Origin of the sequence: Streptomyces sp. NPDC086777 (assembly GCF_040702065.1) — a bacterium.
Classification (GTDB): domain Bacteria; phylum Actinomycetota; class Actinomycetes; order Streptomycetales; family Streptomycetaceae; genus Streptomyces.
This window is the reverse complement of sequence record NZ_JBFBJI010000059.1, coordinates 1-42,558: the sequence shown is the minus strand read 5'-3', so window position 1 is coordinate 42,558 and position 42,558 is coordinate 1. Positions and strand designations below refer to the sequence as shown.

41 protein-coding genes and 3 pseudogenes are annotated in these 42,558 nt (G+C 72.2%); 23 read left to right on the top strand and 21 right to left on the bottom strand.

Translation table 11 applies throughout. The annotated features are described in order from the left end of the window. Positions 1–91: 91 nt before the first annotated feature. Positions 92–1,243 (bottom strand): ROK family protein, encoded by a 1,152-nt coding sequence (locus AB0472_RS43160; RefSeq protein WP_366364882.1) that lies wholly within the window; start codon positions 1,241–1,243, stop codon positions 92–94. Between the two features lie 185 nt (positions 1,244–1,428). On the opposite strand from AB0472_RS43160, the gene AB0472_RS43155 reads away from it, so the two are divergent. Together AB0472_RS43155 and AB0472_RS43150 are read left to right on the top strand one after the other, a co-directional pair. Then, positions 1,429–3,876, top strand: a complete 2,448-nt coding sequence (locus tag AB0472_RS43155) for a glycoside hydrolase family 3 C-terminal domain-containing protein (protein WP_366364881.1) — start codon at positions 1,429–1,431, stop codon at positions 3,874–3,876. A gap of 86 nt (positions 3,877–3,962) precedes the next feature. Next, positions 3,963–5,606, top strand: coding sequence for a carboxylesterase family protein (locus AB0472_RS43150; protein WP_366364879.1), 1,644 nt, complete (start codon positions 3,963–3,965; stop codon positions 5,604–5,606). Positions 5,607–5,684: 78 nt separating this feature from the next. Here the strand turns inward: AB0472_RS43150 and AB0472_RS43145 are convergent, their stop codons facing one another. The 5 genes from AB0472_RS43145 to AB0472_RS43125 form a co-directional block, all read right to left on the bottom strand. Continuing rightward, positions 5,685–6,119: a VOC family protein gene (locus tag AB0472_RS43145; RefSeq protein ID WP_366364878.1), complete on the bottom strand. Its 435-nt coding sequence runs from the start codon at positions 6,117–6,119 to the stop codon at positions 5,685–5,687. Positions 6,120–6,202: 83 nt separating this feature from the next. Continuing rightward, positions 6,203–7,360, bottom strand: a complete 1,158-nt coding sequence (locus tag AB0472_RS43140) for a DUF3103 family protein (RefSeq protein ID WP_366364876.1) — start codon at positions 7,358–7,360, stop codon at positions 6,203–6,205. Positions 7,361–7,580: 220 nt separating this feature from the next. Continuing rightward, positions 7,581–8,309 carry a GntR family transcriptional regulator gene (locus AB0472_RS43135; RefSeq protein WP_366364875.1) on the bottom strand — a complete coding sequence of 243 codons (729 nt, stop codon included), beginning with the start codon at positions 8,307–8,309 and terminating at the stop codon, positions 7,581–7,583. A 199-nt stretch (positions 8,310–8,508) separates the two neighbouring features. Continuing rightward, complete coding sequence (locus AB0472_RS43130; protein ID WP_366364873.1) at positions 8,509–9,627, bottom strand: Gfo/Idh/MocA family oxidoreductase; 1,119 nt, start codon at positions 9,625–9,627, stop codon at positions 8,509–8,511. Next, the gene (locus tag AB0472_RS43125; RefSeq protein WP_366364871.1) at positions 9,627–10,424 is read right to left on the bottom strand and encodes a sugar phosphate isomerase/epimerase; all 798 of its coding nucleotides are present in this window, start codon (positions 10,422–10,424) and stop codon (positions 9,627–9,629) included. The genes AB0472_RS43130 and AB0472_RS43125 overlap by 1 nt, the downstream gene beginning before the upstream one ends. A gap of 85 nt (positions 10,425–10,509) precedes the next feature. Between AB0472_RS43125 and AB0472_RS43120 the strand changes: the two genes are divergently transcribed. Next, positions 10,510–11,139, top strand: coding sequence for a TetR/AcrR family transcriptional regulator (locus tag AB0472_RS43120; protein ID WP_366364869.1), 630 nt, complete (start codon positions 10,510–10,512; stop codon positions 11,137–11,139). 54 nt (positions 11,140–11,193) lie between these two features. Further along, positions 11,194–11,859 carry a nitroreductase gene (locus AB0472_RS43115; RefSeq protein ID WP_366364868.1) on the top strand — a complete coding sequence of 222 codons (666 nt, stop codon included), beginning with the start codon at positions 11,194–11,196 and terminating at the stop codon, positions 11,857–11,859. 116 nt (positions 11,860–11,975) lie between these two features. On the opposite strand, the gene AB0472_RS43110 is transcribed toward AB0472_RS43115, so the two are convergent. From AB0472_RS43110 to AB0472_RS43100, 3 genes are all read right to left on the bottom strand, one after another. Further along, positions 11,976–12,377 (bottom strand): hypothetical protein, encoded by a 402-nt coding sequence (locus tag AB0472_RS43110; RefSeq protein ID WP_366364866.1) that lies wholly within the window; start codon positions 12,375–12,377, stop codon positions 11,976–11,978. A gap of 142 nt (positions 12,378–12,519) precedes the next feature. After that, complete coding sequence (locus tag AB0472_RS43105) at positions 12,520–13,470, bottom strand: amidohydrolase family protein (protein ID WP_366364864.1); 951 nt, start codon at positions 13,468–13,470, stop codon at positions 12,520–12,522. A gap of 219 nt (positions 13,471–13,689) precedes the next feature. Continuing rightward, positions 13,690–13,953, bottom strand: coding sequence for a DUF2630 family protein (locus AB0472_RS43100; RefSeq protein ID WP_366364863.1), 264 nt, complete (start codon positions 13,951–13,953; stop codon positions 13,690–13,692). A gap of 331 nt (positions 13,954–14,284) precedes the next feature. Here AB0472_RS43100 and AB0472_RS43095 point away from each other — a divergent pair, with 331 nt between their 5' ends. Beyond that, positions 14,285–15,595, top strand: a complete 1,311-nt coding sequence (locus AB0472_RS43095) for an RICIN domain-containing protein (protein ID WP_366364887.1) — start codon at positions 14,285–14,287, stop codon at positions 15,593–15,595. Positions 15,596–15,780: 185 nt separating this feature from the next. Here the strand turns inward: AB0472_RS43095 and AB0472_RS43090 are convergent, their stop codons facing one another. Together AB0472_RS43090 and AB0472_RS43085 are read right to left on the bottom strand one after the other, a co-directional pair. Continuing rightward, positions 15,781–16,878 carry a membrane dipeptidase gene (locus AB0472_RS43090; RefSeq protein WP_366364862.1) on the bottom strand — a complete coding sequence of 366 codons (1,098 nt, stop codon included), beginning with the start codon at positions 16,876–16,878 and terminating at the stop codon, positions 15,781–15,783. Then, positions 16,875–18,188 (bottom strand): amidohydrolase family protein, encoded by a 1,314-nt coding sequence (locus AB0472_RS43085; protein WP_366364861.1) that lies wholly within the window; start codon positions 18,186–18,188, stop codon positions 16,875–16,877. The genes AB0472_RS43090 and AB0472_RS43085 overlap by 4 nt, the downstream gene beginning before the upstream one ends. Positions 18,189–18,370: 182 nt before the next feature. Between AB0472_RS43085 and AB0472_RS43080 the strand changes: the two genes are divergently transcribed. The 5 genes from AB0472_RS43080 (at position 18,371) to AB0472_RS43060 (ending at position 23,664) form a co-directional block, all read left to right on the top strand. Further along, positions 18,371–19,132 (top strand): helix-turn-helix domain-containing protein, encoded by a 762-nt coding sequence (locus AB0472_RS43080; RefSeq protein ID WP_366364860.1) that lies wholly within the window; start codon positions 18,371–18,373, stop codon positions 19,130–19,132. Then, entirely contained in the window at positions 19,129–20,085 is a 957-nt protein-coding gene (locus AB0472_RS43075; RefSeq protein ID WP_366364859.1) for an NAD(P)-binding domain-containing protein, read from the top strand. The genes AB0472_RS43080 and AB0472_RS43075 overlap by 4 nt, the downstream gene beginning before the upstream one ends. A 159-nt stretch (positions 20,086–20,244) precedes the next feature. Continuing rightward, the gene (locus tag AB0472_RS43070; protein WP_366364886.1) at positions 20,245–20,649 is read left to right on the top strand and encodes a MarR family transcriptional regulator; all 405 of its coding nucleotides are present in this window, start codon (positions 20,245–20,247) and stop codon (positions 20,647–20,649) included. A 167-nt stretch (positions 20,650–20,816) separates the two neighbouring features. Beyond that, positions 20,817–22,538, top strand: coding sequence for an MFS transporter (locus tag AB0472_RS43065; RefSeq protein WP_366364858.1), 1,722 nt, complete (start codon positions 20,817–20,819; stop codon positions 22,536–22,538). Positions 22,539–22,686: 148 nt separating this feature from the next. Beyond that, positions 22,687–23,664 (top strand): hypothetical protein, encoded by a 978-nt coding sequence (locus AB0472_RS43060; protein ID WP_366364856.1) that lies wholly within the window; start codon positions 22,687–22,689, stop codon positions 23,662–23,664. A gap of 17 nt (positions 23,665–23,681) precedes the next feature. Here AB0472_RS43060 and AB0472_RS43055 read toward each other — a convergent pair whose 3' ends face one another. Then, a complete protein-coding gene (locus AB0472_RS43055; RefSeq protein ID WP_366364854.1) occupies positions 23,682–24,164 on the bottom strand; it encodes a hemerythrin domain-containing protein in 483 nt (160 codons plus the stop codon). A gap of 140 nt (positions 24,165–24,304) precedes the next feature. Next, positions 24,305–24,973: a Type 1 glutamine amidotransferase-like domain-containing protein gene (locus AB0472_RS43050; protein ID WP_366364852.1), complete on the bottom strand. Its 669-nt coding sequence runs from the start codon at positions 24,971–24,973 to the stop codon at positions 24,305–24,307. Positions 24,974–25,148: 175 nt separating this feature from the next. On the opposite strand from AB0472_RS43050, the gene AB0472_RS43045 reads away from it, so the two are divergent. Next, positions 25,149–25,910, top strand: a complete 762-nt coding sequence (locus tag AB0472_RS43045) for a hypothetical protein (RefSeq protein WP_366364851.1) — start codon at positions 25,149–25,151, stop codon at positions 25,908–25,910. A gap of 79 nt (positions 25,911–25,989) precedes the next feature. Further along, positions 25,990–26,334, top strand: coding sequence for a hypothetical protein (locus tag AB0472_RS43040; RefSeq protein ID WP_366364849.1), 345 nt, complete (start codon positions 25,990–25,992; stop codon positions 26,332–26,334). Between the two features lie 176 nt (positions 26,335–26,510). Here the strand turns inward: AB0472_RS43040 and AB0472_RS43035 are convergent, their stop codons facing one another. Continuing rightward, the gene (locus AB0472_RS43035) at positions 26,511–26,969 is read right to left on the bottom strand and encodes an SMI1/KNR4 family protein (protein WP_366364848.1); all 459 of its coding nucleotides are present in this window, start codon (positions 26,967–26,969) and stop codon (positions 26,511–26,513) included. A 129-nt stretch (positions 26,970–27,098) separates the two neighbouring features. Further along, positions 27,099–27,221 (bottom strand): annotated as a pseudogene (locus tag AB0472_RS43030) (IS5/IS1182 family transposase); the annotation flags it as partial. 1 nt (position 27,222) lies between these two features. On the opposite strand from AB0472_RS43030, the pseudogene AB0472_RS43025 reads away from it, so the two are divergent. The 3 genes and pseudogenes from AB0472_RS43025 to AB0472_RS43015 all read left to right on the top strand — a co-directional run. After that, positions 27,223–27,423: pseudogene (locus AB0472_RS43025) on the top strand (IS5/IS1182 family transposase); the annotation flags it as partial. Further along, a complete protein-coding gene (locus tag AB0472_RS43020; protein ID WP_366364846.1) occupies positions 27,366–27,773 on the top strand; it encodes a hypothetical protein in 408 nt (135 codons plus the stop codon). The pseudogene AB0472_RS43025 and the gene AB0472_RS43020, both read left to right, overlap by 58 nt. An 86-nt stretch (positions 27,774–27,859) precedes the next feature. Beyond that, positions 27,860–28,459 (top strand): suppressor of fused domain protein, encoded by a 600-nt coding sequence (locus AB0472_RS43015; RefSeq protein WP_366364844.1) that lies wholly within the window; start codon positions 27,860–27,862, stop codon positions 28,457–28,459. 29 nt (positions 28,460–28,488) lie between these two features. Here AB0472_RS43015 and AB0472_RS43010 read toward each other — a convergent pair whose 3' ends face one another. From AB0472_RS43010 to AB0472_RS43000, 3 genes and pseudogenes are all read right to left on the bottom strand, one after another. Then, positions 28,489–29,703, bottom strand: coding sequence for an MFS transporter (locus AB0472_RS43010; RefSeq protein WP_366364842.1), 1,215 nt, complete (start codon positions 29,701–29,703; stop codon positions 28,489–28,491). Positions 29,704–29,913: 210 nt separating this feature from the next. Continuing rightward, entirely contained in the window at positions 29,914–30,291 is a 378-nt protein-coding gene (locus AB0472_RS43005) for a transcriptional repressor (RefSeq protein ID WP_366364884.1), read from the bottom strand. A 103-nt stretch (positions 30,292–30,394) separates the two neighbouring features. Continuing rightward, positions 30,395–30,577 (bottom strand): annotated as a pseudogene (locus tag AB0472_RS43000) (DUF2180 family protein); the annotation flags it as partial. Positions 30,578–30,761: 184 nt separating this feature from the next. Here AB0472_RS43000 and AB0472_RS42995 point away from each other — a divergent pair. From AB0472_RS42995 to AB0472_RS42970, 6 genes are all read left to right on the top strand, one after another. After that, complete coding sequence (locus tag AB0472_RS42995; protein ID WP_366364840.1) at positions 30,762–31,481, top strand: GntR family transcriptional regulator; 720 nt, start codon at positions 30,762–30,764, stop codon at positions 31,479–31,481. After that, a complete protein-coding gene (locus tag AB0472_RS42990; RefSeq protein WP_366364839.1) occupies positions 31,478–32,470 on the top strand; it encodes an ADP-ribosylglycohydrolase family protein in 993 nt (330 codons plus the stop codon). Before AB0472_RS42995 ends, AB0472_RS42990 begins: the two co-directional genes overlap by 4 nt. Positions 32,471–32,549: 79 nt before the next feature. Next, the gene (locus tag AB0472_RS42985; protein WP_366364837.1) at positions 32,550–34,028 is read left to right on the top strand and encodes a cytosine permease; all 1,479 of its coding nucleotides are present in this window, start codon (positions 32,550–32,552) and stop codon (positions 34,026–34,028) included. Continuing rightward, complete coding sequence (locus AB0472_RS42980; RefSeq protein WP_366364835.1) at positions 34,025–34,978, top strand: PfkB family carbohydrate kinase; 954 nt, start codon at positions 34,025–34,027, stop codon at positions 34,976–34,978. The genes AB0472_RS42985 and AB0472_RS42980 overlap by 4 nt, the downstream gene beginning before the upstream one ends. Positions 34,979–35,093: 115 nt before the next feature. After that, complete coding sequence (locus AB0472_RS42975) at positions 35,094–35,951, top strand: DMT family transporter (protein WP_366364834.1); 858 nt, start codon at positions 35,094–35,096, stop codon at positions 35,949–35,951. A gap of 237 nt (positions 35,952–36,188) precedes the next feature. After that, positions 36,189–36,620 (top strand): universal stress protein, encoded by a 432-nt coding sequence (locus AB0472_RS42970; protein ID WP_366364833.1) that lies wholly within the window; start codon positions 36,189–36,191, stop codon positions 36,618–36,620. Positions 36,621–36,801: 181 nt separating this feature from the next. On the opposite strand, the gene AB0472_RS42965 is transcribed toward AB0472_RS42970, so the two are convergent. The 3 genes from AB0472_RS42965 to AB0472_RS42955 form a co-directional block, all read right to left on the bottom strand. Next, positions 36,802–37,308: a MarR family transcriptional regulator gene (locus AB0472_RS42965; protein ID WP_366364831.1), complete on the bottom strand. Its 507-nt coding sequence runs from the start codon at positions 37,306–37,308 to the stop codon at positions 36,802–36,804. Between the two features lie 56 nt (positions 37,309–37,364). Then, a complete protein-coding gene (locus AB0472_RS42960) occupies positions 37,365–39,749 on the bottom strand; it encodes an excinuclease ABC subunit UvrA (RefSeq protein WP_366364829.1) in 2,385 nt (794 codons plus the stop codon). Positions 39,750–39,858: 109 nt separating this feature from the next. Continuing rightward, complete coding sequence (locus AB0472_RS42955) at positions 39,859–41,034, bottom strand: FAD-dependent monooxygenase (protein WP_366364828.1); 1,176 nt, start codon at positions 41,032–41,034, stop codon at positions 39,859–39,861. Here AB0472_RS42955 and AB0472_RS42950 point away from each other — a divergent pair. Beyond that, positions 41,020–41,178, top strand: coding sequence for a hypothetical protein (locus AB0472_RS42950; RefSeq protein WP_366364827.1), 159 nt, complete (start codon positions 41,020–41,022; stop codon positions 41,176–41,178). The genes AB0472_RS42955 and AB0472_RS42950 overlap by 15 nt on opposite strands. 254 nt (positions 41,179–41,432) lie before the next feature. Continuing rightward, entirely contained in the window at positions 41,433–42,425 is a 993-nt protein-coding gene (locus AB0472_RS42945) for a phospholipase D-like domain-containing protein (RefSeq protein ID WP_366364826.1), read from the top strand. Positions 42,426–42,558 lie beyond the last annotated feature (133 nt).

Below are 42,558 nucleotides of genomic sequence, written 5' to 3'. Positions count from 1 at the left end.
CCCGTCGCCGCGCCGGGCGGCGACGGCGAGTCCGTTCGGCAGCCGCTCGAAGCGCCGGTGCCCGCGAGCAGGCCGGGAGCCCGGTCACCGGTCAGCCCCCGGGCGGCCGGGTTCCGTCCCGCAGGGCGATGTCCCGGGCGAGCGTGAGGCTGCCGATCAGCTCGGCGCGGGTGCCGAGGGCGGAGGCGGTGACGAGGACACGGCTGTCGAATCCCGGCTGGGCGAGGCGCTCGATCGAGTCGCGGACGCCGTCGACGAACGCTTCGCCGGCCTGGCTCATCTCGCCGCCGATGACGACGGCCGCGGGGTCGAGCAGTGCGCACAGGTTGGCCAGGACGCGGCCGAGGGTACGGCCCGATTCGGCGAAGATCTTCCTGGCCACCGGGTGGTGGGCGATCTCCGGCAGCCGGGACCGCAGGTCGGTGTCGCCCGGGTAGAAGTGCCGGACCTGCTGGAGCACCTGGCGGACCGAGACGATCGTCTCCAGGCAGCCGCGGTTGCCGCACCGGCACCAGTCCCCGTCCGGGATCACCTGGGTGTGCCCGATCTCGCCCGCGGCCCCGAAGCTGCCGCTGACCGGGATCCCGTGGACGACGAGACCCGCGCCGATGCCGTCGGACGCCAAGACGTAGATGAGGTTGTCGCGGCTGTCGGCGGCACCGTGCCGGTGTTCGGCGAGGGCTCCGAGGTTCGCGTCGTTGTCGAGGGAGACCGCCAGCCCCGTCCGGGAGCCCAGCTCGGCCGCCAGATCGAGTCCGGACCAGCTGGACAGGATGGTGGGCGAGGCGATCGCCCGTTTACTGGTGTCCAGCGGCCCCGGTATGCCGACGACGCACGCGGTCACGGGCCCGTCGACGGTGAGCCGGACCTCCTCGACCGTCTGCCGGATCATGTCGGCCGTGATGTCCAGGGCCGCGCTCGGCCGGGCGTCCACGTCGATCGGCACCTGCCGCTCCGCCCGGACGGCCAGGTCGAGGGTGGCCGCGGCGACGGTGAGACGCCGGTGGCCGACGTCCACTCCGACCACCGCGCCCGCCGGATAACGCGGCCGAAGGCGACGGCCGGGGCGCCCACGGCCGCCCGTGTTCTCCCCGCGGTGCTCGGTCAGCAGCTCCGCGGCGAGGAGGTCGCGGACGAGGGCCGCGACGACCGGACGGCTCATGGCGAGCGCCGTCTGCAGTTCGGGCCGCGACGCGCTCCCGTGCCGCCTGACATGGGCCAGGACCTCGTCACGTGCCGACACGTGTCACCTCCCTCGTGAGGGCGTCAATTTATGTCCGGCAGGAACGGAATTCCAGAGGGTTGACGCATCGAATGTGCGAATTTAACCTCCTTGAACGTTCGATCTTTATAGAGCCACCTGATTCGACTCGAATTCTGCCCAGCGGAGACATGAATCGTCGAACACTTCAGTGGTGAGGAGTCCCTGTGGAACTCGATCGGAGACCGGCACGACGCCGCGGCAGCCGTTTACGCCGTACGGCGCTGATCGCGGCCGTGAGCGCGGCCCTCCTGGCCGGGAGCACGGCTGTGGCTCCGGGCGCCGCGGGCGCGGGCGGCGGGGGCGTGACTGTCAGGGTGTCCCCCCGCGTCGCCGCCCTCGTCGCGCGGATGACGCTCGACGAGAAACTGTCCTTCGTCCACGGCGGCACCGATCCCCGGGCGCTCGGACAGGCCGGTTACATCCCGGGGGTGCCACGCCTCGGCATCCCCGAACTGCGGCTCACCGACGGCCCGGCGGGCGTGCGGGTCAACGAGCACGCCACCGCGATGCCGGCGCCGGTCGCCCTGGCCTCGTCCTTCGACGACGGCCTGGCCCGGGAGTTCGGCCGGACCGTCGGACGCGACGGGCGTGCCCTCGGCCAGGACGTCCTGCTCGCGCCCATGACGAACATCATCCGGGTGCCGTACGCGGGGCGGAACTTCGAGACCTTCAGCGAGGACCCGCTGCTCAGTTCCCGCATGGTGGCCGACGAGGTCGAGGGCGTCCAGAGCCAGGGCCTGATCGCCACCGTCAAGCACTACGCGGAGAACAACCAGGAAGACAACCGCATGGGGGTGAACGTCCACGTCGACGAGCAGACCCTGCGTCAGATCGAGCTGCCCGCCTTCGAGGCCGCCGTCGAGGCCGGGGCCGGGGCGGTGATGTGCTCGTACAACTCGGTGAACGACAGCCCCGGCTGCGGCAACGAGGAACTGCTGGACTCGATCCTCAAGGAGCAGTGGGGCTTCCAGGGCTGGGTCATGTCGGACTGGGGCGCGGCGCACGCGACGACCGACATCGTGAACGGCCTCGACCAGGAGATGCCGAACGGCGTGTACCTCGGCGAGGAACTGAAGACCGCGATAACCGACGGCACCATTCCGGTCTCGGAACTCAATGATTCGGTCGCGCGCATTCTGCAGCAGATGGCGAAATTCGGTCTCCTCGACGGCGCGGCCGCCCGGCGGCCCGCACGCGATGCGAAAGGCGGCGCGAAAGTCGCCCAGAAGGTGGCCGAATCCGGCGCGGTCCTGCTGAAGAACACCGGCGCGGCCCTTCCGCTGACCGGCAAGGACACCAGCATCGGGCTCATCGGCCCGACCGCGAGGACCCCGAAGGTCACCGGCGGCGGCAGCTCACACGTCGTACCGGACTCCGCGGCCTCGCCGCTGGACACCGTCACCGCGCGGGCCGGCCGGCACACCACGGTGCGCTACGCGGCCGGCGGCGACACCGGGGACCCCATCCCCGCCTCGGCCCTCAGCCCCGCCCTGCCGGTCGACGCCGACGGTACGATCCCGGTCACGCCGGACGCCTCCTTCGACTACAGCGGCACGCTCACCGTGCCGACCGACGGCGACTACTCCTTCGTCTTCGACCTCCCCGCCGCCTACGGCCTGCTGAAGATCGACGGGAACAGCGTCGTCACCGGTTTCCTGGGCACCAGCACCGCCACGGTGCACCTCACGGCGGGCACGCACACCTTCGCGGCCGGTGCCCTCGCGATCCAGGGCGGGCCCACGAAGGTCCGGCTCGACTGGGTCACCCCGCAGGCGGCGCAGGCCGCACGGGACCAGGCAGTGGCCCTGGCCCGCCAGGTGAAGACGCCCGTCGTGTTCGCCTACGACGACGGCACCGAGGGCTTCGACCGCGAGAACCTCTCCCTGCCGGCCGACCAGGACGGGCTCATCTCCGCCGTCGCCCGCGCCAACCCGAACACGATCGTGGTGCTCAACACCGGGTCGTCGATCACCATGCCGTGGCTGTCCAAGGTCAAGGCGGTCCTCGACATGTACTACCCCGGGGAGAACGGGGCCGAGGCCACCGCCAGGCTGCTCTTCGGCGACGTGAACCCGTCGGGCAGGCTCACCCAGACGTTCCCCGCGAGCGAGTCCGCCACCCCGGTGGCCGGGGACCCGCTCAGGTACCCGGGAGTCAACGACCAGGAGAACTACTCCGAGGGCGTCTACCTGGGCTACCGCTGGTACGACAAGGAGCGGGCCACCCCGCTCTTCCCCTTCGGTTACGGGCTGTCGTACACCTCCTTCGCCTACCGCGACCTCACGGTGCGGCAGAGTCACGGCGCGCTGACCGTCTCGTTCACCCTGAGGAACACCGGCACCCGTACCGGTGCCGAGGTCGCCCAGGTCTACCTCGGCGCGAGCCCGGGGACCAGCGCGCCGCAGGCGGTGCGCTCGCTCGGCGGCTACCGCAAGGTGCTGCTGCGGCCGGGTCGGTCGAAGACCGTACGCATCCGGGTCGACGCCCAGCAGCTGAAGTACTGGAACACCGCCTCGCACTCCTGGGCGCTCGGCACCGGGAAGCGGGACGTGTGGGTCGGCTCCTCGTCGCGGACGCTCCCCCTGCACGGCAGCGTCGGCGTCACCCGCTGACCGCTCGGCCACTCCCCCCTCCCCCGCACCACCATGCGTGCCGGCCGCATCGCGGCGGCCGGCATCCCGCCAGAGAGGTCCCCCACATGACTGTGAGCAGAATCCGCGCTGCCCTGGCCGGCGCGCTGATCCTGTCCCTGACCGCCGTCGGGCTGCTGCCGGCGACGACGGCCGCGGCGGCATCCGGGACGCCGCCGACCGGTGCGCCGACCGTGGTGCCCACCGACGAGGGCGCCGTGCGCGGTGCCGTCTCCCACGGCGTCGAGCGGTTCGTCGGCATCCCCTACGCGGCCGCCCCCACCGGCTCCCTGCGCTGGAAGCCGCCGCGGCCCGCGGGCCACTGGACCGGCGTCCGGGAGGCCACCGCCTTCGGCAACCCCTGCCCGGTGCTGCCCAGCGGCAACGGCCCGCGCAGCGAGACCGAGGACTGTCTCGACATCAACGTGTGGCGGCCGGCGGGAGTGCGGGCCGGGGCTCGTCTTCCGGTGCACGTGTTCATCCACGGCGGTGGCCTGACCAACGGCAGCGGCGCGCAGAACGACGAGTCGAAGCTCGTGCGGGAGACGGGGGTCGTCGGCGTCTCGCTCAACTACCGGCTCGGCGTCTTCGGTTTCCTCGGTCTGCCCGCTCTCACCGAGGAGGGTGGCGAGTCGGGCAACTACGGCTTCATGGACCAGCAGGCCGCGCTGCGCTGGGTGCAGCGCAACATCGCGGCCTTCGGCGGTAACCCGGCGGCGGTCACCCTCGACGGCGAGTCCGCGGGCGGCTGGTCCGTCTGCGGGCATCTGGTGTCGCCCGGCTCGCGGGGTCTGTTCACGCGCGCCGTAATCCAGAGCGGTTCCTGTCCCAGCGAGCCGCAGGCCCGGGCCGAGACCGCCGGAACGGCGTTCGCCCGGGCGGCAGGCTGCGACGGCGCCGCACAGGCGGCCGTCCTCGGCTGTCTGCGGTCGGCCTCGGCGGCCTCGCTCCTGGACGCGAGCCGGAGCTTCTCGTCCAGCTTCGTCGACGGAACGCCGACGTTCCCGGCCAACGTCCGCGAGGCGGTGGACCGTGGGCGGTTCGCCCGCGTGCCCGTGGTCGTCGGCGCCAACCGCGACGAGGGCCGCACCTTCGCCCAGGGCTACATAGGGGCGGGCGAGGATGCCTACCTCGCCTTCGTCCAGGGCCTTGCCGGGGACCGCGCCGACGAGGTCCTCGCCCGCTACCCCTGGCCCGGGACGTCCGACGCGTACACCGCGGCGTACCTTGTCGGCGCGATCATGACCGACTCGGGGATGATCGGCGGCATCGGCGGGTGTGCGCAGCGCTCGCTCGTCAGGACCCTGGCGCGGTACACCCCCACGTACTCCTACGAGTTCGACCACCGGACCGGGCCGGGCCTGACGCGGATACCCGGTTACGTCTGGGGAGCCGGCCATGCCGCGGAACTCGCCTACATCTGGCCCAGCTTCGACAACGGCACGCCGATCGCCCCGCTGTTCGACGCCGCCGAGCGCCGGCTGGCCCGCGAGATGACGCAGTACTGGGGCGCCTTCACGAAGAACGGCCGGCCGCACGCGGTCCGGCAGGCCGCCTGGCCCGCCTACCGCAGCGGCAAGGGGTGGACGCTGTCGCTGCGGGCGGGAGGCAGGAGTGCCCTGATCGACGACGCCCGGATCTCCGCCGAGCACCAGTGCTCGTTCTGGGACGGCATGACGGCCGCCCGGGGTTCCTGGGGGCACGACGCGTAGGGCCGTCTCCCGCCCCGCACGGGACCGGAGAGACCCGGGGGAGGTGGCTTCCCACCTCCCCCGGGACCCGGCGACCGTTCAGTCGATGCAGAACTCGTTGCCCTCGATGTCCAGCATCGGGATGCACGACTCGTTCTCCTCGTCGGCGTACAGCGTGCGGACGTGGGTCGCCCCGAGCCCGACCAGTCGTGCGCACTCGGCTTCGAGCACGGCGAGGCGCTCGTCCCCCACGAGCCCGGTGCCGACCCGGACGTCGAGATGCACCCGGTTCTTGACGGCCTTGCCTTCCGGGACGCGCTGGAAGTACAGGCGCGGGCCCACGCCCGAGGGATCACTGCAGGCGAACCATGATCCCTGCTTCTCGGGAGGCAGGGTGCGGTTGAAGTCGTCCCAGTCGGCGAACCCCTCCGGTGGCGGGGGCGGGACGTACCCGAGCGCTGCACACCAGAAGCGGGCGAGGCGCTCGGGTTCCGCGCAGTCGAAGGTGACCTGGAACTTCCTGATCGCTGGCATCGGCGCACCGTACCGCGTCCCCGGGGAGCGTGCCGCTCATTTCCCCGGGCGGGCGGCGGCCGGTCCGCACGTGGGTATGAGGTCTAGAACTGCTCGACGAAGTAGGGCTCGACGGTCATCCAGCCGTTGCCCGAGGCGCCGTTCAGCCGGCCGGTGGAGTTCTGGGCGAGGGTGTACCAGGACTCCACGTAGTCAGGGTCGTCGGTGAACCAGCTGTCGGGGATCGCGCTCAGGACCGCGTTCACCAGCGGGATGTAGGTGCCCTGGTCGGTCACGGTGAGCAGCGCCGTGGTGATCGCCTGTGCCAGTGCACGGTAGTTGGTGCCGTCGTCGTCCTCCATCATGACGACGTCGGCCAGGTTGTACTTGTAGTTGGACCAGTTGACCAGGATCTGGTTCGGGTAGTAGACGGTGCCGTCGTAGTCCAGGTAGGGCATGTCCACCGAGTCGACGCGCGCCGCACCGTCCTGGCCGAAGCCGGTCACCAGCGAGAACATCTCGGCGGCGCCCTTGAACCAGGGCTCCTGGTCGTCGTTCACCTCGACGGCGGTGACCTTGGTCGCCCACCAGCCCGCCGTGGCCGCGGTACGGGCGCCGTCCGCCGCCTTCGACGGGAGCGAGGTCAGGCCATTGTCGGCGAAGGCCTTCTGCAGCACCTTCAGGCCGGCCCGGTGGGCCTTGGTGACGTCGATGTCCAGGATGTACAGCGGGCGGTCGGGCACCTGCGCGGTGCCGACGGCGTGGGCGTGGCCCTGGCCGTCGTACGCCGTGATGGTCCTGGCGTCGTCGGCGGCCGCGGCGACGGCGATCCAGGGGGTGGCGTCGGCCTTCAGGTGCGACCGCATGGACGGCGCCCCCAGCCGGACGCGCAGCAGCGAACCGGTCGACGCGGGCAGGCCCTTCAGGGCGGCGATGTGCCGGTCCGCGGCGGCGACGGAGGCGAGGAGGTTCCTGCCCTCGGGCGCGGCGGTGCTGCGCGCCAGCGCCTGCAGGTCCACGTCCTCGCCGCCGAGCGCGGCCGCGCGGATCCGCTCGCGCCACTGCGGGTCGCGCAGCGAGGCGGACAGGTCCCGTGCGATGTCCTGTTCCGTCGACAGCACCGGGGACGTGCGGGCCGTCGTGGCCCGGTCCCCGGCGTCCCGCACCGGCGCCGCGAGCGCCGGCTGGAGGGAACCGCCGACGACCGCGGACAGCATCACGCCGATGAGGACGCTGCGTCTCTTGCCTGATCTGTTCACCATGCTCCTCGTGTTGTCGGTCGCCGCCGCGCCCACGGTGGACGGGCAGCCGTCATGGGGGTCCCGCCGGATCCGGGATTGTCCGGGACATGACATATAAGGGACCGTGGGGCGAACGGGCCTACCAGCCCGAACGGGACCACACGGAGGGAAGGCCGGTTCACCGCGGACGTGCTGCATCGACGGCAGCCGGCGCACCCGGGGTTCCGGCCGGGAAGCGCGGCTACCGGGGACCGTCGGCGGGCGGCCGGCCGCGAGGACTGCTCAGCGAACCGAGCATGATCTTCTCGGTGTCGGCCAGATACGTCTGCGCCGCGCGCCGCGCCTCCGCGGCGTCTCGGGCGGTCACGGCCCGTACCACCGGCGCGAGGCGGTCCGCGGCCCGCGCCGCGTCCTCGAACGGCGCCCGCAGCGCGGCCCGTACCGGAAGATAGGCGTTGAACAGCGTGTTCGTGAGGAGCAGGTAGACCCGGTTGCCCGTGGCCCGGGCCAGCTCGCGGTGCACTTCCACGTCGGCGAGCTGGACGGCGTCGGCGTCCGCGCCGTCCGCGACCCGGCCCAGCAGGTCTTTGAGCCGCCGGGCCTGCCGTTCCGTGCGCCGGTCGGCCGCGCGGCCGGCGATCAGGGAGCCGATGTGCCTGCGTACCTCGAAGACCTCCCGCAGCCAGGCGGGGTCCTGCGCCGCCAGCATCGGAAGCAGGTCGGCGCCACCGCTGCGCAGGTAGTCCAGGACGCGGGTGCCGATGCCGTGCCGGGTGCTCAGCAGTCCCGCCTGCTCCAGCCGCGTCAGCGCGTGCTTCAACGTCGTACGGGTGACCCCGTACCCGGCGGCCAGCTCCCGCTCGGGGGGCAGCAGGGTCCCGGGGCCGTGGGTGCCGCCGAGGATGTCCTCACGCAGCCTTGCTTCCAGCAGGTCGACCACGGTTCGGCGCGGAATGCTCTCGACGGCCACTGAGGATCTCCCCGGCTTCGGTCAGTGGTGCAGCGGCCGGCGGCCCGCTGATCGAGCGGTCCACCGGTGCTGCGACCTGTCGGTCGAGTGGCTCAGCCACTGGACCAGTGAAGCAGCCGCCCCACCGCCGCGTCAATTGCCTGTGAGACGCGCGTAGTTGAGCTCCTTCCGGGTGTCCCCCGGCGCGCCGGGGTCCGGTTCAGATGGTGGCTTCGTAGGGGTCGCGGTCCTCGGGGACGAGCGGTATCGCCGGCGTCGTGCTGCCGACGCGGACGGTCTCGCCGGAGGTGACCGCCTCGTCGATGGACACCAGGGTGTCCAGGACGTGGTAGCCGAGGTCTCCGCTGGCGATGTGCGGGGTCCCGCGCCGGATGGCCCGCGCCATGTCCAGGACCCCGAGGCCGCGGCCGCCCTCGACGCCGACGAGCGGGACCGTCTCCCACTCCGCCTCCCGGCCCTGCTGCGGCACACGCGTGATCCTCACCTCGCCGGCGAAGGTGTTGGGGTCGGGCAGGACCAGGGTGCCCTCGGTGCCGGTGATCTCCACGAACCCGGTGCGGGTGAGCGGGGAGTCGAAGCTGAAGACGCTCTGGCCGACACCTCCGCTCTCGAACTGCGTGAGCGCGGAGACATGGGTCGGTACGGCGACCGTGAACTCGGTGCCGGCCCGCTCCCCGCTGCGGACCGTGCGGACCGTGCGCGCGGTCGAGCCGAGCGCGGCGACCCGGGAGACCGAACCGAACAGGCAGACGAGCGCGGTGAGGTAGTAGGGCCCCATGTCGAACAGCGGGCCGGCGCCCCTGGCGAAGAGGAACTCCGGGTTCGGGTGCCACAGGTCGGGTCCCGCGTACTGCATGACGGTCTGCGCGGACAGCGGGGAGCCGATGGCGCCGCGGGCGATCGCACGCAGCGCCGTCTGCAGGCCGGGGCCGAGGATCGTGTCGGGGGCGACCCCGACCCGCAGACCGGCCGCGGCGGCCTGGTCGAGCAGGGCCCGTGCGTCGGCGCGGTCCAGGGCGATGGGCTTCTCGGACCAGACGTGCTTGCCGGCGGCCAGGATCGCGGAGCTGACCTCGGCGTGCACGGCGGGAACGGTCAGGTTGACGATGATCTCGGCGTCCGGGTGGGCGAGGACGTCCGCGGCCGTCCCCCACTCCTTGACCCCGTACGCGCGGGCCTGGGCCTCGGCCCGCGCGGTGTCGAGGTCGCCCACGGCCGCCACGTGCAGGTCGGGGTAGCGGGTGAGGCTGGTCAGGTACTGGTCGCTGATGTTGCCGGCGCCGATGACGCCGACGCCGACCGGGTGGTGTGCCCTCATCAGGCGATGCCCTTGCCCTTCAGGTAGGAGATGCCCGTCGCGATGCCCTCGAAGACGTCGCCGTCGTAGTGGTCGAACTCGATGACGGCGTACTCGGCGTGCGGCGCCGCGGCGAGCGAGGCGGCCAGCGGGATCTGCCCGCGGCCCGCCGGGACCTGGCCGGTGTCGGCGGGGTCGAAGGGAGCGCCGGAGGTGAACGGGTCGTCGATGACGGGGCCGTCCTTGACGTGCAGGGCGCGCACCCGGGAGCCCAGCCGGCCGAGCAGGGCGACGACGTCGTTGCCACCGGCCGCGGCCCAGAACAGGTCGATCTCCAGGGCCACTTCCGGGTCGAGGAGGTCTGCGAAGCGGTCGAAGGCGTTGACGCCGCCGACGGTGTGCACGAACTCCTGGGAGTGGTTGTGGTAGCCGACCCTGAGTCCGTGCCCGGCGGCGCGTTCGGCGGCCTCGTTCAGGAGGGCGGCGGTGCGGGCTATCTCCTTCTCGTCGGCCCACCGGGAGGCGGGCACGAACGGGTCGAAGAGGATCTCCACGCCCAGTCGCCGGGCGGCGCGGAAGGTGTCGTCGAGATCGGTCCCCGACGCGCCGTCGGGCGACAGGAACCCGGCGTGGCCGGTCCGGGCGGACAGGCCGTGCCGGGCGAGCGCGTCGGCGAGTTCGTCCGCGCGCTGCGTGAAGCCGAAGACCTCGACGTTGGTCAGTCCCAGGGCGGCCAGACGGGCGAGGGCGGCGTCCTCGTCCGTCTCCAGAGCGTGACGTACGGAGTAGAGCTGAACCGACAACTGTGGTGTCGACAAGGGGGGGACTCCTCTCGTGGCGGACGGCCGGGAAACAGAATACCGACAGGGGTGATGGTTTCTAGGGGTCGTTAGCATCTTGTTCATGGCAAGGGAAACAACTCGGCCCGGGGCAGCCCCGCGGAACTACCCCAAGGGGGAGCGACGGCGTGCCCAGATCATCGAGGCCGCGTTCACCGCGTTCGGGCAGGTGGGCTACCGCAACGCGAGCATGGTGCAGCTCGCCGCCGCCTGCGGCGTCTCACGCGCGGGCCTGCTGCACCACTTCCCGACCAAGGAGTCGCTCCTGGAGGCGGTCCTGGAGACACGCGACCGTCAGGACGGCGAGCACTTCCTCGAATCGGGCGCGCTCAGCCAGGACGGCCTCGCCTACTTCGCCGCGATGATCAGACTCGTCGCGCACAACCAGGCCAACCCCCTCATCGTCAGCCTGTTCGCGGTGCTGTCCAGCGAGGCCACCGCCGCGGACCATCCGGCGCGCCCGTACTTCACCGCACGCTACGAACGCACCCGCCGCGAGATGCAGTCGGCCGTCGACGACCTGGCACGGCGCGGGCTGCTGCGTCCCCACGCGGACGCCTCGCACCTGGCGGCGGATCTGGTCGCCTACCTCGACGGCCTCCAGGTCCAGTGGCTGCTCAGCCCGGACACCATCGACATGCCGGACCACCTGCGCGGGATGCTGCGCAACGTCATCAGCGTCGAACTCCCCTGATCCGCGGGGCCCGTTGCGAGGGCCCGTCGCGACGTTCCCGAGAGGCGGAGCAGCGTGGATGTGTACGAAGCGGTGGACAGCCGCCGGGCCGTACGGGCCTTCAGCGCACGCCCGGTGCCCAGGGAAGCGCTGACACGCGTCCTGACCGCGGCCGCACGGGCGCCGTCGAGCGGCAACCTCCAGCCCTGGCAGGTGTACGCGGTGTCCGGCGACCCCCTGGCCGACCTGAAGCGGCAGGCCACGGCCAGGGCACTGGCGGGCGACCCGGGAGACGAGCGGGAGTACCCGATGTACCCCGCCGTGCTGACCGCACCGTATCGGGAGCGCTTCGCCGAGGCGGCCGCCCAGCGGTACGCGGCACTGGGCATCGCGCGCGAGGACCCGCAACGGCCCGTGCGGATCGCCGCGCTGAACACGCAGGCGTTCGGGGCGCCCCTGGTGCTGTTCTGCTACCTCGACCGGGAGATGGGCCCCGGACAGTGGGCGGACGCCGGGATGTACCTCCAGACGGTCATGCTGCTGCTGAGAGCCGAAGGCCTGCACAGCTGCCCCCAGGTGATGTGGACGATGTACCGCCGGACGGTCAGCCGGCTGGTCGGTGCCGGTGACCGTCTCGTGCTGCTGTGCGGTGTCGCGGTGGGCTTCGCGGAGGAGGGCGGATCACGGGTGCGTACCGGCCGGGCCGGGATCACCGAGACCGTGCGGTTCATCGGTGACTGAACGGGCCGCTCGGCCCGGGTACGGGGGGCCGCTCGACCCGGGTACGGGGGGCCGCTCGGCCCGGGTACGGGGGTGTGCTCGAATGCCGGGCATGGACGGCTCGGCCTGCATGTGGATCAAGTGCGATCCCCTCCCTCGATCCGGACGCACAGGAGGTGATCCTCGGCCTCGACCGGACGTGCGCCGATCCCGTCGAGCGGATGGCCTGCATCCTGCTGAACCGGGGGCACGAGGGCGAGGCCGGAGTGTTCTACCTGCTGCCGGAGGACCTCTCGGCCCGGTACGAGCGGACCGGGAACCGGCTCTCCGTGTCCCTGCTCGCCCGCCTCGACGTGCTCGCCCAGGGCCTGGCCCCGCACCCGTCCGCGCTGCGTGCGCACCTCGCCCTGCTCCCCCGCGATCCCCTGCACGGCGGGCGGGTCGTCCTCGTGCGCCGGGAGACCGTCACCGACTTCGCGCCGGCCGAAAGGGACGGTTTCCGGCAGCCCGTCGTGCTGGTCGACCACAACGCCGGGCACGGCGACGGGCCGGTCGCCCTGACCGAGCTGCCGAGCCTGTTCGAGGAACAGGAGGCGGGCATCGCCGTCGTCGCCGCGCCCAAGGCGCCGCCCGTCCGACCGGGCCGGGCCGGCGCTCCGGCACGCCGTGGACGGGTACCGGTCACAGCCCGAACAGGCGGGCCGCGTTGTCGTGGCACACCGCCCGCAGCCATTCGTCGCCGAGCTCCAGGCGTTCCAGGGCGTGGAGTTGGTGCACGTAGGGGTACGGGATGTTGGGGAAGTCGGAGCCGAGCAGGACGCGGTCGCCCAGCGCGGCGATCCGCGGCAGGGCCCCGGGCGGGAACGGCATGAACCGCTCGGTGAAGTCCGTGAACGCCATCGTGGTGTCCAGCCGCACCTCCGCATACCGCTCGGCGAGGGCGGCGAACTCCTCGTACTCCGGCATCCCCAGGTGCGCGACGATCAGCCGCAGCCGCGGGTGCCGGGCCAGTACCCGCCCGACCGGACCGGGGCCGGTGTGTTTGCCGGGGGCCGGACCCGAGCCGCAGTGGACCACGACGGGGATCCCGGCGTCGGCCAGCAGTCCCCAGGCCCCGTCGAGGAGTTCGTCGGCCGGGTCGTACGCCCCCACCTGCACGTGCGCCTTGAACACCCGGGCGCCCGCCTCGACGGCCGCCCTCACGTACGCCTCGACGCCGGGCTCGGGGAAGAGGGTCGCCGTGTGCAGGCAGTCGGGGGTGCGGCCGGCGAAGTCGGCGGCCCACGCATTCAGCCAGGCCGCCATGCCCGGCTTGTGCGGGTACAGCATCGAGGTGAAGGACCTGACTCCGAACGACCTGAGGAGAGCGGTGCGTTCCGCCTCCGCCTTCCGGTAGGTGATGGGCCACTCCAGGTCGCCGATCAGCGGTCCGTTCGTGTCGAAGTAGTTCCAGACCTTGTGCAGCACCCGCTCGGGCATGAAATGGGTGTGGACGTCGATCAGTCCGGCCAGGCCGAGCCGCTCCCGGAAGAGGCGGATCGCCTCGGCCTCCGCACCGTGATCGGGTCCGTGGGCGGGAGCGGATCCGACGGGGAGGGCAGCGGTGGCGGGGGCCGTACGGTGATCGTTCATACCGTCCACGATCGGTGCAGGAGAGCGGCGAGTCCAGCCCCCGCCGGACGGCGGTGCGTGCCGGCGCCGTGCCGCTGGACGCCGTACCACCCGGCGCCGTACCACCGGACGCCGTACCGCCGGGCGGCGGGCACGTCCGTACGACGGCGCGAAGGGCGGCCCGGTGCGGGGGCCGCCCTCCTGGTGCGTCAGGCCCGGGCCGGCGGGCCGGTACGGCGCTCAGGACAGGTAGCGTTCCACCTGATCCCCCGACCGGACGTTCGCCTCGCCGGGGTCCTGACCTGCCGCGATCCTGGCCCGGCGCTGGCGCAGCAGGTCCCAGCACTGATCGAGTTCGGTCTCCAGGCGGGCCAGCCGGGCGTGCTCGGTCGTTTCGTCGATCTCCTCCTGCGCCAGGCGGTCACGAAGGTCCTTCTCCTGGCTGATCATTTCCGTGATGCGGCCGAGGATCTCCTTCTCGGCCTCGGCCTCTGGTCCTGTCATGGCTGCCTCTTTCCGGACGACGGAGCAGGTCACGGCCGGGACGGGGGCGACGTTCGCCGGTATCCGCGCGTCCGCCGCCGTCCCACCACCTCCCACCCTCTCTCACTCGGCTCCCGGCCGCATCGGCGGGGCGCGGACCGAGGCCGGGACGACACTGACGGAGCGTCAAATTCCTTTGTTTGATGTGGAATTCAGGCGACAGCACTGGCGCTCCACACCTACCAGCGGGTAATTCATGGCACTGCCACCTCCGGCAACCCGTGTCACAGCGAAGGGATACCCCGTGCGTCTGCGCCCCCTGCGCGTCCTGTGCTGTTCCGCCGTCCTCGCCCTGTCGGCGCCCGCGTTCCTGCCGGGCACTGCGTCGGCCGCGGTCCCCGCCTCCTCGCTCTACCTGCAGAACTACGTCACCGGTCTGAACGCCGCCGACAGCGGCGGCACCGTCGCCGCGCACAATCCCAAGGGCAACGAGGACCACCAGCAGTGGACCGCGGTCGCGGTCAGCGGTGGCTACCAGCTCCAGAACGCCGACGAGTCCGGCACGTGCCTGGGCCGCAGCGGCACCGCCGCGGTCACCGCCGCCTGCGGTGCCGACGGCACGACCTGGACGATCACCGCCGGCGGCAGCACCTACTCCGTCACCGTCCCCGGCACCTCGCAGTACCTCACCGGATCCTCCTCCGACTCGGCCGCCGTGCAGGTCGGAGCCTCGGGCGACCTCGCCCGCTGGTATCTCACCCCGGTCTCCTACGCCACCACGGCGATGCCCTCCGCGGACACCCGCACCCTCGACCAGGTCACGTTCCTGACCGCCCACAACGCCTTCGCCAACGGCTCGGACGGCAACTTCGCGTCCTTCCCGGTCAGTCTGTTCCCCAACCAGAACTACGGCATCAGTCGGCAACTGTCCGACGGGGTACGGGGCTTCATGCTCGACGACTACACGGTCTCCGGGCAGGCCGTGCTCTGCCACAACAGCTGCTCCGGCGTGAGCAACCCCGTCCCGCTCGCCACCGACCTCCAGCGCATCGTGGACTTCCTCAAGGCCAACCCCGGCCAGTTCGCCACCGTGTTCCTGGAGGACTACGCCTCCTCCGACGTGCTGAAGTCCTCCCTCGCCTCCGTCAACGGCCTGTACGACGTGCTGTACCGGCCCGACCAGGACGGCGTCGCCACCAAGGGCTGGCCCACCATGGCCGACCTCGCGGCCCGCGGCAAGCAGCTGCTCGTCTTCAGCGACCGGACCCGGGCGAGCGACACCGCGAACGGGTACGCCACCCGCGACACGTTCGGTGTGATGTACCAGCGCGAGTGGACCGTGGAGAACTACTGGTCCATGGGCGCCGGCCTCGGTGACTCCGACTGGTCCTGCTACAGCCGCTGGGGCACCGACAGGCCGCTGACCGAGGACTCGTCCGCCTTCCACCCGCTGTTCGTGATGAACCACTTCCGGGACTATCCCATCGCCGGCACCGCCGCCACCGACAACGGCAAGGTCCTCAACCGGGCGCAGAACTTCTGCACTCCGGCCGCCCGGAAGAAGCCGAACTACGTGGCCGTGGACCGGTACGACACCGGCTCGCCCACCCCGCTGACCGCGGTGGGCACCCTCAACACGTACATCCTCGCGCCGGGCCAGTGAGCGACGGCCGGCCGGGGCGACGACCAGCTCGCCGCCCCGGCCGGCCGGGGCCGGAGACACGTCCGGTCGAGGGGCGGTGGGCGCCCGGGTGGGCCGGAAGGTGCCGATGAGGGCGCCGGCCCACGACCAGCCGGACGCGTGGGCCACCGCCGTCACCGGCGGGCGGCTGACGCTCGCGGCGCCGCTCAGGCCGTCCAGACGCGGTCGGCGTAGTCGAGGAAGTTGCGGCCGAGGATCTTCTCGATGCGCTCGGAGCGGTAGCCGCGCTTCTCCAGCAGGCGGATCAGGTCGCGGAACTGGTCGACGCCGCGCAGGTCGACGACGAACGGGTAGGTGTCGGCCCGTTCACCGGCCGCCCCGACTCCGGCCGCCCGGCGGGCGGCGACGTGTTCGGCGAGGGCGGCGCGGTAGGCGTCGAGGTCGTCGACGGGGGTGACGCCGCCGTCGGTGCCGATGCCGACGTGGTCCTCTCCGCAGACGTCGACCGCGTGCACGATGTGGTCCACGACGTCGGCGGCGGTGGCCTGCCCGGTGAGGTTGAGGAAGGGCATGAAGTAGATGCCGACGAACCCGTCCCGGTCCGCGACCAGGCGGAGTTCCTCGTCGGTCTTGTTGCGCGGCAGATCGGCCAGGGCGCGGCATCCGGTGTGGTTGACGGAGACAGGTTGCCGGGAGTGCCGGGCCGCGTCCAGGCAGGTGCGCTCGCCGCTGTGGGAGAGGTCGACCATCAGGTGGTGGTCGTTGAGGGCCTCGACGACCTGCCGGCCGAACGGGGTCAGCCCTCGGTTGGCCGGGGCCATGGAGCCGTCGCCGAGGTGGTTGGCCTGGTTGTAGGTGAGTTGTACGACGCGGACGCCGGCGTCCGCGAAAGTCGCGACCCGGCTGTCGACGAGGGCGGGGTCCGCACCGACGGCGACGGCGTTCTGGAAGCCGTAGACGACGCCGATCCGCCGCTCCCGGTGTGCGCGGTGGATGTCGGCGGTGGAGCGGACCTTGAGCAGGTCGGCGGGGTGGGCCTCGATGATCCGGTCCCAGACGGCGATCTCGGCGAGGGTGTGCTCGTACGGCGGCAGGTCACCCATGGTGTAGCCGAGGGTGATGTTCACGGCGGTCAGGCCGGAGGCGTGGGCGTCGGCGAGCGCGCGGGCGTCGACGGCGAGTTGCTCGCCGGCGGGGTTGAGCTGGGTAGCGGCTGCCCGGGCAGCGGGGGTGTTGGGGTTGTCGAGCTGGCCCAGGGCGTTGACGATCACGGGGCGGCCGGCGGTGGTGTCGGTGTCGGTCACTGGGCGTCCTTGTCGAACTCGGCGCGGTCGAAACGGTGTCCGCGTCTGACGGTGTACGTGATGGTGCGCAGGTTGCCGATGTCGTGGAGGGGGTTCTCGTCCAGGACTGCGAAGTTGGCGAGCTTGCCGGGTTCGACGGTGCCCATGTCGGCCTCGGTGCCTGCGGCGCGGGCGCCGACGAGGGTGGCCGAGCGCAGGACGTCGGCGGCGGGGATGCCGCACCGGTCGACGAGGAAGGCGAGTTCGCCGTACAGGGCGGGGAAGGGGTCGCCGGGGGCGGTCTCGTGGTCGGTGCCGGTGCACACGTCGACGCCGGCCCGGTACGCCTGGGCGGTGACGGCGGCGGCCAGGTCGGCGTTGCGGGCGGCCCGTTCGGCGGACTCGGCGGTGTCGCCCCGGAGTTCGTCGCTGGTCCACATGGAGGCGGTGGCGTCCAGGACCGTGCCGCGGCGGCGCATCTCGGCGAAGAGGGCGGTCAGTTTCGGGTCGTCGCCGGCGGCGAAGCGGTCGTGGTCGACCGGTGGCTTGGTCTTGTAGCTGCTCAGCGGCTCGGTGGGGTCCTCGAAGGCGAGCAGGGTGACGTGGGAGACGCTGTCGACGCCCGCGGCGACGACCTCACCGGGCCCGGCGGGGAAGACGGTGGCGTGCGCCCAGACGGCGATGCCCTGGCGGTGGGCCTCGGCGGTGACGGCTGCGACGGTCGCGGCGTCCAGGTCGGCGTAGACCTTGATGGCGGCGGCGTGGGTGCCGCGGGCGAGGGCGACGGCGATCGGCAGGTCGGTGCCGGGGGTGACGGCCTGCATCCAGGGGACGGCGCCGGGGACGGCGCCGCGGGAGACCTCGTGGGTGCGGGGGTCGTCGAAGAAGGAGGGCCCGGCCATGAGGGCGGCGTAGCGGATGTCGGGGCCGGGGATCTCGCCGACCAGGGTGGCCCGGGCGAGGTCGCCGATGTGGCGCAGGTCGTCGGCCATGTCACGGACGGCGGTGACCCCGCTGTGCACCAGGCGGCGGAGCACCGCCTCGGCGACGGGCCGGTCGGGCGGGGTGGCCAGGTGCTGGTGGGTGTCGACGAGGCCGGGGACGACGAACCGTCCGGCCAGGTCGACCTGGGGGGCGTCGGCGGCGTGCGGGGGCAGCGGGTCGGCGTCGCCGGTGACGGTGTGCAGGCGGGCGCCGTCGGTGACGATCGTGGTGCTCGGCCGGAGCGGGCCGCCGGTGCCGTCGAAGAGGGTGGCGCCGCGGTAGACGGTGACGGTTCCGGCGGGCGGGGCGGCCCAGGGGGTCGGGGCGCCCGGGGGCAGGTCGGTCATGGTCACCCTTCGGTCCGCTGAGGCTGGAATTTGTTACGCCCTGCGTAACAGTTGTATCGTATGGCGAAAATCCAGGTAACTGTACTCTGCAGTCGGCGGGCCGCCGCAAGGGCCCGCACCGGACAGCACGTGCCGGGCCGCGGTCGTCGCGGCGCCGGGGACGAGAGGGAAGAGCCGCCGTCATGCCCGACGCACCCGTCGCCCCGGGGCCGCCCCGGTCGGCCGTGGACAAGGCCCTCGACCTGGTCGAGGCCGTCTCGCGCGCGCCGCACCCCGTGCGGCTCACCGACCTCGCCGCCGAGGTCGGGCTGCACCGCGCCACCGCGTACCGGATCCTGCTGGACCTGGTCCGGCGGGGCTGGGTGCTGCGGGCCGGTGACCGCTATCTGCCGGGCGCCGCCGTGCTGCGGATGTCCGCGTCGGCCGCGGGCAACTCGCTGACCGCGCTGGCCCGTCCGGTGCTGGAGCGGTTGTCGGCGACGACCTCGATGATGGTCAACCTCCAGGTGCTGGAGGAGGGTGGCGGCCGGGTGATCGACGTGGTCAGGCCCGAACGGCTCGCCATGATCAGCCATCTGCGGGGCGAACTGCTGCCGGTACGGCGGTTCGCCGGGCCGCTGGCGCTGGTCGCCGCGCTCGAACCGGAGGCGCGCGGCCGGTGGTTGGATCGGCTTCCCGGCCACGGCACCGACCTGGCGCGGGAGTTGGCCGAGGTGGCGCGAACCGGTGTTGCCGTGGAGCACGGCCGTAACGACAAGCTGGTGGCCTCCGTCAGCCGGGCGGTGGTGCCGGACCCGGGGGCGCCGGTGTGTGCGCTGACGGTCGTGGGTCCGGAGGCGGAGTTCGACGGCGCGAAACTGGCAGCCGTCGAGCGGGAGTTGACCGCGGCCGCCGACGACCTGGTGGCGGCGCTGACCGCCGGCGGAGCGGAGGCGGGCCGGTGAGCGGGGTGCTGGTACTGGACCGCCGGCAGACGGCCGCCGCGCTGGAGCCGGCCGCGGTGCTCGACGCGGTGGGCCGGGCGCTCGTCGCCGTCGCCCGGGGCGAGGTCTCCGTCCCGCCGCGGATCGCGGCGCTGACCCCGGCCGGACTGCTCGGCGCGATGCCCGGGTACGTCACGGGGCTGGGTCTGGCCGCGAAGCTGGTGACCGTGACCGCCGATCCGGCGCATCCCGGGCGGAGTTCCCACCGGGGGCTCGTGGTCCTGTTCGACGAGCGCGACGGGCGGACTCTCGCGCTGGTGGACGCCGAGGCGCTGACCGCGGTCCGGACGGCGGCGTCCGCCACGCGGAGCGCGCTGGCCCTGGCAGCCCGGTCCGGTCTCGGGCGGGTGGCGGTGGTGGGGACGGGTGCGCAGGCGCGGGCCCAGTTGACGCTGCTCGCCGCCGTCCGGCCGCAGGCCGAGGTCGTCGTGGCCGGCCGCGACCCGGTGCGGGCGGCGGAGGCGGCCGCGCTGTTCCCCGGCGCGCGGGTCGCCGGGGGCATCGAGGACGCGGTGCGCACGGCCGACGTGGTGTTCTGCTGCACCGGCGCCACCGCCCCCGTCGTCCGCAGGCAGTGGCTCTCCCCCGGCGTCCACGTCTCCTCGGTCGGCGGCTCGCACGGGCCCGAACTGGATTCCGGCACGGTCCGGGACGCGGCCCTGTTCACGGAGTGGACCGGCGCGTCGGCATCGCCCCCGCCGGCGGGCGCCCACGAACTCCAGGACCTGCCCCCGGAACGGCCCGTCGCCCTCCTCGGGTCCGTCCTCGCCGGCGACCATCCGGGGCGAGACGGTGACACCGGGGCCCTCACGGTCTTCAAGTCCACCGGGCACGCGGCCCTGGACGTCGCGGCGGTCCGGGTGGCCTACGACGTGGCACGGGCACGGGGGTTGGGCGTACGCGTGGACCTGTGACGGTCACCGGACCGTCCGTCGGAAGAAGCCCCTCTCGAGCCCTTTGTTTCATGCTACATCTAGATGCATAATGTGGTTATGGATGACCGGGTCGAGGAGCGGACCGCCGACGGCCGAGCGGGCGGCGAGGCCGACCCCGCCGGGGCATCGGAGCAACTGATGGCCGCCGTGGAGCAGTTGGTACGGCACGTGCGGCACAGCGCCACCACCGGCGGCCTGAGCACCGCCGCCTCCGCCGCGCTCGCCCGGCTGGGCCGGGAGGGTCCGCTGCGGCTGACCGAACTGGCCCGCGCCGAAGGCGTTTCCCAGCCGGGGATGACGCAGCTCGTCGGCCGGCTGGAGCGCGCGGGGCTGGTGGCACGCAGCGCCGACGGCACCGACGGCCGGGGGGTCCTCGTGGAGATCACCGCGACCGGCCTCGACGTCTTCCGGCAGCGCCGCGCCGAGCGCACCCGCGCCCTCCAGGAACTGGTCGAGGAACTGACCGGACCCGAACAACGGGCCGTACGGCTCGCCCTGCCCGCCCTGGCCCGCGCGATCGAGGAGCGCCGGGCACACGGCTGAGGCACCCGCGGCCCCGCATACCTCCAGGAGCGACACCCTCCCTCGACCGTCCCGTCCAGGCCGTCCACGCCGCCCGCCCCACCCACCCCTTCAATCCCTTCCATCACGACCGTCTATATACGTCCCCATCCGTCCGTATCCGTCCGCATCCGGAGAGAGGACCGTCGATGAGTGCACCGCACCAGAGGGCCGCGAGCCCCTTCAGGCAGCCGAAGGCCGTGTGGGCCGTGGCGTTCGCCTGCGTGATCTCGTTCATGGGCATCGGCCTGGTGGACCCGATCCTGCCCGCGCTGGCCGACAGCCTGCACGCCTCCCCCAGTCAGGTCTCGCTCCTGTTCAGCAGCTACCTGATCGTGACCGCGGTCGCGATGCTGATCGTCGGCTGGGTGTCCAGCCGGATCGGCGCCAAGCGCACCCTCGTCGCCGGTCTCGCGATCATCGTCGTGTTCGCCGCCCTCGCCGGCGCCTCGGGCTCGATCAACGGCATCGTCGGTTTCCGGGCCGGATGGGGGCTCGGCAACGCCCTGTTCATCGCCACCTCGCTGGCGGTCATCGTCGCCTCGGCGAGCGGCGGCTTCGCCGGCGCGATCATCCTCTACGAGACCGCCCTCGGCCTCGGCATAGCCGTCGGCCCGCTGCTGGGCGGCGAGTTGGGGGCCATCAGCTGGCGGGGCCCGTTCTTCGGGGTCGCCGTCCTGATGGCGATCGCCCTCGTCGCGACGCTCGCCTTCGTCCCCGCGCTGCCCAAGCCCGAGCGCCGCACCTCACCGCTGGCGCCGATCACCGCGTTGCGCCACCGTGGGTTGCTGACCATGGGCATCATGGCCCTGCTGTACAACTGGGGCTTCTTCACGATGCTCGGCTACGCCCCCTATCCGATGGAGCTGAGCGCCCATCAGCTGGGGCTGGTCTTCACCGGGTGGGGGCTGCTGGTGGCGGCGTTCAGTGTCTTCTTCGCGCCGCGCCTGCAGGCCCGCTTCGGCACCGCACCCGTGCTGTACGCGAACCTCGTCGGCCTCGGCGCGGTGATGGCGGTCATCGCGGCCGGTGTCGACACGCCGACGGTCGTGATCGTCGCGGTGATCGCCAGCGGGATCTTCATCGGCATCAACAACACGCTCACCACCCAGGCGGTGATGGTGGTCTCGCCGGTCGAGCGTCCGGTCGCCTCCTCCGCCTACGGCTTCCTGCGGTTCATCGGCGGCGGCCTGGCCCCCTACGTCGCCGGGAAGCTGGCGGACGCGACCGACCTGAGCGTGCCGTTCTACCTGGGCGCCGGCACGTTCCTGCTGGCGATCCCGGTACTGGCGAGCGGGCACCGGCTGCTGCGGGACGCAGAGGCCCACCTCGCCGACGGGGAGCCGGCCGTCCCCGCTCTGACGCCCGTCGGGCGGCAGGCAGCGGCGGGCCCTGGTCCGGTCGTCGTGGCCGTCGGCGCCCACGAGAGGGCGGGGGCCATCGTGGACGCCGCCGCCCGGCTCGCGCGGGACACCGGCAGCCCGCTGGAGGTGGTGCACGTCCAGCGGACCGCCGTCGTGGAGGAAACGGCGGCGGACACCGAGACCCCCGACGAGGCGCGGGCAGCGGTCGTCGCCCATCTCGACCGGCTCGCCGCCCAGGGGTTCACCGCGACCGGCCAGATCCTGGACAGCGTCGGCGACCACGCCGCCGCCGGCCGGGTTCTCGCCCGGCACGCCGCCGACGTCCACGCCCGAGCCGTGGCCGTCGGCCGCTCACCACGCGGACCGCTCGCCCAGTTCGCCGACGGCAGCCTCACCACCGCCCTCGCCCACGCCGCGACCTGCACGGTCGTCCTCGTCGACCCGGCCGACGCACCGCTCCCCCTCACCGCGTCGACCCTCGTCGAACTCCGGGAGCGGCCGGCCTGATCCCGGCGGCGGCCCGACCGTGCTGTCGCGGGAAGGCGCGCGCCGGAGGTGGCGTCGCCCCGAGGCCCGTCCCCCGGGCGGCCGGGCCGAGCCGGTCACCGGAAATTCGTTCGGTGCCCGTCGTGCGGCGGCGCTAGCCTCGCTGATCATGGGAGCACGAGCGCAGTACGTGGTGGTGGACAACGGCGCCTGGCAGCGGTACTACTCGCACTGGGCCGCAGGCCGGGTCGTCGACGATCTGCTGCCCGGCCCGGCAGCGGCGACACGCTGCTTCCGGGCCAACCGGGAGATCGACGAATGGCTCGACGACGTGTGGTGCGAGGGTGCGGCTCTCGTCGACCACGATCGCCGGACCCTGCTCTGGTTCGCCTACGTGGGCGACTGGGTCGACCACGTCGCCGCCCGCGCCGTGCTGGCCCGGACCTGGCCCGGCTGGGACGTCCGCTTCGCCCACGACGGCATGGGCGATCTGACCCACCACCTCGGCCTCGGCAGGGGCCTGACCCGTACGCCGGGCTGGTTCGAGACGTTCGAGGCTTCCGGGTTCTCGTCCAGCGAGTACGCCGAGCCCTGTGCCGTCGTCTCCCTGCGGCTGCCCGACGGCAGGGTCCGCGCGTGGGGCAGCGACTGGGAGCCCGTCGAGCACCTCGCCGCCGGCTCCCGCCTGATCGACCTGATCGCCGCATCGTCAGCGACCCCTGCGCTGACCGACATGCCGTACGGCGGCGTCCATGTCGACCCGCAGGCCCGCACCGTCTCATTGTGGGCGGTGCGGACCGTGGCCGGCGTTCACGACTGGCCGTTGCCGGGCTGGGAGGGCTGGGACCTGGACTTCCGCGGCGACGACCACGCCCGGCAGGCCGGGCTGCTGCCCACGGATTTCCCCTTCCCGTCGCCTCCCCTCGCGCCCGCGCTACGGAAACTCGCCGACGGCCTCACCGCCCCCCTGCCCGACATGAGCGCGCCCCTGGCCCGCGCCGCGGAGGCCTCAGCCCCTGCGGGCACCACCCCCGTGGTGAACCCCGCCGCCCTGGTACCGCACGAGCCGGCCGATCCCACCCCCGCCGAACTGGCCGCGCTGCGCGGGGCGATCGACGCGCTGGTCGCGGAGGCGGAGGCCGGCTGACCACCTCGCACCCCGTGTCACCTCCCGAACCCGAACACCAGGTCGGGCCAGTCCGTGTCCGGTTTCCCGTCGTCGAGCGCCGCGCTGATCGTGCGCTCCTCGTAAGCGAAGTGGGATTCCATGATGGCCGCCAGTCCGTCGAGCTCGCGTCCGATCTCCTCCAGGGCCGAAGCACGCGGTTCGAGAGCCCTGTCGGCGAGTTCAGTCACCCGGGACAGGATCGAGGCGATCAGTCCATGGTCCTCGACGAGTTTCGTGATCGTCGGAGCAAGATCCGGGCGCTGCCGGAGCAGCTGAGAGAACATGCCGTCGTCCTCGCCCTGGTGGTGCGAGGTCAGCGCGGTGCAGAAGGCGAGGCAATGGGTGAGCAGGACATCGTCGCTCAGCCGGCGCTGTCCCAGACTCTTCCTGGTCTCACGGATTTGGCGGCGCAGTTCTTCATGCGCTCGGGCAAGCTGTCGGCTCAGGGCGACCGCACGGTCGCCGGCACGGGAAGCCACGGAGGGCGGCCCCTTCGTTTCCGCACCTCCATGCCTGACGCAGACCGTCACCGGCACGCGATGCTGCCGTCATCCGATCACGCGCCGCCGTGGAACGGCAAGCACGGCCGCCCCGGCCGCCACCGATCAGGAGCCCCTCCTCACGGATGGAACCGCCACCGGCCTTCGGAGACGACATCCGGCTTGCCGTCCCGGACGCGAACGGCCGTGTCGTCGTCGATGAAGTAGATCGGGAAGTCCGCCCGCGCGGCGATGCGGTCGGCCCAGGCGTCGTCCCGTTCGGGGAAGTCCGGCGAGTACAGGTGGGGCTTGAGGTACCAGTCGAAGAGCCCGAACGGCGGGTCCACGCTCGTCGCCCCGAGGACGTGCAGGTCCTTGGTGTCCCCGATGACGTCGGCGGAGTGCGCGGTGAGATGACGGCTGAAGATCATCGATCCGGCGCTGAGCCCCACATAGACCCGGTTCTCCAGCGCCTCCAGGAAACCCTCGGCCAGGCCGTTGCCGGTGATGCTCCGCGCGAGGTGGTAGTGGTTGCCGCCCCCGGCATAGACGACGTCGGCGTTGCGCAGCCGGTCGAGCACCATCTGCCGGGGCAGGCCGTTCAGCTCCAGGACGTCGAACTCCCGCCAGCCGAGACCGTGCAGCCGGTTCAGGTCGGCGAGCAGCCACCCGTGGTCCCCCGGCTCGGCGACGGATGCCGTGGGGACGTACACGATGTTCGCCGATGAGAACGGCTTTCCCAGCATGTCCCGCAGCGCATCCCGCAGCGTCTCGTTGCGCAGGCCACTCGCCGTCAGCAGAAGGTTCACCGGTCGAGCCAAGCACGAGTGACGCGCGCACGCAACGAACCCGGGATCCACGGTGGGCCTGGTGGCCGTCCGGACCCCGTGCGGGTGCGACAAATCGATGGCGGCCCGAGAACCCCGCGGATAGGTTGGCGATCTTCGGATGGCGAAAGCTCCCGGAGTCCTGAATGCGAACACCATGCCGAACCCCGACCAGTCCCCCGCACGACGTCGCCTCACCACCGCGCTCGACGCCCTGACCGCCGCCTTCGGCGGGATGACGGCCCACCCCGACGAGCACAACTGCGAGTGCCACTGGGGCAGCGCCGAAGAACTCGCGCAGCTCAAGGTTGCGGACACGGAGCTTGACCCCGACCTGCTGCGCCGCACCTGGCAGGCGCCCGACTGGAGCGACCACGCATCCGTACTGCGTCGGATCCTGCCCCAGTTCGCCACGGCCCTCGTCCAGGGCTCCGTCGAGCCGTTCTTCGGCCTGGAGGAAGCCGGCCGCTCGTTCGCTCGCGGTCATTGGCAGCAGTGGCCCACCGCGCAGGCCGAAGCAGTTCGGGACTTCCTGCACGCCTGGTGGACCGACACGCTCACCGATCCCGATCCCGCGGTGCCCGCGTACGCGGTCCTGGCATTGATCGCCGAGGCATCCGCCACGCTCACCCCGTGGCTCACCACATGGCAGACGCTGACCGGCCAGCCGGCCGACGACCACCTGGCCGCGGCGGCGGCACAGTGGGAGTACGACCTGCTCGGAGACCAACTCCCCTGGGACACCTGGGAGAACGAGGAGGAGACACGCACCGAGCTGACCGCCTGGCTGGTCCGCCATGCCCCCGCCCGGCTCCGGGCCCACGGCGTACCGGAGGAACTGCTCCACCGGATACGGCTGCTCGCCCTGACCGGCGACGATCGTTGGGAGGACCCTCACTGGCCCAGACACCGCTACTGATCCACCACCCGTGCAGTACGGGTCGGCCGTCACCCTCGGCGCATTGGGGCGGCGTGCAACAGAGCGACAGGGAGAGAGCATGTGGGACGGCCCCTTCTACCGCGTCAGGCGGGACGGATACGAGATCTGCTTCGTGCCGGGTGCGGGAGAGGACCTCGACGAGGTCTGCAACGTGGACATGTGGGTCATCCGCGATGACGGCGACCGCTGGTCCGGAACCGTGTTCACCCTCGACGAGATGCGCCGGATCATGGACCACCATCGGCAGGCGGGCGAGCCGGAAGGCGACTACTGGTGGTGCTGGGACGGGCTCATCGTCCGCGACGCGGGTGTGGCGTCCATGGTCGAGGTGATCGACGGACTCGTCGCCACGGGCGAGTACGAGTCCGTCCTCCGCCACATCGGCCCCGCGGACGACGATTGATCCTTTCGACAGACGAAGAGAAGGAGCGTGATCGCGGGCGTGACAAAAAACGTGAAGACGGACACCAAGTACCCCCGGATCGGTAGTCCCGGGGCGATCCAACCACTGCAAAGATCATCTCGTGAGGAGTTCCAAGTTCCGACAACGGCCGACAAAATGGGCGCAGGTGCCTGCGCTTACAGGTATCCCGGATCGCCGTCGGCGTTGAACCGTGTCAGGGAGCGCTCCAGCAGCTCCAGCAGCTGTCGGAGGTCATCGGCCACCTTGTCGAACTCCCCTTCGTCCAGCGACGCCGTCCGCGTCCGGTAAACGGCCCCGTCGGACCCCGCGACATAGATCAGGCCGCCGCCGTTCGAGCCGATGACCAGGCCATGGGTCTTTTGGGGCGCGCCGATGTCGACAACGCCGTACTCCTGGAGGCGCAGCAGGACGTCACCGGCCGGATCGAGGAAGTGGCCGCAGCCGACGTCCGCCCAGGTGACATCGCCGATGCTCTCGTAGAAGGTGACCAGGTCAGCTGGTGCAGGGGTGACGTGGGCGAGCGTGCGAGCCGCGGCTTGATCGTCGGTGTCGGCCGGCCGGACCTGGTTGATCCCCGGAGGGAAGCCGTGCCGATGCTCGAACTCGCCTGTCATGGCCGTGAGAGTCGCGGAGACCCTGTCTGTCCACGAGGCCAGCCAGACAGGCGAAAGCGATCGGTCACTCATGAGGCCGGATCATGGCACGAGCCACGGACATCCATGGAGTGCCCAGCGGTTCCAGTGTCAGCGCACTGCCCTGAGCTGTCGATCGGTGATGAGGCAGCAGACGGGTTCAAGAAACGCTGCATAGACGGCCGCTCGCCGTTCCCACCGGATGCGAAGGCGACGGAGGCCGTGCAGCCAGGCGGGGTTCGTGCCGCAGCCGAAGCGGTTCAGCGTCGAGCAGACCTAGGGAATCCTGATACTGCACCAGCGCCTGGTCCGTGACTACGAGCACCGCCCCTCCTCCGTCTCCCGCGTCTGATGGGCGACGACCCACGTCATGACCCGATGCCTCACCAGCGCGAACACCCCCAGCTGGCGCGCCCCGAAGCCGGTGACCGTGTGAACATCCAGCCCCTGCTCGACGCACTCGACGTCCAGGAGGATGTCGCCCGGGCCCTGGCCGACGACCTCCGCGCACAGATCGACGACCTGCAGAACCGGCCACGGGAGGCCGACACCTACCTGGAGCACCTCGCGCTCACCCGCAAGACCGTCACCACCCTCGCGGACCGGCTCCCGGCCCACCCGGTCTCACTCGGCGTGCCCGAGCACCCGGACTACCCCCGCGTCCTCGCTGGCTCGACCGAACTGCTGCCGAAGAACATCGAAGGCACCCGCGCCGAGCAGAAACGCCTCGTCAAGCTCGATGTCCTCATCGAGGTCGACGTCGGCAGCCTCACCAGGAAGCAGTAAGAAGTGATCGCCTCGGCTAAGGCAGCCACGGCAAGTCACCCCGCAGCGACAGCTGGGCCTATGTGACCGCCGGGTGCTGGGCCTCGATGGAGAAACACGGGCGCGGGCTTGAGTTCGTCATGACCGCGCACGTCCGCGACCGGCGGTTCGTCGAGCCTATGGCGATGATCGCCTACTACCACTGCGGAGGGCATCAACTCGACCTGGAGCACAGCCTGCCGATCGGTGAACCGTGGGTGCCGGGCTCGGACTGCGATCACCTGCTGATCAGCCTGCCGTATCTCCACGGCCCCGACCTCGAACACTGCCCGCTGCCCGGGGGGCACGCCCGCATCCTGTGGCCCCTGCCGGTGACCACTGCCGAGATCGAGTTCCGCAGGCGTCACGGGCCCGACGCGTTGGAGCAGCTCTTGGACGAGGCAGAGATCGTCCCACCGATCCCTTCCGGGCATCGGTCGCCTGAGGTCCAGGTCTCCGCCGGCCGCCGCTCGCGGATGCCGCCGCGTATCGCAAGGACACCCTCCGGTCGCATCCGCGAGCACGAGACCCCGGTCGCCTGGAGAGCCGCACTGGGGCGACGACACGGGTGGTGCCCCGGCACCGTGACCGCGCGTGCGACGTTCCAGGACGTGGCCGTCATGGCGGGATGCAGGCGGGTGCGGGCGGTGGTGCCGGTCCGGCCGTGACGGCCGGGATCGGTCGCGGTTGTGGTCGGTCACGTCCTGGACGGGGCGGTGGGGCGGTCCGGCTCGGCGGCTTCCTGGCCGGTGATCACCTTCGAGGGGCGGTTGCCGCGGTCCAGGAGGCCGCCGGTGACGGCCAGTGCCAGGCCGGCCGCCGCGAGGGCCGCGCCGACCAGGCTGGGCGCCGCCCAGCCCCAGCCCGCCGAGATGACCAGGCCGCCGAGCCAGGCGCCGGCCGCGTTGGCCATGTTGAAGGCGGAGTGGTTGGAGGCGGCCGCCATCGTCGGGGCGTCCTTCGCGTTCAGCATCAGCAGCATCTGGACGGGCGTGGTGATGAGCGCGCCCACCGCGCCGATGAAGGTGATCGTGACGAGGGCGGGCACCGTGCTGTGGACGGTGAAGTAGAACGTCACCAGCGCGGCCCCCAGCAGGGTGATCCCGGCGTACAGGGTGGGACGCAGGGCGTGGTCGGTGAGCGGGCCGGCGACGAGGGTGCCGAGGGTCATGCCGACGCCGTAGAGGGCGAGGACCCAGGTGGTCGAGGCGTCGGAGAGGCCGGTCAGGTGGGTCAGCATGGGGACGAGGTAGCTGTAGACGGCGAAGAAGCCGCCGAACCCGACGACAGCGGTGGCCAGGCCGATGAAGACCTGCCGGTTGCCCATCGCGCGCAGCTCCTGCCGGATGCCGGCCTGCGGGCCGCGCGGCTGGTGGGGTACGAGCAGGGCGAGGGCGAGGAGCGCCACGAGGCCGATGACGGCGACCGCGCAGTAGGCGTACCGCCACCCCAGGTGCTGGCCGAGGGCGGTGCCGGCGGGGACGCCGACGATGTTGGCGATGGTGAGGCCGAGGAAGACCCGGGAGACGGCGCGTGCCGCGCGGTCGGCGGCGACCAGCCGGGAGGCGACGACGGCGCCGACGCCGAAGAGGGCGCCGTGCGGCAGTCCGGCGAGGAAGCGGGCGGCGAACAGCAGGCCGAAGTTCGGGGCGAGCGCGGAGGCCGTGTTGCCGATGACGAAGAGCCCGGTCAGCAGGAGCAGCAGCCGCTTGTGGGGTACGCGGGCGCCGATGCCGGTGAGCAGCGGGGCGCCGATGACGACGCCGAGGGCGTAGGCCGAGACGAGGTTGCCGGCGTGCGGCACGGACACACCGACGCCGTCGGCGATCTGGGGCAGCAGGCCCATGGTGGCGAACTCGGTGGTGCCGATGCCGAACGTGACGACGGCAAGGGCAAGCAGAGCCAGAGGCATGGTGAGCGGGGGAACCTTTCGGGGACGGCGGTTCGGGAGGGGTGCCCGGCAAAACCGAGGCGTTTCCGCGCCTTCCGTGACCGGCCGTACCGAGCGCCCTTGCCCAGCCCACCCCCTAGAACGTTGCAGCAGGATGCGGTGAGCTCGCATTCCTGGATCGGCCCATACGGCGGGGTGAGCTGTGTCACGTGCGTCCTGCGCCGGGCGGGTCTAGTGCTGTGCGGTGTCCTGCCGGCACTGCGCGCACAGTCCCCACCAGGTGATCTCGGCCTCGTCGACGGCGAATCCCCGGTCCTCGCCGGGAGTGAGGCACGGAGCCGCTCCGACGCCGCAGTCGACGTCCTCGATCAGACCGCGGCGGCGGCAGACGAGACGGTGGTGGTTGTCGCCGACGCGCAGCTCGTAGCGGGCCGGTGAGCCGGCGGGCTCGATGCAGCGGACGAGCGCGGCCCGGTCCGTGCCGATGCGGGTCTCCAGGTCGGCTGCCGTGGAGTGCGGACGGCCCTGCAGCGCGGTCAGCGCGGCCCTGCGCTGGGCCGTGCCGCGCAGGCCCTTGCGCCTGAGCAGGTCGCCCGCAAGCTGCTCCATGGTCATGTAGCTCTCCGTCGGCCCACCGGCCGCTCCGCCCCGTGGGGGCACGGTACGACCAGGGTTGACCCGGTCGGTTCTGGGCGGCCTCGGCCGTACGGCAGGTCCCGCAGACCAGGCGCCGGGACGGCAGGGCGCTCGCCATGGGGATCACCCCGACGGGACGCTGGACAGTGGTCTGCAGGACCCGCGCGTGGTCGGCGCAGGTGGAGAGGCCGCAGCGGGCGCAGACGCCGATCCCGCTGCTCTCGTGGCGTCCCGACCGCGCGCAGTCGTAACAGCGCATGTCGCTTCTCCCGATGGGGTCGGCCCGCTCGCTTCTCCCGACGGGGTGGGGGACGGCCGTGCACGGACGGGCTCCCGCCACTTCGGCACATATCGACCACAGTTCGCTGGTTCTGACAGAGTCAAATGCAGGAAGCGGGCCGGAACCCCTGGACCGTCCGGACTTGTTCACTTACTGTCTAGACATGCCTGGACAGGTTCACAAGCATCATCGCATCGCCCGTGTGCTCGCCGACGAGATCCGAGCGGGGGTCCATGCCGACGGCAGCAGACTCCCCGGGGAGCACGCACTCACCGAGCGGTTCGGCGTCAGCCGCACCACCCTGAGGCAGGCCCTGCAGGTTCTCGGCGAGGAAGGCCTCATCGCCACCCACGCGGGCATCGGCTCGTTCGTCACCTTCGACGGGGCGCCGCTCGACAACCGCCTGGGCTGGACCCGGGCGCTGGCCGCGCAGGGCACCGAACTGACGGCGGAGATCCTCCGTTTCGAGGAGATCACCGATCCGGAGCTCGCCGCCCGGCTCGCGCTCGCGTCCGACGGGTTCCTCGCCCTGGACCGCGTCCGCCGGCTGCCCGACGGGCAGGGCGTGTCGCTGGAGCGCAGCAGGGTGCCGGTCACCGAGGGACTGGCCGGACTGCCGGAGCGCGGTCTGGACGGCGGCTCGCTCAGCCGCGCGCTGATCGCGGCGGGCCGGATCAGCGACTCCGGCGAGGGTGTCGTCTCGGTACGCGGGCTCACGGCGGCCGAGGCCGCCGTACTGCACCGCTCTCCCGGCGAATCCTTCCTCCGCCTCGACCAGGTGTACCGGGCCGCCGACGGCTCGGTGGTCGAGCAGGTCGGCAGTCTGCTCGATCCCGCCCGCTTCGAACTGCACGTCCGCTCGGGCAACGGAGGCCGCTCGTGACCGGCCGGCTCGACCGCGCCCTGGGCGCGTTCTACGGACTGGCCCTCGGTGACGCCCTCGGGATGCCCACGCAGGTGATGTCCAGGCAGGACGTCGTCAGGGTGTACGGCACGGTGACCGGCTTCGAGGCCGCCCGTGCGGACAACCCGGTCAGCGCGGGCATGCCCGCGGGGTCCGTCACCGACGACACCGACCAGGCCGTCATCGTCGGCCGGCTCCTCGTCGAGGGGCACGGCCGGATCGATCCGCTGCGGCTCGCCCACGAGCTGCTCGACTGGGAGAAGGAGATGAAGGCCAAGGGTTCCTTCGACCTCCTCGGCCCGTCCACCAAGGCCGCGCTGGACGCGGTGGCCCGCGGCGTGCCCCCGCGGGAGGCGGGGCGCAACGGTACGACGAACGGCGCCGCGATGCGCGTCACCCCGGTGGGGATCGCCTTCGCCGCCGACCCGCTCGGCCCGTTCGTCGACCGGGTCGTGGAGTCCTGCCAGGTCACCCACGACACGACCATCGGCATCGCCGGCGCGGCCGCCGTGGCCGCCGCCGTCAGCACCGGGGTCGGCGGCGGCTCGCTCGACGATGCCGTCACCGCCGCCGTGGCCGCCGCGCGGGCCGGCGCCCGGCGCGGGCACTGGATCGCCGGGGCGGACATCGCCGCCCGGATCGAGTGGGCGTGGCAGCTGGTGCGCGGCCTCGGCGAGGCCGAGGCCCTGGACCGGGTCGTGGCGCTCGTCGGCACCAGCGTGGCGAGCCAGGAGTCGGTGCCCGCCGCGTTCGCGGTGCTCGCCCTGGCGGACGGCGACCCGTGGCGGACCGCGCTGCTCGCCGCCAACCTCGGCGGGGACAGCGACACCATCGGGGCGATCGCGGGCGCCGTCGCCGGCTCGGTCGCCGGGTTCGCCGCGCTGCCCGCAGACGCCGTCCGCACCCTCCGCACCGTCAACTCCCTGGAGCTGGAGTCGTTGACAGCCGGCCTGCTCGCCCACCGCTGAACCGTTTCGTCACCCGCGTCGGCCGGCCGGCGCCCTCCCCCGCCATCCACTCTTCCGCACCCTGCAAGGAGGTTCCGTCATGGCCGTTTCGAAGACGAACGATCGCGTCGGCACCGTCGAGACCCGCGGGATCGAACCGGTCCCCGACAGTGAACGGCGCGGTCACGCCGGCCAGATGTTCTGGACCTGGTTCGCTGCCAACATCAGCATCCTGGGGCTGCCGCTCGGTGCCACCCTGGTGGCGTTCCGCGGCCTGGACATCTGGCAGGCGGTCCTCGTGGCCGTCCTCGGTTCCTTCGGGTCCTTCGCCCTCGTCGGAGCCCTGAGCCTCGCCGGCAAGAAGGGCGGCGCCCCGGCGCTCACCCTGTCCCGTGCGGTCTTCGGGCAGCGGGGCAACGCGGGGCCGACCCTGATCACCTGGCTGAGCCGGGTCGGCTGGGAGACCATCTCCACGACCACCGCGGCGTACGCGCTGCTGGCGCTCCTCGACACCGCGTTCGGGATCCGGCAGAACACCGCGCTCACCGTGGTCTGCCTGCTCGTCTTCATCGCCTGCACGCTGCTGATCAGCGGTCTGGGCCACGCCACGATCATGTGGATCAACAAGTGGGCCACGGTCGGCTTCGGCGTCCTGAACCTCGTCGTCATGGGCTTCCTGATCTCGACCGTCGACTGGTCCAAGGTGCTCGACGCCCCGGCGGGGCCGACCAGCGCGGTGGTCGCCGGGGTGGGCTTCATCGCCTCCGGCACGGGCATCGGCTGGGCCAACGCCGGTGCGGACTACGCCCGCTATCTGCCGCGCGCGATCCCGGGCCGACGCCTCGTGGTGGCCTCGGCGTTCGGCGCGGGCATCCCCCTGGTGCTGCTGATCTCGCTCGGCTCGCTGCTCTCCGCGGGCGACCGGACGCTCGCCACCGCCTCCGACCCGGTCGCCGCGATCAACGCGATGCTGCCCTCCTGGATGGCGATCCCGTACCTGATCGCGGCCTTCGGCGGGCTGCTGATGTCGAACCATCTCTCCACGTACTCGGCGGGGCTCACGATGATCACCCTCGGCCTGCGGGTGCCGCGTGCTTACGCGGTCGCCCTCGACGTCGTGTTGATGTTCGCGGGCGGCGTCTACTTCATGCTGGTCGCGGACGACTTCTACGGCCCGTTCTCGACCTTCCTGACGCTGCTGGCGGTGCCCATCTCGGCGTGGATCGGAGTGATCGCGGTGGACTCGCTGCGCGGCCGCACCTACGACCCGCCGGCGCTGATGGACACCACCCGGTCCAGCGCCTACTGGTACTCGGGCGGCTACCGGCTGCCCGCGGTCCTCGGCTGGGCGCTCGCCATCGTCGCGGGCCTGCTCTTCACCAAGGCCTCGACGAGCGCGGACGACGTCTGGTTCGCGGGGCCGCTCAGCGACACCTGGTTCGGTGTCAACGGCCTCGGCTGGGCGATCTCGATGGCCGTCGGCGCGGCGGTGTACGCGCTGTGCGGCCGGCGCGGCACGCCCGCCCGGGGTGACAGCGGTGAACCCGCCGCCGCCCGCCTCCAGGGAGCCGGCCGGTGAACCGGCGGATCGTGCTCGCCGGGAACGTGATCGCCGACGTGGTGATCGAGATTCCCGCACTGCCCGAACGCGGCGGCGACGTGCTGGGCACCCACGGCGGGACGACCGCGGGCGGCGGTTTCAACACGCTGGTGGCGGCCCGCCGGCTGGGCGCGGAGGCCGTGTACGCCGGTCTGCACGGCACCGGGCCGCACGGCGACCTGGTCCGCGCGGCGCTCGCCGCCGAGGAGATCGGGACGCTGCTGCCCGCCCGCACCGACCGCGACACCGGCTTCACGGTGGCCCTGGTCGACTCGGGCGGCGAACGCACCTTCGTGACCAGCTTCGGGGCCGAGGCCACCCTGGCACCGGCCGATCTGACCGCGGTCGGGGCCCGGCTGCGCCCCGACGACCTCGTCCAGCTCTCGGGGTACGGGCTGGCCCTGCCGGGCAACGGCCCGCTGCTGTCCGGGCTGACCGCCGTACTGCCCGCCGGCAGCATCCTCTGCCTCGATCCGGGACCGCTGGTCGCCGACATCCCCGAGCACGTCCTCGCCCCCGTCCTGGCCCGCACCGACTGGCTCAGCGCCAACGCCCGCGAGGCCCGCATCATGACCGGGCACGAGGATCCCCGTACCGCGGCGGCGGCCCTCGGGCAGCGGCTGCCCCCGGGGGCGGGGGTGCTCGTCCGGGCCGACAGGGACGGCTGCTGGCTGGCCGCCCCCGGGCACCCGCCCGTGCACGTGCCGGGCTTCCCGGTCACCGCCGTGGACAGCAACGGCGCGGGCGACGCGCACGTCGGCGCGTTCCTCGCCCTGCTCGGTCAGGGGCTCGACCCGCTGTCGGCCGCGCGCGGAGCCAACGCGGCGGCGGCCCTCGCGGTGACCCGGCGCGGTCCGGCCACGGCGCCCGACCGGGCGGAACTGGCCGCGTTCCTGGCCGGCGACCCACTCGCCGCGCAGCTCTCCTGAGCCGCGCGGGACCTGCCGAGCCCCGGTGCCGTGCTCAGCCCCGGAGCGTCGGCTCCGCACCGGCCGCGGATGCTCCGGGGCTGAGCGGGCGGGGCCCAGAAGGCATCCTGGAACCATGATGGTGCTCGCCGTGCTCTTCGCCGTCCTGGGTGCCGTCAGCAACGCGGCGGGCACGGCTTTCCAGCGCAAGGCCGCGTCCACCGTGCCCGGCCGCAGCGGGCTGCGCCTGCTGCTGGTGCTGATGCGGCGGCCGGCCTGGGCGATCGGTATCGCCGGAGTGGCGGGGGCCGCGGTCTTCCAGGCGCTCGCCCTGGTCAACGGGCCCATGGCGCTGGTCCAGCCGCTGTTCATGCTGGAGCTGCCGTTCGCGCTGCTGATCGCCGTACCGCTGATGCATCGCCGGCCGGGTCCGGAGGGCTGGCGGACGGTCGCCGTGGTGGTGGCCGGGCTGGCCCTGCTGCTCGCCTCGGCCGCGCCGTCCGGCGGCCGGCAGCAGGCGTCCGGGCAACGCTGGGTCCCGGTCCTCGTGCTCGGCCTGGGCGCCATCGCCGTCACCGTCCTGCTCGTACGTTCCTCGTCGTCGCCGCTGTTCCGCGCGGCGGCCCTGGCCACGGGAGCCGCGATCGGCAACGCGCTGACCGCCGCGCTCATGAAGTCGGCCACCGGACGCCTCGCCGACGACGGCCTGGCCGCGTTCCTCACCGCCTGGCAGACCTACGGCTTCGCGCTCACCGGGATCGCGGCGCTGCTGCTCCTGGAGAACGCGCTGCAGGCCGGTCCGCTCGTCGCCTCCCAGCCCGCGCTGACGATCGGCGACGCGGCGGTGAGCCTGCTCCTCGGCGTCGCCCTGTTCGACGAGTCGGTCCGCACCGGGTGGTGGCTGCTGCCCGAGGTGGCCGGGGCCGGCCTGATCCTGTGGGGCGTGACCCGGCTGACCCGCGTCGTGCCGCACCTCGTCGACGTCATGCGGTGAGCGGGCGGGACCCGTCCGCCCGACGGCCGGGCGCACCCCGGCACCGGGCGGCTCGCGGCAGTTCAGTGGCTGTTACACGGGCCGCTGTCGGAGCCGCCGACGGCCGGTGCGATGATCATAGGGTGAGGCTGGAAGAACTCGTTCGGCGCCGGACGCGCCGACCCGTCACGCCGTGATCCGGCGTCCCTGACCACCGAGTAGACCTTCCAGACCCCCGGAAAGGGAAACACAGTGTCCGTGTTCCAGCGCATCCTGGTCGCCGTCGATCCCAGCCCCGCCCGCCGCTCCGCCGTGCGGCTGGCCGGCGAGCTGGCCCAGCTGACGAACGCCGAGGTCCGCGTCGTACACGTCATCGCCTCCGCCGCCTCCGTGGCCGCGGTCGTGCCCCTGGAGGAGGACAGCGAGGCCAAGGCGGTCCTCGACGAGGCGCTGACGGCCCTGCGCGAGCAGGGCGTCAAGGCCGAGGGGACCCTCGTCAGGGGGCTGACCACCCAGGTCGCGACCGCCATCGCCGACACCGCGGAGGAGTTCGCCGCGGATCTCATCGTGCTGAGCCCCCACCACCGCAGCTCCGTCGAGGCGCTGTTCGACCCGCGGGTCAGCGACGCCGTCGCGCACCGCACGAACACGGCGATCCTGCTGGCGCCGGAAGGCCACGAGGAGGCCTGACCGGCCGTCGCGCCCCGGGGCCCGCCGCGGATTCGTCGTCCGTGGCGGGCCCCGGGGTTTTCGTGCCGTACCGGCGCGGTGGGCGCTCCGCCGGAATTGCCGCGACACCGTGCCGACCGCCGTCTGCGGCGACCTCGTGCCTGGTCGCGCAGTTCCCCGCGCCCCATCGGGGGCGCTGCCGCTAGCGGCGCCGCCAGGGCAGTGCGTCCTGTTCGTCGGTGCCGGCGTCGATGCGCTGGAGGGCGGCGTTGACGGCCTCGCCGATCTCGGCGAACCGGGTGACCTGGTCGGGGGTGAGGGCGTCGAAGACGGCGCGGCGGACCGCCTCCACATGGCCGGGGGCCGAGCGCTCCAGGAGGCTCAGGCCGGCCGGCGTGAGGACGGCGTGCTGGTTGCGGCGGTTGACGTGGTCCTCGCGGCGGTCCACGTAGCCGGCCTCCTGGAGGCGGGTCACCGCGTGGGTGAGGCGGCTCCGGGTGATCTTGAGACGTTCGGCCAGCTCGGACATGGTCAGACTGTGCTCCTCGACCGAGGACAGGTGGGCGAGGAGGGAGTAGTCGGCGTGGGTCATCCCCGCGTCGCGCCGCAGCTGGCGGTTGAGGTGGTCGGACAGGTGCGTGGAGAACTGGACGTAGGCGAGCCACGCCCGTCGTTCCTCGGGGTTCAGCCAGCGTGGCGTCGCGGTCATGGACGCAGCCTAACCAGTGACGTTCGAATGCCCGAACCCGTACGGGGGACGCCGGTTCAGGCGCCGACGTACTCCGCGAGATGCTGGGCGGTGAGGGTGGAGCGGGCGGTCACCAGGTCGGCCGGGGTGCCCTCGAAGACGATGCGGCCGCCGTCGTGGCCGGCGCCCGGGCCGAGGTCGATGATCCAGTCGGCGTGGGCCATGACCGCCTGGTGGTGCTCGACGACGATGACCGACTTGCCGGAGTCGACCAGCCGGTCCAGCAGGCCGAGGAGCTGCTCGACGTCGGCGAGGTGCAGGCCCGCCGTCGGCTCGTCCAGGACGTAGACGCCGCCCTTGTCGGCCATGTGCGTGGCGAGCTTGAGGCGCTGGCGCTCACCGCCGGACAGGGTGGTGAGGGGCTGCCCGATGGTGAGGTAGCCGAGGCCGACGTCCGTGAGCCGCTGGAGGATGCGGTGGGCGGCCGGGGTGTGCGCCTCGCCCGCGGCGAAGAACTCCTCGGCCTCGGTCACCGGCATCGCGAGCACCTCGCTGATGTCCCGGCCGCCGAGACGGTAGTCGAGGACCGACGCCTCGAACCGCTTCCCGTCGCAGTCCTCGCAGGTGGTGGCGACGCCCGCCATCATCGCCAGGTCGGTGTAGATCACGCCGGCGCCGTTGCAGGTGGGGCAGGCGCCCTCGGAGTTGGAGCTGAACAGGGCCGGCTTGACGCCGTTCTCCTTGGCGAAGGCCTTGCGGATCGGGTCGAGCAGCCCGGTGTACGTCGCCGGGTTGCTGCGCCGGGAGCCGCGGATGGCGCCCTGGTCGACGGAGACCACCCCCGCCCCGGCCGGGATCGAGCCGTGCACCAGGGAGCTCTTGCCGGAGCCAGCGACTCCGGTCACGACGGCGAGGACGCCGAGGGGGATGTCGACGTCGACGCCCTGGAGGTTGTGGGTGCTCGCGCCGCGGATCTCCAGTGTGCCGGTGGGCTTGCGGACGGTGTCCTTGAGGGCGGCCCGGTCGTCGAAGTGGCGGCCGGTGATGGTGCCGCCGGTGCGCAGGGCCTCGACGGTGCCCTCGAAGCAGACCGTGCCGCCGCCCGCCCCGGCACCGGGGCCGAGGTCGACGACGTGGTCGGCGATGGCGATGACCTCCGGCTTGTGCTCCACGACGAGGACCGTGTTGCCCTTGTCGCGCAGCCTGAGCAGCAGGCCGTTCATGCGCTGGATGTCGTGCGGGTGCAGGCCCGTGGTGGGCTCGTCGAAGACGTAGGTGACGTCGGTGAGCGAGGAGCCGAGGTGCCGGATCATCTTGGTGCGCTGGGCCTCGCCGCCGGAGAGGGTGCCGGCCGGCCGGTCCAGCGAAAGGTAGCCGAGGCCGATCTCGACGAACGACTCCAGGGTGTGCCGGAGAGTGGCGAGGAGCGGTGCCACCGACGGTTCGTCGAGGCCGCGCACCCACTCGGCGAGGTCGCTGATCTGCATGGCGCAGGCGTCGGCGATGCTGACGCCGTCGATCTTCGAGGAGCGGGCGCCCTCGCTGAGGCGGGTGCCGTCGCAGTCGGGGCAGGTGGCGAAGGTGACCGCGCGCTCCACGAACTCGCGGATGTGCGGCTGCATCGACTCCTTGTCCTTGGAGAGCATCGACTTCTGGATGCGCGGGATCAGACCTTCGTAGGTCATGTTGATGCCCGCGATCTTCATCCGGGTCGGCTCCCGGTGCAGGAAGTCCTGCAGCTCCTTCCTGGTGAACTTGCTGATCGGCTTGTCCGGGTCGAAGAACCCGGACTCGATGTAGAGGCGGGAGTTCCAGCCGCCGCCCTTGTAGCCGGGGACGGTGATCGCGCCCTCGTTGAGGGACAGTGTCTCGTCGTAGAGCTGGGCGAGGTCGAGGTCGGTGACGGCGCCCCGGCCCTCGCAGCGCGGGCACATGCCGCCGGTGATGCTGAAGCTTCGGCGCTCCTTCACCTTCTGGCCGGCGCGTTCGACGGTGACGGCCCCGGCCCCGCTGATGGAGGCGATGTTGAACGAGAACGCCTTGGGCGAGCCGATGTGCGGCTTGCCCAGGCGGCTGAAGAGGATGCGCAGCAGGGCGTTGGCGTCGGTGGCGGTGCCGACGGTGGAGCGCGGGTCGCCGCCCATCCGCTGCTGGTCGACGATGATCGCGGTGGTCAGCCCTTCGAGGACGTCGACCTCGGGCCGGGCCAGGTTGGGCATGAAGCCCTGGACGAAGGCGGGGTAGGTCTCGTTGATCAGCCGCTGCGACTCGGCGGCGATGGTGTCGAACACCAGCGAGCTCTTGCCCGAGCCGGAGACCCCGGTGAAGACCGTCAGCCGGCGCTTGGGGATCTCGATGCTGACGTCCTTGAGGTTGTTCTCCCGCGCGCCGTGTACGCGGATCAGGCCGTGGCTGTCGGCCACGTGCGGCGTGGACGTCGTCTTCTCGGTCTCTGTGGCCATGCTCAAACCCGTCTCCGTCTGCTGCGCGGGGTCCTGGTCGATCGCCGCCACGCTAGCCGGGCTCAGAAGCCTAACGCTTCTCCATTCCTGACCGGCTCGGGTGCGGGCTTCAGCCGAACCAGCGGGTGAGGGCCGTTTCGAGGGGGACGCCGTCGGCGGTGGACCAGACGATGTAGCCGTCGGGCCGGACCAGCAGCGCCTCGGCACCCTCGGCGCCCTCGACCTCCTCGCCGCACTCCGCCACGACGTGCTCGACCCGGTCGGACCGGTCGGACCGGTCACCCACGTCCCGGTGCCTGCCGTCGAGGGAGAGCAGCAGACCCCGGCCGGAGTGCATGAGGCGGCTCAGCCGGGTCGGGCCGGCGCCGGTCGTCAGTTCCAGCTCGGGCATCCGAGGGCCGAGACCGGGGTAACGGACGTCGAGACCGGACGTCATGCCGGAGATGTAGCGGTTGGTGTCGGGCAGGCCCAGCAGTTCGGTCGCGAGGGTGCGGAGCGCCTCGATCTCCTCGTCCCGGCCGGGGTTCATGAGCACGGCCTGGGCGCGGGTGTGTTCCCGTACCCGCGCCCAGGCCGGGTGCCGTTCGTCGTGGTAGGTGTCCAGCAGCTCGGCCGGCGCCCAGCCCCGCACCTCGGCAGCGAGCTTCCAGCCGAGGTTGACCGCGTCCTGGACGCCCAGGTTCACCCCCTGGCCGCCGATCGGCATGTGGATGTGTGCCGCGTCCCCGGCGAAGAACCCCCCCTCGCGGTAGCGCTCGACCTGCCGGACGGCGTCGCCGAACCGGGACGCCGCGCGCAGCTCGCCCAGTTCCGTCACCCGTCCGTACACGGCGTGCAGCGCCTCGCGCACCTCGTCGGCGGTGACGGGTGCCTCGCGGCCCGGGCCGTCGCCGGAGAGCCTGCCGAAGATCAGCCGGTACCGGTCGCCTTCGAGGGGGTGCAGGATGGTGAAATAGCCGCCGGTGGACCGGGGGTACTGGCTGAAGTGCCCGTGGTCGGTGGGGACGGCCGTGCGCGGCCGTACGCCCGGCCGGCCACCCCTGGACGCACCGCGGGACGCACTGCTGGACGCACTGGCGCGGCGCGACCCGAACACCGGTCTGAACGACACTCCCGAGATCGTCGCCTTCCTGCGGATGGTCGTCGGCACGGAGAGCCTGCCGCGCGGCTGACCCGGTACACGGCCCGCGGGATCGAGAAGCTGGCCGAGGCGCTGCGGGAGGCCGGCGCCGATCCGCTGACCGCGCGCCTCGCCGCGGCCCAGGTGATCGTGGCGCAGCAGCACCTGGCCGTCATGAACCACGAGGCGCTGGCGGACGGCGAGTCCGCCGACGACCGCCACCCGCAGGCCGTCCGGGCAGCCCACCAGGCCTTCGACCTTCTCCGGGACGGCCTCGGAGCCCGGCTCACCGGCACACAGCGGTCCTGAGAACGCCGCTCGCCCCCAGGGGACGACGACGCGGGCGGACGGGCCCGCTGCGCTCGGCTACGAAGATTTTGCGTTCTCGCGGTACGCCCATGAACCGGCCCCCACCTGCCGCGAGTCCGCTATGTCCGCCCGCACGCCCCACACGTAACGGTGAGTTCACCCGGCTTCCCTTCCTCGGCAGTCTACGCGCGTGGTGTCATGCCCACGCTCACCCACCCCCCACGTGAGCGTCTACTCGACTAGGAGTCACGCACATGCTGTCGAAGCTTCTCGTTCGCGCGGGTGTCGCCCTGGCGGCCGGTGCGGCCGTGGTCGCCACCGCGGTCCCCGCGAACGCCGCGAGCTACTCCGCGTTCGCCTTCTCGCTCAGCAGCAGCGAACCCACCGTCTACGACTTCATCAACTCCGCCACCAGCTCGCTCGACATGACGATGTACGAGCTGGAGGACACCACGGCCGTCAACGACCTCATAGCCCTGAAGAACAAGGGCGTCACCGTGCGGGTCGTGCTGGACCAGGCGCACAAGAGCGCCGACAACTCCGCGTACACCTCCCTCACGAACGCGGGTGTGGGCGTGGTCTGGTCGCCGTCCAGCTTCGTCTACACGCACCAGAAGACCATCACGGTCGACGGCAGCAAGTCGCTCGTCCTGACCGGCAACCTGACCTCCCAGTACTACTCCACCGGCCGGGACTACGGCGTCTTCACCGACGACACCCGGGACGTCGCCGCGATCGAGAAGGTCTTCGACGCCGACTACGCCGGCACCTCCGTCACCCCCACCGACGGCGACCACCTGCTCTGGTCCCCCACCGACTCGCGCAGCCGCCTGCTGACCGTGGTCAACGCCGCCACCAAGACGCTCGACGTCGAGGAACTCGAGTTCAGCGACAGCACGGTGGTCAACGCCATCGTCGCCAGGGCCAAGGCGGGCGTGAAGGTACGGGTCGTCCTGGAGACGCCGGGCGACTACTCCAGCGAGGTCTCCTCGATCAAGGCCGCGGGCGGCACGGTCGTCGGCTACTCCGACCCCAACGGCTTCTACATCCACGCCAAGGCCATGGTCGCCGACTACGGCCTGTCCACCCAGGAGGTGGAGGCCGGCTCCATGAACGTAAGCAGCAACTCCCTGTCCAGCAACCGTGAGCTGGGCATCATCCTCACCGGGACCGGGGTGGCGCAGTCGGTGGCCACGACCGTCGAGACCACGTTCAACACCGACTACGCGGGCGGCACCGCCGCGTAGCGATCCGGTGGGCGCCGGGCAGCGGCCGACCGCCGCCCGGCGTGCCGTTCGCGCCCCCGCACCGCCCCCGAGCCGAACGACACCCCCCACCGGGTGCACCGCTCCGGGGCGGGCGGGGGGGCGCGGGCCGGGC

Coding starts and splice junctions, on each gene's coding strand:
- AB0472_RS42960 (WP_366364829.1), bottom strand. CDS start 39,749: ATGGCCACAGAGACCGAGAAGACGACGTCCACGCCGCACGTGGCCGAC.
- AB0472_RS43045 (WP_366364851.1), top strand. CDS start 25,149: ATGCCGAACCCCGACCAGTCCCCCGCACGACGTCGCCTCACCACCGCG.
- AB0472_RS43120 (WP_366364869.1), top strand. CDS start 10,510: ATGGCAAGGGAAACAACTCGGCCCGGGGCAGCCCCGCGGAACTACCCC.
- AB0472_RS42995 (WP_366364840.1), top strand. CDS start 30,762: ATGCCTGGACAGGTTCACAAGCATCATCGCATCGCCCGTGTGCTCGCC.
- AB0472_RS43040 (WP_366364849.1), top strand. CDS start 25,990: ATGTGGGACGGCCCCTTCTACCGCGTCAGGCGGGACGGATACGAGATC.
- AB0472_RS42945 (WP_366364826.1), top strand. CDS start 41,433: ATGCTGTCGAAGCTTCTCGTTCGCGCGGGTGTCGCCCTGGCGGCCGGT.
- AB0472_RS42985 (WP_366364837.1), top strand. CDS start 32,550: ATGGCCGTTTCGAAGACGAACGATCGCGTCGGCACCGTCGAGACCCGC.
- AB0472_RS43130 (WP_366364873.1), bottom strand. CDS start 9,627: ATGAGGGCACACCACCCGGTCGGCGTCGGCGTCATCGGCGCCGGCAAC.
- AB0472_RS43020 (WP_366364846.1), top strand. CDS start 27,366: ATGCCTCACCAGCGCGAACACCCCCAGCTGGCGCGCCCCGAAGCCGGT.
- AB0472_RS43065 (WP_366364858.1), top strand. CDS start 20,817: ATGAGTGCACCGCACCAGAGGGCCGCGAGCCCCTTCAGGCAGCCGAAG.
- AB0472_RS43150 (WP_366364879.1), top strand. CDS start 3,963: ATGACTGTGAGCAGAATCCGCGCTGCCCTGGCCGGCGCGCTGATCCTG.
- AB0472_RS43140 (WP_366364876.1), bottom strand. CDS start 7,360: ATGGTGAACAGATCAGGCAAGAGACGCAGCGTCCTCATCGGCGTGATG.
- AB0472_RS43105 (WP_366364864.1), bottom strand. CDS start 13,470: ATGAACGATCACCGTACGGCCCCCGCCACCGCTGCCCTCCCCGTCGGA.
- AB0472_RS43010 (WP_366364842.1), bottom strand. CDS start 29,703: ATGCCTCTGGCTCTGCTTGCCCTTGCCGTCGTCACGTTCGGCATCGGC.
- AB0472_RS42965 (WP_366364831.1), bottom strand. CDS start 37,308: ATGACCGCGACGCCACGCTGGCTGAACCCCGAGGAACGACGGGCGTGG.
- AB0472_RS43085 (WP_366364861.1), bottom strand. CDS start 18,188: ATGACCGACCTGCCCCCGGGCGCCCCGACCCCCTGGGCCGCCCCGCCC.
- AB0472_RS43145 (WP_366364878.1), bottom strand. CDS start 6,119: ATGCCAGCGATCAGGAAGTTCCAGGTCACCTTCGACTGCGCGGAACCC.
- AB0472_RS43005 (WP_366364884.1), bottom strand. CDS start 30,291: ATGGAGCAGCTTGCGGGCGACCTGCTCAGGCGCAAGGGCCTGCGCGGC.
- AB0472_RS43070 (WP_366364886.1), top strand. CDS start 20,245: ATGGCCGCCGTGGAGCAGTTGGTACGGCACGTGCGGCACAGCGCCACC.
- AB0472_RS43035 (WP_366364848.1), bottom strand. CDS start 26,969: ATGACAGGCGAGTTCGAGCATCGGCACGGCTTCCCTCCGGGGATCAAC.
- AB0472_RS43100 (WP_366364863.1), bottom strand. CDS start 13,953: ATGACAGGACCAGAGGCCGAGGCCGAGAAGGAGATCCTCGGCCGCATC.
- AB0472_RS42975 (WP_366364834.1), top strand. CDS start 35,094: ATGATGGTGCTCGCCGTGCTCTTCGCCGTCCTGGGTGCCGTCAGCAAC.
- AB0472_RS43060 (WP_366364856.1), top strand. CDS start 22,687: ATGGGAGCACGAGCGCAGTACGTGGTGGTGGACAACGGCGCCTGGCAG.
- AB0472_RS43080 (WP_366364860.1), top strand. CDS start 18,371: ATGCCCGACGCACCCGTCGCCCCGGGGCCGCCCCGGTCGGCCGTGGAC.
- AB0472_RS43015 (WP_366364844.1), top strand. CDS start 27,860: ATGGAGAAACACGGGCGCGGGCTTGAGTTCGTCATGACCGCGCACGTC.